The sequence below is a fragment of the Paraburkholderia dinghuensis genome (genome assembly GCF_003837865.1).
In the GTDB taxonomy this organism is placed as follows: domain Bacteria; phylum Pseudomonadota; class Gammaproteobacteria; order Burkholderiales; family Burkholderiaceae; genus Paraburkholderia; species Paraburkholderia dinghuensis.
On the sequence record NZ_RQIS01000010.1, the window covers coordinates 1 to 56,282 of the forward strand.

At 62.8% G+C, this 56,282-nt stretch carries 53 protein-coding genes and 1 pseudogene (1 of these 54 running past the window's edge); 21 read left to right on the forward strand and 33 right to left on the reverse strand.

Features of this window, described 5'->3' with window-relative positions; all coding sequences use genetic code 11:
* The first annotated feature begins 180 nt into the window (after positions 1-180).
* On the forward strand, positions 181-774 hold the full coding sequence (locus D1Y85_RS14580; RefSeq protein ID WP_124151778.1) for an acetate uptake transporter: 594 nt from the start codon (positions 181-183) through the stop codon (positions 772-774).
* Positions 775-1,145: 371 nt separating this feature from the next.
* Here D1Y85_RS14580 and D1Y85_RS14585 read toward each other — a convergent pair whose 3' ends face one another.
* From D1Y85_RS14585 to ugpB, 6 genes are all read right to left on the reverse strand, one after another.
* The gene (locus tag D1Y85_RS14585) at positions 1,146-2,381 is read right to left on the reverse strand and encodes a porin (protein WP_124151779.1); all 1,236 of its coding nucleotides are present in this window, start codon (positions 2,379-2,381) and stop codon (positions 1,146-1,148) included.
* Positions 2,382-2,675: 294 nt separating this feature from the next.
* On the reverse strand, positions 2,676-2,882 hold the full coding sequence (locus D1Y85_RS14590; RefSeq protein WP_124151780.1) for a hypothetical protein: 207 nt from the start codon (positions 2,880-2,882) through the stop codon (positions 2,676-2,678).
* A complete protein-coding gene (locus tag D1Y85_RS14595; RefSeq protein WP_124151781.1) occupies positions 2,879-4,003 on the reverse strand; it encodes a sn-glycerol-3-phosphate import ATP-binding protein UgpC in 1,125 nt (374 codons plus the stop codon). The genes D1Y85_RS14590 and D1Y85_RS14595 overlap by 4 nt, the downstream gene beginning before the upstream one ends.
* 109 nt (positions 4,004-4,112) lie before the next feature.
* A complete protein-coding gene (gene ugpE, locus D1Y85_RS14600; RefSeq protein ID WP_124151782.1) occupies positions 4,113-4,958 on the reverse strand; it encodes a sn-glycerol-3-phosphate ABC transporter permease UgpE in 846 nt (281 codons plus the stop codon).
* Complete coding sequence (gene ugpA, locus D1Y85_RS14605) at positions 4,955-5,839, reverse strand: sn-glycerol-3-phosphate ABC transporter permease UgpA (RefSeq protein WP_124151783.1); 885 nt, start codon at positions 5,837-5,839, stop codon at positions 4,955-4,957. Before ugpA ends, ugpE begins: the two co-directional genes overlap by 4 nt.
* Positions 5,840-5,854: 15 nt before the next feature.
* Positions 5,855-7,144 carry a sn-glycerol-3-phosphate ABC transporter substrate-binding protein UgpB gene (gene ugpB / locus D1Y85_RS14610; RefSeq protein ID WP_124151988.1) on the reverse strand — a complete coding sequence of 430 codons (1,290 nt, stop codon included), beginning with the start codon at positions 7,142-7,144 and terminating at the stop codon, positions 5,855-5,857.
* An 890-nt stretch (positions 7,145-8,034) separates the two neighbouring features.
* Between ugpB and D1Y85_RS14615 the strand changes: the two genes are divergently transcribed.
* Complete coding sequence (locus D1Y85_RS14615; RefSeq protein WP_124151784.1) at positions 8,035-8,340, forward strand: hypothetical protein; 306 nt, start codon at positions 8,035-8,037, stop codon at positions 8,338-8,340.
* A 172-nt stretch (positions 8,341-8,512) separates the two neighbouring features.
* Here D1Y85_RS14615 and D1Y85_RS14620 read toward each other — a convergent pair whose 3' ends face one another.
* From D1Y85_RS14620 to D1Y85_RS27595, 11 genes and pseudogenes are all read right to left on the reverse strand, one after another.
* Entirely contained in the window at positions 8,513-9,817 is a 1,305-nt protein-coding gene (locus D1Y85_RS14620; protein ID WP_124151785.1) for an NAD(P)/FAD-dependent oxidoreductase, read from the reverse strand.
* Positions 9,817-11,109: an NAD(P)/FAD-dependent oxidoreductase gene (locus D1Y85_RS14625; RefSeq protein WP_124151786.1), complete on the reverse strand. Its 1,293-nt coding sequence runs from the start codon at positions 11,107-11,109 to the stop codon at positions 9,817-9,819. Before D1Y85_RS14625 ends, D1Y85_RS14620 begins: the two co-directional genes overlap by 1 nt.
* Positions 11,110-11,170: 61 nt before the next feature.
* Positions 11,171-12,748: a DUF3138 family protein gene (locus D1Y85_RS14630; RefSeq protein WP_124151787.1), complete on the reverse strand. Its 1,578-nt coding sequence runs from the start codon at positions 12,746-12,748 to the stop codon at positions 11,171-11,173.
* A 170-nt stretch (positions 12,749-12,918) separates the two neighbouring features.
* Positions 12,919-13,830, reverse strand: coding sequence for an ABC transporter permease subunit (locus D1Y85_RS14635; protein WP_124151788.1), 912 nt, complete (start codon positions 13,828-13,830; stop codon positions 12,919-12,921).
* Positions 13,827-14,801, reverse strand: a complete 975-nt coding sequence (locus D1Y85_RS14640; RefSeq protein WP_124151789.1) for an ABC transporter permease subunit — start codon at positions 14,799-14,801, stop codon at positions 13,827-13,829. The genes D1Y85_RS14635 and D1Y85_RS14640 overlap by 4 nt, the downstream gene beginning before the upstream one ends.
* Positions 14,802-14,814: 13 nt before the next feature.
* Positions 14,815-15,903 (reverse strand): annotated as a pseudogene (locus D1Y85_RS14645) (ABC transporter ATP-binding protein); the annotation flags it as partial.
* 308 nt (positions 15,904-16,211) lie between these two features.
* Positions 16,212-17,333: a polyamine ABC transporter substrate-binding protein gene (locus tag D1Y85_RS14650; RefSeq protein ID WP_124151791.1), complete on the reverse strand. Its 1,122-nt coding sequence runs from the start codon at positions 17,331-17,333 to the stop codon at positions 16,212-16,214.
* Between the two features lie 78 nt (positions 17,334-17,411).
* On the reverse strand, positions 17,412-18,845 hold the full coding sequence (locus D1Y85_RS14655) for an aspartate aminotransferase family protein (protein ID WP_124151792.1): 1,434 nt from the start codon (positions 18,843-18,845) through the stop codon (positions 17,412-17,414).
* Between the two features lie 115 nt (positions 18,846-18,960).
* Entirely contained in the window at positions 18,961-20,295 is a 1,335-nt protein-coding gene (locus tag D1Y85_RS14660) for a glutamine synthetase family protein (RefSeq protein ID WP_124151793.1), read from the reverse strand.
* Between the two features lie 29 nt (positions 20,296-20,324).
* Complete coding sequence (locus D1Y85_RS14665; RefSeq protein WP_124151794.1) at positions 20,325-21,134, reverse strand: gamma-glutamyl-gamma-aminobutyrate hydrolase family protein; 810 nt, start codon at positions 21,132-21,134, stop codon at positions 20,325-20,327.
* Between the two features lie 289 nt (positions 21,135-21,423).
* Positions 21,424-21,648 carry a hypothetical protein gene (locus D1Y85_RS27595; RefSeq protein WP_246024915.1) on the reverse strand — a complete coding sequence of 75 codons (225 nt, stop codon included), beginning with the start codon at positions 21,646-21,648 and terminating at the stop codon, positions 21,424-21,426.
* A gap of 406 nt (positions 21,649-22,054) precedes the next feature.
* On the opposite strand from D1Y85_RS27595, the gene D1Y85_RS14675 reads away from it, so the two are divergent.
* From D1Y85_RS14675 to speB, 3 genes are all read left to right on the forward strand, one after another.
* Positions 22,055-22,624, forward strand: coding sequence for a cupin domain-containing protein (locus D1Y85_RS14675; RefSeq protein ID WP_124151795.1), 570 nt, complete (start codon positions 22,055-22,057; stop codon positions 22,622-22,624).
* Positions 22,625-22,705: 81 nt separating this feature from the next.
* Positions 22,706-24,196 carry an aldehyde dehydrogenase gene (locus D1Y85_RS14680; protein ID WP_124151796.1) on the forward strand — a complete coding sequence of 497 codons (1,491 nt, stop codon included), beginning with the start codon at positions 22,706-22,708 and terminating at the stop codon, positions 24,194-24,196.
* A gap of 123 nt (positions 24,197-24,319) precedes the next feature.
* Positions 24,320-25,282: an agmatinase gene (speB, locus tag D1Y85_RS14685; RefSeq protein ID WP_124151797.1), complete on the forward strand. Its 963-nt coding sequence runs from the start codon at positions 24,320-24,322 to the stop codon at positions 25,280-25,282.
* 6 nt (positions 25,283-25,288) lie between these two features.
* Here speB and D1Y85_RS14690 read toward each other — a convergent pair whose 3' ends face one another.
* Positions 25,289-25,732, reverse strand: coding sequence for a MarR family winged helix-turn-helix transcriptional regulator (locus D1Y85_RS14690; RefSeq protein ID WP_124151798.1), 444 nt, complete (start codon positions 25,730-25,732; stop codon positions 25,289-25,291).
* Positions 25,733-25,926: 194 nt separating this feature from the next.
* On the opposite strand from D1Y85_RS14690, the gene D1Y85_RS14695 reads away from it, so the two are divergent.
* From D1Y85_RS14695 to D1Y85_RS14705, 3 genes are all read left to right on the forward strand, one after another.
* Complete coding sequence (locus D1Y85_RS14695; protein ID WP_185218998.1) at positions 25,927-27,417, forward strand: DHA2 family efflux MFS transporter permease subunit; 1,491 nt, start codon at positions 25,927-25,929, stop codon at positions 27,415-27,417.
* 40 nt (positions 27,418-27,457) lie between these two features.
* Positions 27,458-28,396, forward strand: coding sequence for an AEC family transporter (locus D1Y85_RS14700; RefSeq protein ID WP_124151799.1), 939 nt, complete (start codon positions 27,458-27,460; stop codon positions 28,394-28,396).
* A gap of 98 nt (positions 28,397-28,494) precedes the next feature.
* Entirely contained in the window at positions 28,495-28,653 is a 159-nt protein-coding gene (locus D1Y85_RS14705; RefSeq protein ID WP_425466937.1) for a glycine zipper 2TM domain-containing protein, read from the forward strand.
* Positions 28,654-28,727: 74 nt separating this feature from the next.
* Here D1Y85_RS14705 and D1Y85_RS14710 read toward each other — a convergent pair whose 3' ends face one another.
* The 3 genes from D1Y85_RS14710 to D1Y85_RS14720 all read right to left on the reverse strand — a co-directional run bounded on the left by D1Y85_RS14710 (position 28,728) and on the right by D1Y85_RS14720 (position 31,905).
* On the reverse strand, positions 28,728-29,573 hold the full coding sequence (locus D1Y85_RS14710) for a carbohydrate ABC transporter permease (RefSeq protein WP_124151801.1): 846 nt from the start codon (positions 29,571-29,573) through the stop codon (positions 28,728-28,730).
* On the reverse strand, positions 29,570-30,478 hold the full coding sequence (locus D1Y85_RS14715; protein ID WP_124151802.1) for a carbohydrate ABC transporter permease: 909 nt from the start codon (positions 30,476-30,478) through the stop codon (positions 29,570-29,572). Before D1Y85_RS14715 ends, D1Y85_RS14710 begins: the two co-directional genes overlap by 4 nt.
* Before the next feature lie 194 nt (positions 30,479-30,672).
* Positions 30,673-31,905, reverse strand: a complete 1,233-nt coding sequence (locus D1Y85_RS14720) for an ABC transporter substrate-binding protein (protein ID WP_124151803.1) — start codon at positions 31,903-31,905, stop codon at positions 30,673-30,675.
* 359 nt (positions 31,906-32,264) lie between these two features.
* Between D1Y85_RS14720 and D1Y85_RS14725 the strand changes: the two genes are divergently transcribed.
* The 3 genes from D1Y85_RS14725 (at position 32,265) to D1Y85_RS14735 (ending at position 35,123) form a co-directional block, all read left to right on the forward strand.
* Positions 32,265-33,038 carry an SDR family oxidoreductase gene (locus D1Y85_RS14725; RefSeq protein ID WP_124151804.1) on the forward strand — a complete coding sequence of 258 codons (774 nt, stop codon included), beginning with the start codon at positions 32,265-32,267 and terminating at the stop codon, positions 33,036-33,038.
* Positions 33,039-33,111: 73 nt separating this feature from the next.
* Positions 33,112-34,188, forward strand: coding sequence for an ABC transporter ATP-binding protein (locus tag D1Y85_RS14730; protein ID WP_124151805.1), 1,077 nt, complete (start codon positions 33,112-33,114; stop codon positions 34,186-34,188).
* Positions 34,189-34,247: 59 nt separating this feature from the next.
* Positions 34,248-35,123, forward strand: coding sequence for a MurR/RpiR family transcriptional regulator (locus D1Y85_RS14735; protein ID WP_124151806.1), 876 nt, complete (start codon positions 34,248-34,250; stop codon positions 35,121-35,123).
* A 156-nt stretch (positions 35,124-35,279) separates the two neighbouring features.
* Here the strand turns inward: D1Y85_RS14735 and D1Y85_RS14740 are convergent, their stop codons facing one another.
* Positions 35,280-36,140 carry an IclR family transcriptional regulator gene (locus tag D1Y85_RS14740; protein ID WP_124151807.1) on the reverse strand — a complete coding sequence of 287 codons (861 nt, stop codon included), beginning with the start codon at positions 36,138-36,140 and terminating at the stop codon, positions 35,280-35,282.
* A complete protein-coding gene (locus tag D1Y85_RS14745) occupies positions 36,107-36,988 on the reverse strand; it encodes an IclR family transcriptional regulator (protein WP_246024916.1) in 882 nt (293 codons plus the stop codon). Before D1Y85_RS14745 ends, D1Y85_RS14740 begins: the two co-directional genes overlap by 34 nt.
* Before the next feature lie 271 nt (positions 36,989-37,259).
* Here D1Y85_RS14745 and D1Y85_RS14750 point away from each other — a divergent pair, with 271 nt between their 5' ends.
* From D1Y85_RS14750 to D1Y85_RS14760, 3 genes are all read left to right on the forward strand, one after another.
* Positions 37,260-38,219 (forward strand): MBL fold metallo-hydrolase, encoded by a 960-nt coding sequence (locus D1Y85_RS14750; protein ID WP_124151809.1) that lies wholly within the window; start codon positions 37,260-37,262, stop codon positions 38,217-38,219.
* 156 nt (positions 38,220-38,375) lie between these two features.
* Entirely contained in the window at positions 38,376-40,088 is a 1,713-nt protein-coding gene (locus D1Y85_RS14755; protein ID WP_124151810.1) for an FAD-dependent oxidoreductase, read from the forward strand.
* Between the two features lie 115 nt (positions 40,089-40,203).
* A complete protein-coding gene (locus D1Y85_RS14760) occupies positions 40,204-40,431 on the forward strand; it encodes a DUF2783 domain-containing protein (RefSeq protein WP_124151811.1) in 228 nt (75 codons plus the stop codon).
* Positions 40,432-40,542: 111 nt separating this feature from the next.
* Here D1Y85_RS14760 and D1Y85_RS14765 read toward each other — a convergent pair whose 3' ends face one another.
* Positions 40,543-41,025: an Lrp/AsnC family transcriptional regulator gene (locus tag D1Y85_RS14765; protein ID WP_124151812.1), complete on the reverse strand. Its 483-nt coding sequence runs from the start codon at positions 41,023-41,025 to the stop codon at positions 40,543-40,545.
* Between the two features lie 328 nt (positions 41,026-41,353).
* Here D1Y85_RS14765 and D1Y85_RS14770 point away from each other — a divergent pair, with 328 nt between their 5' ends.
* A complete protein-coding gene (locus D1Y85_RS14770; protein WP_124151813.1) occupies positions 41,354-41,974 on the forward strand; it encodes a LysE family translocator in 621 nt (206 codons plus the stop codon).
* Positions 41,975-42,060: 86 nt separating this feature from the next.
* Here the strand turns inward: D1Y85_RS14770 and D1Y85_RS14775 are convergent, their stop codons facing one another.
* From D1Y85_RS14775 to D1Y85_RS14785, 4 genes are all read right to left on the reverse strand, one after another.
* Positions 42,061-43,056: a DUF2242 domain-containing protein gene (locus tag D1Y85_RS14775; RefSeq protein WP_246024917.1), complete on the reverse strand. Its 996-nt coding sequence runs from the start codon at positions 43,054-43,056 to the stop codon at positions 42,061-42,063.
* Positions 43,057-43,344: 288 nt separating this feature from the next.
* Complete coding sequence (locus D1Y85_RS14780) at positions 43,345-43,764, reverse strand: rubredoxin (RefSeq protein ID WP_124151814.1); 420 nt, start codon at positions 43,762-43,764, stop codon at positions 43,345-43,347.
* Between the two features lie 39 nt (positions 43,765-43,803).
* Positions 43,804-43,941 (reverse strand): hypothetical protein, encoded by a 138-nt coding sequence (locus D1Y85_RS27050; protein WP_185218992.1) that lies wholly within the window; start codon positions 43,939-43,941, stop codon positions 43,804-43,806.
* A gap of 224 nt (positions 43,942-44,165) precedes the next feature.
* A complete protein-coding gene (locus D1Y85_RS14785; RefSeq protein ID WP_425466934.1) occupies positions 44,166-44,723 on the reverse strand; it encodes an FUSC family protein in 558 nt (185 codons plus the stop codon).
* Between the two features lie 709 nt (positions 44,724-45,432).
* Here D1Y85_RS14785 and D1Y85_RS14790 point away from each other — a divergent pair.
* Positions 45,433-45,642, forward strand: coding sequence for a hypothetical protein (locus D1Y85_RS14790; protein WP_124151815.1), 210 nt, complete (start codon positions 45,433-45,435; stop codon positions 45,640-45,642).
* A gap of 130 nt (positions 45,643-45,772) precedes the next feature.
* The gene (locus D1Y85_RS14795) at positions 45,773-46,951 is read left to right on the forward strand and encodes a porin (RefSeq protein WP_124151816.1); all 1,179 of its coding nucleotides are present in this window, start codon (positions 45,773-45,775) and stop codon (positions 46,949-46,951) included.
* 159 nt (positions 46,952-47,110) lie between these two features.
* On the opposite strand, the gene D1Y85_RS14800 is transcribed toward D1Y85_RS14795, so the two are convergent.
* From D1Y85_RS14800 to D1Y85_RS14810, 3 genes are all read right to left on the reverse strand, one after another.
* Entirely contained in the window at positions 47,111-47,851 is a 741-nt protein-coding gene (locus D1Y85_RS14800; RefSeq protein WP_124151817.1) for a GntR family transcriptional regulator, read from the reverse strand.
* A 25-nt stretch (positions 47,852-47,876) separates the two neighbouring features.
* Positions 47,877-49,235 carry an aspartate aminotransferase family protein gene (locus D1Y85_RS14805; RefSeq protein ID WP_124151818.1) on the reverse strand — a complete coding sequence of 453 codons (1,359 nt, stop codon included), beginning with the start codon at positions 49,233-49,235 and terminating at the stop codon, positions 47,877-47,879.
* A 138-nt stretch (positions 49,236-49,373) separates the two neighbouring features.
* Positions 49,374-51,038, reverse strand: a complete 1,665-nt coding sequence (locus D1Y85_RS14810; protein WP_124151819.1) for a SulP family inorganic anion transporter — start codon at positions 51,036-51,038, stop codon at positions 49,374-49,376.
* A 47-nt stretch (positions 51,039-51,085) separates the two neighbouring features.
* On the opposite strand from D1Y85_RS14810, the gene D1Y85_RS14815 reads away from it, so the two are divergent.
* The gene (locus tag D1Y85_RS14815; RefSeq protein ID WP_124151820.1) at positions 51,086-51,337 is read left to right on the forward strand and encodes a hypothetical protein; all 252 of its coding nucleotides are present in this window, start codon (positions 51,086-51,088) and stop codon (positions 51,335-51,337) included.
* A 90-nt stretch (positions 51,338-51,427) separates the two neighbouring features.
* On the opposite strand, the gene D1Y85_RS14820 is transcribed toward D1Y85_RS14815, so the two are convergent.
* Positions 51,428-51,841: a DoxX family protein gene (locus tag D1Y85_RS14820; protein WP_124151821.1), complete on the reverse strand. Its 414-nt coding sequence runs from the start codon at positions 51,839-51,841 to the stop codon at positions 51,428-51,430.
* Positions 51,842-51,957: 116 nt separating this feature from the next.
* A complete protein-coding gene (locus D1Y85_RS14825; RefSeq protein WP_124151822.1) occupies positions 51,958-52,683 on the reverse strand; it encodes a pirin family protein in 726 nt (241 codons plus the stop codon).
* A gap of 111 nt (positions 52,684-52,794) precedes the next feature.
* On the opposite strand from D1Y85_RS14825, the gene D1Y85_RS14830 reads away from it, so the two are divergent.
* From D1Y85_RS14830 to ahpF, 3 genes are all read left to right on the forward strand, one after another.
* The gene (locus tag D1Y85_RS14830; protein ID WP_124151823.1) at positions 52,795-53,703 is read left to right on the forward strand and encodes a LysR family transcriptional regulator; all 909 of its coding nucleotides are present in this window, start codon (positions 52,795-52,797) and stop codon (positions 53,701-53,703) included.
* 430 nt (positions 53,704-54,133) lie between these two features.
* Positions 54,134-54,697: an alkyl hydroperoxide reductase subunit C gene (ahpC, locus tag D1Y85_RS14835; protein WP_124151824.1), complete on the forward strand. Its 564-nt coding sequence runs from the start codon at positions 54,134-54,136 to the stop codon at positions 54,695-54,697.
* Positions 54,698-54,834: 137 nt separating this feature from the next.
* Positions 54,835-56,282: the 5' portion of an alkyl hydroperoxide reductase subunit F gene (ahpF, locus tag D1Y85_RS14840; RefSeq protein ID WP_124151825.1), read on the forward strand. It continues 154 nt past the right edge of the window; 1,448 of the gene's 1,602 nt are visible here — the first part of the coding sequence; the start codon lies at positions 54,835-54,837; the stop codon falls past the right edge of the window.

The window sequence follows — 56,282 nt, forward strand, 5'->3', positions numbered from 1 at the left end:
CGGCGTCTGTTGCGCTCGCTGGCGAAGGGCGAGGCGATCACGCAGGACGTTTCGACGCTGGAAAATCCGGCGATTCTTGATCAGCTCGTAGAAAACGTGTAACGGCTCAGGCCGTGAGCTTCAACGCATAAAAGCGTTATTCACCGGGACGATAGTCCCACAAGGAAGGAGACAGTAAGCATGGCAAACGAAATCAAAAAATTCCCCAATCCGGCACCGCTCGGCCTTGCCGGCTTTGCGCTGACGACGTGGCTGCTCAGCATGGTTAACGCAGGATGGTATTCGGGTGAGGCGATGGGCATGGTGCTCGCCGTCGCTCTCGCTTTCGGCGGCACTGCCCAGATGATTGCGGGTGTGATGGAATTGCCGCGCGGCAACACGTTCGGCGCCACGGCATTCACGGCTTACGGCGCATTCTGGTGGTCGTTCGCGCTCTTCGTGCTGTTCTTGCACGACAAGGTGCCGGCAAGTTTCGTCGGCTGGTACCTCTGCCTGTGGGGTGTGTTCACCTTCTACATGTGGCTCGCCACGTTCCGCTCGCCGAAGGTTCTGCAGGCCATCTTCTTTGTTCTCTGGATCACCTTCTTCCTTCTGGCAGCCGGTGAATGGATGGGCTCCGCAGCCGTGCGTTCAGCAGGCGGATACGCAGGCCTGGTCACCGCCGTGCTGGCTTTCTATCTGTCGGCCGGCGAAATGCTGATGGAAACGTACGGCCGCGAGATCCTTCCGATTGGTCTGGGTCGCACCGCTGCCATGCCCGCCATGGCACGCTGACACAACCTGGCGTTTCAGCTGGACTGCGTCGAGCCTTCGTGAGCGATGGCATGACGCTTGATCCGGGCTGAACGGCCTGAAGTTGTTACTTGATCTCGGCCCGCGCTTTTTAGAAGCGCGGGCTTTTTCATTTCAGAGCGGGTTATCGGTGGCTGCTTGCGTCGAGTTGTATAAGGCGCCGACGCTCGTCACTCGGCGATGCGTAGCAATGCGTCTTTTGTCGTTGGACGGCAACGCCATATTCCGGAAGCGAACGTGTTATTGCGGGGCCATGAAAAGGGCAAAAAAAATCGGTCTTTCCCTGAGGAAAAGACCGATGCAGTTATCTGCCTGACCGGCAACCGGCGTACCGGTCGCCGTATCACACGAGATTAGAACTTCTGCGTCATGCCGACCATTGCGGCGACTTGCTTGTTGGTGGTCGATGCGCCCGAGCCCGAACCCAGTTGAGCGCGTGCCTTGGCACCGGTCGAATCCGTGCCCGAAGCCAGCTCGTACCAGCCCAGTGCGTAGACCGAGGTGCGCTTGGACAGCGCGTACGTGGCGCCCAGGTTGAACTGGTTGTAGTGTGCACCGTCAACCGCGTTGCTCGCACCGCTGTTATGGGTGTAGATGTACGCCGCGCCCAGTTGCAGTGCCGGGGTCAGGTTGTACGTTCCGTTGATTTCACCCGTGTTAAACGTTGCTTTGCCAGTCGCCCCCGCGGCGGCCTTCCCACCTTGAGGGTTAACCGAACCGAGACCACCGAACTGCGTGTTCGTGTAGACGAGACCGACGTTTGCCGGACCGAATGCGTACGAACCGCCAACCGTTGCCACTTGCAGCGACGAAGCCGACGCATAGCCTTGCCAGATCGGGCTGGCCATGTTGTTGCCTGAGGCCGTCGTCCCGGTCGTCCCCGGCACCGAAGCACCGGCAACCGTGCCGAACGATGCGTAGTACGGATTCTTCGTGAAGGTGTAGCCTGCACCCGCGACGATCGGGCCATTGTTGTAGGCAAGGGCTGCTTCGAGGATCTGATTCCCGGTGAAGTTACCGGCTTGGCCGCCGAGGCTGTACAGGAAGCCTGCTTGCAGACCCGAGTAAATCGGGCTTTGGTAGCGAATCGCGTTGTTCAGGCGGTTGGTCGTGTTCAGGTTGCTGACATCCATCACCGGCGTACCGAAGTTCGTGCCCGAACCGGCCCACGTGTCACCCGACTGGAGGACACCGACCATGTCGGCGACCACCGAACGCTGGTGACCCAACGTCAGCGTACCGTACTGGTTGCTGCTCAGGCCGACGAACGCCTGGCGACCGAAGAGCAGGCCACCTTGAGCCGATGCGCCGGTGCCGGTCGTGAACCCGCTTTCGAGCGTGAAGATCGCCTTCAGGCCGCCACCGAGGTCTTCAACGCCCTTCAAGCCAAAGCGCGACGAATTTGCTTGCGACAGACCCACAAGCGCGCCGCCGTGGGTGGGGTTAACGGTGGCGCTGATTTGCTTGTTGTTTACATACAGCACGCCTGCATCGACGAGGCCGTAGAGCGTGACGCTGCTTTGTGCGTGAGCGGCACCAGCAAACGCGCTCAGTGCAATAACGGCTGCGGTGGTCTTGGTGAATTTCATCTGTATAGTTTTTCCAAATTGCATCGGGCAATTGCGGACAAGCCACAATCAGTGTTTAAAACCCGATGATTCGATTAGTAGTTGAGTAACCTGGACTCCCTGGCACAAGATGGGTCCATTGAACGCTCCAAACCTTTTTTAGCTTGCTAATGAACCTGTACCAGCGGCACGATGCTAGCAGCTACATGTCAGCTTCTGTATGACAGACTTACTTTGTGTTGCACCGATGCGACAGGGTTGTCGGGACGACAATTGCCTTCAATGCGCAAACGTTTGGTTTGCGACGACGCACAGCTAACGCTCCGCAAAACGTGACAATCCGCCGCGAGTTCGTGTCATCTGCCGGATAGTCCTTTTCCGGTCACACGTTACTGGGAAGGTCGTCAGCTTTTTCATTAATTCGATCATTTCATCAATTCGATTTTTAATTATCGAATCGACACCCCGCGCTGCCAGATGACGCGCCTGCGCCAGATCGTGTTGTTTATTCGGGGCGCTCATGAAACGCGCAAGCCGGTCGCCGAATCGAAAAAGTGCAATTGCTGCGAAGGCAACGTCACTTCCATTCGTTCGCCGGCACGCGGTCGATGTGTGGCCGGAAGACGCACCACGATTTCCTGCTCACCGAATCGGCCATGGGCGAGATTGTCTGCGCCCAGCAATTCGCACGAATCGACCGTCAACGCTATGGATTGCGCATTTGGCGCAGCTGCAATGTGCTCTGCGCGAATACCAAGCGTATATTCCCGGTTCGCGTCGAGTCGGCCAATGATGGAATTCTCGTCCCGTGAATTACGCTCCCCAACCGTGTGACCCAGCCCCGCGTCAAGCGGCAGGCGCGGCCCGTTGCCACTCACCTCGAAGAAACGCCTGTCCTCTGAGACGCGGCCTTGCAGCAGGTTCATCGCTGGAGAACCAATGAAGCTCGCCACGAACACACTCGCAGGCTTTTCATACACTTCGCTGGGTACACCGATCTGTTCGATGTAACCGCCGTTCATGACCACAACCCGATGCCCGAGCGTCATCGCCTCGATCTGGTCGTGCGTGACATACAAGCTCGTAGTCTGCAGTCGCTGGTGCAGCCTCTGGATTTCGAACCGCATCTGGACGCGCAGTTTCGCGTCGAGATTCGAGAGCGGTTCGTCGAAGAGGAACACGGCCGGCTCCCGGACTATCGCGCGTCCCATCGCCACCCGCTGGCGTTGCCCGCCGGAGAGGTCGCGTGGCAGGCGCTCGAGCAGCGAGCCCAGTTCGAGGATCTTCGCGGCCGCGGCTACGCGTTCGCTGACCGTGCGCTGATCCACACCACGAATCTTCAACCCGTACGCCATGTTTTGCGCCACGCTCATATGCGGATAGAGCGCGTAGTTCTGAAACACCATGGCGATGTCGCGGTCTTTCGGTTCCAGCTTGTTGACTACCCGGTCGCCGATCGCAATGGTGCCTTCAGTCACGCTTTCCAGGCCGGCGACCATCCGCAGCAGCGTCGACTTCCCGCAGCCCGAGGGACCGACGAGCACCACAAATTCGCCGTCGGCAACGTTGAGGTCGACCGAGTGCAGCACAGTGGCTTTGCCGTCATACGACTTGCGTACTCGGTCAAGAGTCAGGGTTGCCATCAGATGCACTCCCGTGTCGATCCGGCATGAGTCGTTTGAAATCCAGATTCGCTACTGCGACAAGCCAGTCGCGATGCCGATTCACCCATTATGAAAATCTCTTTAGCCATCATTTTTCGGAATCGACCAGCCCCCGTACGAACCAGCGTTGCATCGAGAGCACGACGACGAGCGGAGGCAGCATCGCGAGCAACGTCGCAGCCATCACCAGATGCCACTGGGTAGCGGCATCGCCACTCGCAATCATGCTTCTGATGCCGACGACCGAAGTCGTCAGTGTCTGGGAGCTCGTAATCAGAATCGGCCACAAGTACTGATTCCACCCGTAAATAAACGTGATGACGAAGAGCGCCGCGATGTTCGTCCGGGACAACGGCAACACGACGTCCCAGAAGAAGCGCAATGCGCTTGCGCCGTCGATGCGTGCCGCTTCCAGAAGCTCGTCCGGCAGCGTCAAAAAGAACTGGCGAAACAGAAAGGTTGCGGTGGCCGATGCCGTCAGCGGTAACGTCAGTCCGGCATAGGTATTGGACAGATGCAACGCGGACACGACCTCGACGGTCGGAAATATCCGCACCTCAACCGGCAGCATCAATGTGGCGAAGATCAGCCAGAATGAAACCTTGCGCAGCGGAAAGCGGAAGAAAACAATCGCATAGGCCGAAATGACGGATACGGCGATTTTGCCGACCGCAATTGCCAGCGCCATGATCAGGCTGTTAGCCAGCATTCTGCCGAAGGGCGAAGCAGCGTTTCCGGTGCCATGCGTCCACACGGCACTCATGTTCTCGAACAGGTGCGTACTGGGCACGAGTGACAGCGGCACCGTGAATACTTCCGACTCGTTCATCGTCGCAGCGCAAAAGGCGACGTAAACGGGAAAGACGATGATCAGCACACCCACAACGAGCATCGCGTGGCAGAACAGATCAAAACCTCGGCGATTCTCGATCATGAGTATTTCACCTTGCGCTCGACGAACCGGAACTGGATGACGGTCAAACCGACGACGAGCAGCATCATGACAACCGACTGGGCGCCCGAGCTGCCGATGTCGAGTCCCTGAAAGCCTTCCGTGAAAATCTTGTAGACGAGCGTCTTGGTTGCCTGCGCCGGGCCACCGCCGGTGGCCGCATCGATAACGGGAAACGTGTCGAAGAATGCGTAGACGAGGTTGACGACTACAAGAAAGAAAGTCGTCGGCGATAGTAATGGCAGCGCTATTCCGAAGAAGCGCCGTACCGGACCCGCGCCATCGATGGCAGCCGCTTCGATTAATGATCGCGGAATGGCCTGCAGACCGGTGTAAAAGAAAAGGAAGTTGTAGCTGATCTGTTTCCAGACCGAGGCCACCACGACAAGCGTCATCGCCTGAGTGCCATTCAGCGCGTGATTCCAGGTAATGCCGATCTTCGACAACGAAAACGTCACGATGCCGATGCTCGGGTTAAACAAGAATGCCCAGAGGACTGCCGCAATGGCAGGCGCCACGGCATACGGCCAGATCAGCAGCGTCCGATAGATGAGTTTGCCGCGGCTGATACGATCGGCCATCGCCGCCAGGAACAGCGAGACGACGAGACCGATTGTCGTGACGAGCGAACTGAATACGACCGTCGTGCGAACCGAATCGAGGTAAAGCGGATCGGCAAACAGGTGCCGGAAATTCGCGAATCCGACGAACTCTGTTGAAATGCCGAACGCATCCTGAGACGACATTGACTGCCAGAGTGCGACTCCCGCAGGCCAGAGGAAAAAGACGCCCGTGATCAGGAGTTGTGGCGCAATCAACAGGAAAGGCAGCAATCCCGCGCCAAAATGCGTTCGACGTTCCATTCACCTGCCCGCAGCTTAGTTAGCCGTCTTTTCGAAGCGGCGGAGCAGTTCGTTGCCGCGCGTGTTCGCGTCATCGAGTGCCTGTTGCGGCGTCTTCTTGCCTTCCCAGACCTGTTCCAGATCCTCGTCGACGACCGTGCGGATCTGCGGCATGTTGCCAAGACGCAGGCCACGCGTGTACGGAAGAGGCGGCTTGTTCAGCATCTGGATCATCGCGGTGTCGGCACCGGGATGCGACGTGTAGAAGCCCTGTTGACGGGTCAGATCGTACGCTGCCTTCGTGACCGGCAGATAGCCCGTATCCTGGTGCCATTTCGCGGCGACAGGGGCAGAGCTGAGGTACGAGAGAAACTCGGCGACGCCCTTATAGGTATCGGGATTCTTGCCGCCGAGCACCCAGAGGCTTGCGCCACCGATGATCGCATTCTGCGGTGCGCCCTTGATCGACGCATCGTACGGCATCATGCCGGTACCATACTGGAACTTCGCGTACTTCTGGACATTTGCGAGCGAGCCCGACGAGCCCATCATGATGCCGCAATCGCCGCTGTAGAACTTGGGCGTTGCTTCGTCTTTCCGGCCGACGTACGTGAACGTGCCTTGTTCGAGCATCTTCTGCAGGAACGCGATGTGTGCGACCTGCAGCGGCTTGTTGATTTCGAGTTGCGCGTCGAGGCCGTCGAAGCCATTCTTTTCCGTCGCGATCGGGGCAGCGTGCCACGCGCTGTAATTCTCGATCTGCACCCATCCTTGCCAGCCGGTCGTAAAGCCGCACGTCATGCCCGACTTCTTGAGCTTCGCCGCATCGTCGGCGACTTCGCTCCACGTTTTAGGCGGCGCATCCGGATTCAGACCGGCCTTCTTGAACGCATCCTTGTTGTAGTAGAGAACCGGCGTCGAACTGTTGAATGGCATCGACACCAGATGGCCCGTCTTCGCGTCGCTGTAGTAGCTTGCAATCGTCGGCACGAAGGCCTTTTCGTCGAATGCGATGCCGGCCTTCGTCATGACGTCGTACACGGGGACGACGGCCTTTTTGGCGTTCATCATCGTTGCCGTACCGACTTCATAGACCTGCAGGATCGCCGGTGCGTCGCCGCTGCGATATGCGGCAATGCCAGCGGCCAGCGTCTGGTCGTACGTACCCTTGAAGACGGGAACGATCTTGTACTGGCTTTGCGAAGCGTTGAACTGCTGGGCGATGTCGTTCACGCGATCGCCGAGCGCTCCTTCCATCGCATGCCAGAACTGGATTTCCGTTGCAGCGTGGGCCGTGTGGGCCAGGCCGGCGAGCATCAGCATCATCGAGGCGGCGCGCAAGCGGGCGCCGAGTACTCCATTCAACTTATCGATCTGTTTCATGAATACCTCTTGTTGTTGCTTTCAGTTAAAAATCCCGTAGCGGAGAAAATCGACGCTTCAACCGTCGTGTTACGACAACGTTTTCTTCTGCGACGTGGGCCGCGGCTTGACTATGAAGTGCCGTGGCGATCCGCGCGGTCGATTTCACGACTCGCTACGCGCGGAACATTGCGACGGCGCTTTCCGTGTGCTCTGGTGGGTACGATTCACGAAATGAGGGCGTTGCGCCTGACCGGGCTGCCATTTTTCTGCCGGGCGAGTTGCCTGCGAGTCTTCAGTTGTCGGTCGCTTTTGATTATGGAGCTGCATCGCAATTCGCCGTACTTCATTACGCCGCATGGACAGAACGAAATACCGAAGGACACTTGCCCTCATCTGCGGAGGGATAAATGCACGCCTTCTCGGGCCTTCTCGCCACCACGCGTATTCGATGTTGTGGGAGCGACGTTCACTCAGCGATCAATCTCATCGGTGAGTGTCGAGCCGATCCGAAATTCTAATTATTGTGTGCACATTGATCATCGCAAGGCGCGATGTTACTAAACGTATATTTCACGCCCGTGACGGCGAAAAGTCAAAGCCTTGCGTTGAATGGAACGCTTATCGGTGTTGCGCGTCAGGGAAAATCCGGAGTTCGTTCGGGTTGGATTTGTTGTTCGTCAGGCACCGTCCACCGCCATTCCAGGTTTTAAATTCCGCGTTGATCCGAAGCCGTACGGGGAGTCACAGCCTGTTACCAATCTCGCACAGCCGTTTCACCTGCGTCCAGACCGGCGACCTAAACTCCGGGCCGTGTTCACCATGAACGCACTTGACGTGCGAGGAGTAGCACTATGAACAAAAAGCTTGTCGTCGCGGCACTCGGAGGTGCCATCCTTGTGGCATCGACTGCGGCATCGGCCCATGTTGATGTGGGAATCGGCATTGGACTGCCGGGTGTCGTTTATGCCCCGGCGGAACCGGTTTATGTCGCGCCGCCGCCTGTCGTATATGCGCCGGCGCCTGTCGCGGTCGGATATGGCGACGACGATTGGCGCGCGCGGGAGTGGCGTGAACATGAATGGCGTCGCCACGAATGGCGAGAACACGATGGGCGAGAACACGGGTGGCACGGCCATGACCACGAGGACCGCCAATGAATTGATGTTCAACTTCAGGGCGGCGCCCCGGATTTGCCTGAACTCGTTATCGGCTAATCAAGTTACGGGGCAGCCGCACCATTCTCGTGGCGAGCAATTCGTGCGTCATGCCAATGCGGTACCGCTTGTCAGAACCTAAACGCCGCTTCCTTTGTGCGTCACGAACGCGGCATCACAGCATGTCCATTACCCGGTGATAAAGCATGCCGATTTCGAGCGCGGGCCGCCGCCATGCGGGGCCGCCCGGGAAGCGCGCATGCCGCAACTGCGCGAACAGATCGAACGAAGCGCTTTCCCCGGCGATCGCCTGGGCAACGACGCGTCCGGCGATGCCAGTCAGCGCAACGCCGTGGCCTGAAAAACCCTGCACGTAGTAGTAGTTCGGATCGATCACGCCGAAGTCCGGTGCGCGATTGCGCGTGACGTCAACGAAGCCACCCCACGCATAGTCCACCCGCGTCTGGGCGAGTTGCGGGAACACGTCAGCCATGCGCTTCTTCATCGCGTCGGTCAACTGTGCGGGCGATGCGCCTGTCGAGTCCGCACGGCCGCCGAACAGCATGCGATGGTCGGCAGAAAGGCGGAAATAGTCGAGAAGGAAATTGTTATCGCAGACAGCGGCGCGTCCGGCGATCAGCGCGTCGGCGCGTTCTTTTCCGAGCGGCTCGGTTGCGATGATGTACGACGCAATCGGCGCGATGCGCGCGGCGACATCCGGCGGAAGCACGCCGCCAGGCACGGCGTTGCAGCACGATACGACGAAGCGGCAGCGCACTTCGCCACGCGCGGTCTTCACGACAGGACGCACGCCGCGCACGACTTTCAGCGCGCGCGTATGCGCGAAGAGCTGTGCGCCTTCACGGCGAGCAGCATCGGCGAGACCGAGGCAGTACTTGAGCGGGTGCAGATGGCCGGAGACCGGATCGAACACGCCTGCCAGATAACGCTGCGAAGCGACGCGCGCGCGCGTCGCTTCGGCGTCGAGCCATTCGAGCCGGTCATAGCCCCAGCGCGTGCGCGCGGCGTCCATCCATGCGCGCAAGTCGGGTACGCGCTTGGTCTTTGTCGCGACGGTGACGTAACCCACCGTGAAATCGCAGTCGATGCCGTAGCGTTCGATGCGCTCGCGCACAAGTCCGACGCCTTCAATCGAAAGCGCCCATGCGGCGCGCACACCTTGCGCGCCGAGTTGCTTTTCGAGCACTTCGTCCTTGGCAAAGCCGACGAGCGTCTGTCCGCCGTTGCGTCCGGAAGCGCCCCAGCCGGAACGGTGTGCATCGAGCACGACGACCGACAATCCGCGCGCGCGGCATTCCAGCGCGACCGACAAGCCGGCGAAGCCCGCACCGATCACGCACACGTCGGCGTCGAGCGCGCCTTCGAGCACGGGATCGTCGTCAGCAGTTCGGGTGACGGTGGCTTCGTACCAGGAGTTGCGCGCGAGGGCGCTCGCCTGGGCGTCGAGGGTTGCGGTCATTAGAGAAGGTCCTTCATTCGATACCAGGCCATGGCGAGCACGAGGGCGGGCGTTCGCAACAGCGCCCCGCCGGGGAAATCGCGGTGACGGATCTTGCCGAACAGATCGAAGCGCGCGGCCTGGCCGTCGATGGCCTCGGCGATCAGCTTGCCCGCGAGCCCCGTCGTGTTGACGCCGTGTCCCGAGAAGCCCTGCGCGAAATACACAGTCGGCTTGAGGCGGCCGAAATGTGGCGCGCGATTCATCGTGATGTCGACGAAACCGCCCCATGCATAATCGACTTTCACATCCGCGAGCTGCGGAAAGGTCTTCAGCATGTCGTGCCGCATTGCCTCACCGAGGTTGGGCGGCTCGAACGTCGAATAGCTCACCTTGCCGCCCCACAGGAGACGCGTGTCGGGCGCGGGGCGGAAATAGTCGAGCACGAAGCGGCTGTCGCACACGGCTGTTTGTGCCGGCATCAACGCGGCCATGCGTTCCTTTCCGAGCGGTTCGGTGGCGATCACGTAGGTGCCCACCGGCATGATCTTGCGCGAGAGTTCGGGCGCGAGCGTGCCCAGATACGTGTTGCAGGCGAGCACGACGAATTTCGCGCGTACGTTGCCGCGCGCGGTTTCCACTACGTGACCGCCTTGCTCATCGTAAAGGCGCGTCACGGCGCTGTCCTCGAACAGACGCACGCCCGCAGCGACTGCTGCGCGCGCGAGGCCCAGCGTGTAGTTGAGCGGGTGCAGGTGGCCGCTGTCCGGATCGTAGAGACCGCCGACATACCGCGACGACTGCACGTACTGGCCAACGCCGGGCGCGTCGACATACTGGAACCGGTCGTAGCCGAAACGTGAAGCTGCTTCGTCGCACCAGCGCTTGAGGGAATCGACATCGCGCGGCTTGTTCGCGGCGGTGAAGTAGCCGTGCGTGAGCGCGCAGTCGATATTGTGCTTCGCCACGCGTGACTTCACGATGTCGAGCGTTTCGAGGCCCATGGCCCAGATCTGCCTGACTTCGTCCTTGCTCATGAAGGGGGCGAATGCGTCGATGTCACAGGCAAAGCCGCCGATCAGTTGTCCGCCGTTGCGTCCGCTCGCCGCCCATCCGACCTTCGACGCCTCGACGAGCGCAACGCTATAGCCGCGTTCGGCGAGGTTCAGTGCCGCCGAAACACCGGTCAGGCCCGCGCCGATCACGCAGACATCGGCGGTGATCGTGCCTTCAAGAACGGGGTGACGGGTCGAATCGTTGGCGGTGGCCGCGTACCACGACTGTGCGTGAGACTGATTGGCGAATTTGAGCATAAGCGAATGTCCAGACAAAAAGCGGACGGCGCCGCACAGGCCGCCGTCCGCCACAGGCTCGTTAGAACGAGTAGATGAACTGCGTGCCGAGCAGGTCGTTGTTCTTGCTGTACGAGCCGTCGCTGCGCAGGAACACCTTCTGCGTGGCCCAGTCGTGGCGATACTCGACCTTGACCTGGATCTGCTGGGTCGGGAAGAACAGCAGGTCGAGCGCTACGTCCTGACGCGTTGCGCCCTTGCACTCGGTGCCGAATGTCGAAGAATTGACAAAGCAGTCCGCACCGATGCCAAAGCCGTTGGACGTATCCATGCCGTTGCCATTGAGCGCGATACCGCCGCCGCCGCCGCCGTTCTTGGTGTTGACGAGCACGTCATAGCGTGCGGTCACGCCCATCGGGCCCACCGACGGCAAGCTGAACTTGCGGTGCGCAAGCAGCGACAAACCGTACCACTGCGCGTTGCCGCCGTTGAACGCCGCACGCTGCTGCTGGCCGTAATCGATCTGGGCGTTGTATTGCAGGTCCGCGAGCGTGTAGGTCGCGTCCATCTGGCCGAAGAGGAAGTAGCCACCCGAGCTCGTCGCAAAGCTGCCCGGACCAAACCCAGGGCCGCCCGTCAGAGGATTGGTGCCGCTCGCCAGCGTCTGGCGTCCGATGTTGAACGAACCGCCAATGTCCAGCGCGCTCGACCAGGTGTAGTCAACACGTGCGGTGAACGTCGGGATCCTGTTGCTCACCGTGATCGGATCGCCCAGCGCGTTCGTGCCGACCTGCGTTTGCGCGCCATAGGTGCGGTACTGCTCGTTGGCGATCATGAACTTGTACGCCCAGTTGCCGCTCGGCGCCCAGTTCCAGCCCACGCCCACGTAGCTGCCCGGATCGGAGAAGTCGTAGAGCAGGTTGTGCGTGAGAGTCAGCATCTGGTTCGACTGCTGCACTTCGTAACCGCCGAAGCTCGGCATCAAACCTGCAACGAACGTTCCCGTGGCGGTAACCGGCACGGTGATGATCGCCGTGTTCAGGATGTTGTTGCCGATCTCGCCCTTATGGTTGGTCAACAGATTAATACCGTTGCCGCGGTTAGGCATGATCGAGACTTCGGCCGACGGTGCCATCGGCCCGACACCGAACGTCTTCTTGATGTCGAGGTACAGGTCGCCGAACGTACTGTTGAAGTAGTTGTAGTCGGTCGAGTGATTCGCGAACAGGAACGACGAGGTATTCTGCGCGCGGTTGTAGATATACGTCGGATCGATGTAGCCCGTGATCGACAGACCCGCGAGCGGTCCGGTGTTCGCTGCATCTGTGAGCGAGTCAACCTTGAGCTGCTGGTTGGCCATCTGCTGCTTCATCGCATCGACCTGATCGTTGGTCAGACGCGCCGGTGCGTTGCCGTAGTCAGGAGAGGTCACGTCCACGACCTGCGCCGGCGCTGCAGCTGCCGGTGCCACGATCGCCGCATTCTTTGTAGTGCCCTTCGTGCTCTTCGATTCGGCCAGTTCCGACTTGAGCGATTTCACCTCTTTTTGCAGCGCGTTCAACTGCGCCTGCAGGGCTTTGATCTGGTCACTGGTCGTGTCTGCCATGGCGAGCCCCGGCAACGCCCCGGCAACCAGCAAACAGATTAACTTCTTCCTCATCAGGATTCTCCTTGTGGGTCGTTATTGCAAAGACATCGGCGTGTGAATTGGGTACCCCGTTTGCGTACGGCTCGTCCCCACGAGCCGTACTGCCCTGTACACGGTTGCCGCGTGATGTCGCTTCGCGTTGTGCGTCAGGTTGTATTTCCGGTGCTGCAGATCTGCGCCGCTCAAGCCACGCTGCGGCCAATCGGTTGACCCACCGCGCCCGCAGGTGCGGCGGGCTGAACGGATTCCGCGGGATCGGGTTGAATGAACGCCAGTTGCATATCGCGCAGGCGCTTTTTCTCGCGGGCCATCATCAACTGGTTCAAGAGGATCACCCCGATCGTCACCGCGCTGATGAAGAGCGTGGCCAGCGCGTTCATCTCGGGATTCAGGCCAAGACGTACGCGCGAGAACACGACGAGCGGCAACGTCGTCGAACCCGGGCCCGAAAGGAACGCGGAGAGCACGAGGTCGTCGATCGAGAGCGTGAACGAGAGCAGCCAGCCGGAGAGCAGCGCCTGCGAGATCAGCGGCAGCGTGATCACGAAGAACACCTTCAGCGGCGTGGCGCCGAGGTCGAGCGCCGCTTCTTCGAGCGAGCGGTTCATCTCTTTCACGCGCGACTGCACGATGATCGCGACGTACGAGACGCACAGCATGACGTGGCCGATCCACATCGTGATGATGCCGCGGCCCTTCGGCCAGCCGAGCGTCTGCTCAAGCGCCACGAACAGCAGCAGAAGCGAGATGCCCTGGATGACTTCGGGAATCACGAGCGGCGCGTTGATCATGGCCGTGTAGAGCGTGAAGCCCTTGAAGCGGCCCATGCGCGCGAGCACATAGCCGGCCCACGTGCCGATCGCGACCGACGCGAACGCCGTCATCAAGCCGATCTTCAGCGAGAGCCACGCGGCATTGAGCAGTTCGTCGTCCTGTATCAGCGCGGCGTACCACTTGAGTGAGAACCCGGACCAGACGGTCACGAGCTTCGACTCGTTGAACGAATAGACAATGAGGCTGACGATCGGGATGTAGAGAAACAGAAACCCGAGCGTGAGCACGACTACCGAGAGTGCGCGGTTTGGCTTGATCATTTGCCTTCCTCCAGTTCCTTGACCTGGTAATACTGAAAGAGAGCCATCGGCACGAGCAGCAGCAGCACCATCGCGACCGTCACTGCGGACGCCATCGGCCAGTCCATGTTGTTGAAGAACTCGTCCCACATGACGCGGCCGATCATGAGCGTGTCGGCGCCGCCGAGCAGCTCAGGAATCACGTACTCGCCGACCGCCGGAATGAACACGAGCAGGCTGCCCGCGATGATCCCGTTCTTCGAAAGCGGCAGCGTGATCTGCGTGAACGCGACCCACGGCTTCGCGCCGAGGTCATAGGCGGCTTCCAGCAGCGTGAGGTCCATCTTGACGAGGTGCGCGTAGAGCGGCATCACCATGAACGGCAGATACGAATAGACCATGCCGATCTGAACGCCCACGTCGCTGTGATAGAGCCGCAGCGGCGAATGGATGAGGCCGATCGCCATGAGCGCGTGATTGAGCAGACCGTCGTCCTTGAGAATGCCGATCCATGCGTAGACACGGATCAGGAACGACGTCCAGAACGGCAGCATCACGCCCATCATGAGCACGTTGCGCGTGGCCGGATTCGAGCGCGCGATGAAGTACGCGATCGGATAGCCGATCAGCAGGCAGAGGATGGTCGAGATTGCGGCCATCTTGAGCGAGCTGATATAGGTGGCGATGTACAGGTCGTCCTGCAGCAGGAACGCGTAGTGCGAGAGCTGCAGCGCGAAGTGCAAGACACCGTCTTTGAACTGGACGAGGGTCGTGTAGGGCGGGACGGCCATCGCCTGATCGGCGAAGCTGATCTTCAGCACGAGCACGAACGGCACGGCGAAGAACAGCGTGAGCCACAGGAACGGGATGCCGATGACGGCGGTGCGGCCCGACGGCACGAAGCGCGAGAGGAAGCGCATGAGCGCGCCGCGTCGCACGCCGCCGGTGCCGGCCGCGCCCGGCGCGCCGCTGGTGGGAATAGAGGTACTCATTTCGGCATCCTCCTCATTGTGTGAGCACGACGCCGCTGGACGGCGCCCACGAAACGTAGACGTCGTCGTTCCAGGCGGGCGCACCCTCGTTCAGGAGATGCGAACTGGAGAGGTTCGAGACGACCACCTTGCCGCCGGGCAGACGCACGTGATAGAGCGAGTAGCTGCCCATGTAGGCGACGTCGGTGACCACGCCGCGCGCCCAGTTGGTCGTCGTGCCGGGTTTGTCACGCGTGACGCGCACGCGCTCCGGTCGCACGGAGATGCCAACGGGCATGCCGAGCGGCCCGGTGATGCCGTGGCTCACGTACATGCGTGTTTCGAGTTCGTCGCTTTCGACGAAGATGTGATCGGGTTCGTCCTCGACCACGCGGCCTTCGAAGAGGTTGGTCGAACCGATGAACTCGGCCGAGAAGCGGCAATTGGGGAATTCGTAGACGTCGCTCGGCGTGCCGATCTGCATGATGCGACCTTCGCTCATGACGGCGAGGCGGTTGGCCATGGTCATCGCTTCTTCCTGATCGTGCGTGACCATCACACAAGTGACATCGACCTTTTCGATAATGTTCACGAGTTCGAGCTGCGTCTTCTGGCGGATCTTCTTGTCGAGCGCGGACATGGGCTCGTCGAGCAGAAGCAGCTTGGGGCGCTTGACGAGCGAGCGCGCGAGCGCGACACGCTGTTGCTGGCCGCCGGAGAGCTGATGCGGTTTGCGCTGGCCATAGCGGCTCATCTGCACGAGGTTCAGGGCGTCGGCGACGCGCTCCTTGATCTCGTTCTTCGGGACGCCTTCCTGCTTGAGGCCGAACGCGACATTCGACTCGACGCTCATGTGCGGGAAAAGCGCGTACGACTGAAACATCATGTTGACCGGGCGCCGGTACGGGGGCAGCGACGCGAGGTCCTCGCCGTCGACGAAGATGCGGCCCGACGTGGCCGTTTCGAGTCCCGCGAGCATGCGCAGCAGCGTGGACTTGCCGCAGCCGGAGCTGCCGAGCAGCGCGAACAGTTCGTTCTTCGCGATGTTGAGGCTCACGTTGTCCACGGCGGTGCTGTCGCCGAATTTCTTGACGACGTTTTCGATTCGCACGAAAGCGTCATTGGAGTTGGCTCGGGTGCCCGATGCACCCACGGCCGGATTGGCGTTGACTTTTGACGTCGAATTCATGATGTAACCTTGGTTCCTTTCTGATCGCAGGCATGAGTCGACCCGCACGGGGCGCATGACGCGACTCGCGGATTGCTGCGAACGAGGCTCGGGGAAGGCTGCGCAGCCTTGGTTCAACTCGGACACCTGAAGCGACTCAGGCGCGCAGCCGGACTACCACCACTGACTACAGGCGGAGAGGGGTCGAGCGATCCCTCTTCCGCAGTGTCTCCTTCGTTTTATTTCCAGACCGCTTCATTCAATCAATGGCCCGTCTTGAGCTGTGCCCACAGACGGTTTTCCAGACGCAGGATGTCGGCCGGCATCGGCTTCATCAGCGTCATCTTCTTCAGAACTTCGTCCGACGGGTACACGGTCGGATCCTGGGCGACGCCCGGCGTCACGAACGTGCGTGCGGACTTGTTCGCGGTCGGGTAGAACACTTCGTTCGTGATCTGCGAGTTGACCTTCGGATCTTCGATGTAGTTGATCCACTTCATCGCTGCTTCGGGATGCGGTGCATCCTTCGGCACGACCATCACGTCGAACCACAGCAGACCGCCTTCCTTCGGGTTCGTGAACTTGAGTTCGTACGAGCGCTTGGCTTCTTCGGCACGGCGGTGCGCGATGCCGACGTCACCCGACCAGGCCACCGCGACGCAGATGTCGTTGTTCACGAGGTCGTTGATGTAGCCCGACGAGTTGAACTGGGTGATGTACGGGCGGACTTTCTTCAGCACTTCAAAGGCGGCCTGATAGTCGGCCGGATTCGTGCTGTTCGGGTCCTTGTGCATGTACTGCAGCGTTGCTGCAAACACGTCCACGGCCTGGTCGAGGAACGACACGCCACAGCCCTTCAGCTTCGAGAGATATTGCGGATCGAACACGAGCGCCCAGCTGTCGACCGGCGCGTTGTCGCCGAGTGCCTTCTTGACGGCTTGCACGTTGTAGCCGATGCCGTCGGTGCCGAAGGCCCAGGGCACGCCGTACTGGTTGCCCGGATCGGCGTCCGCGATCATGTGCATGAGCGTCGGATCGAGGTTCGACAGGTTAGGCATGTGCGCCTTGTCGAGCTTCTGGTACACGCCTGCCTGAATCTGCTTGGCCATGTAGTTCGAGGTCGGCACAACGATGTCATAGCCCGAGCTACCGGCGAGCAGCTTGGCCTGCAGCGTATCGTCGCTGTCGTAGTTGTCGTACTTGACCTTGATTCCGGTCTGCTTTTCGAAGTTCGGAATCGTGTCCTTCGCAATGTAGTCGGACCAGTTGTAGACGTTCAGCACTTCATCGGCCGCACGGACCGGTTGACTCGAAGTAGCCGTGAGACCCGCGCACAGGGCGAGGGCAGCTGTCGCGACCGCAGTACGAAGATGACAAACACTCATGTTGGTTTCCCCTGAAGATGAAGATGGATCGGCAGTGCCTTTACCCCGTGACGTACTGCCGAACCCGGACAAGTGGTGTTACATAAGACCCAGTTGCTGCGCCGTTGCGTCGATGGCCTTCTTCGCCTTCGACACGATTTCGTCGATTTCGCTACGCGTGATCACGAGCGGCGGCGACAGCAGCATCCGGTCGCCCGTCGCGCGCATGATCAGATTGCCGTTGAAGCAGAAGTCGCGGCACAGCGTGCCGACGTCGCCGCCGTTCGCGAAGCGCTTGCGCGTCTTCGGATCTTCAGCGAGCTGAATGCCCGCAACGAGACCGACGCCGGAGATGTCGCCCACGATCGGATGATTGGCCAGCGCTTCGCGCAGGCGTTGCTGGAAGTACGGTCCGGTGTCGTGCTTCACGCGCTCAACGATGCCTTCGTCGCGCAGCAGCTTGAGGTTCGCGACCGCGACCGCGGCTGCCACCGGGTGGCCCGAGTACGTGAGACCGTGATTGAAGTCGCCATTCTCGATGATGGCCTTCGCGACGCGATCATGGAGACCCACCGCGCCCATCGGTATGTAGCCGCTCGTGAGGCCCTTGGCCATCGTGATCAGGTCCGGCTCGAAGCCGAAGTGCTGATGCGCGAACCATTCGCCGGTACGTCCGAAGCCACCGATCACTTCGTCGGCGCAGAGCAGGATGTCGTATTTGCGGCAGATGCGCTGGATTTCCGGCCAGTAGGTCGACGGCGGGAAGATCACGCCGCCCGCGCCCTGGAACGGCTCGCCGATAAACGCGGCGACGTTCTCGGCGCCGACTTCGAGGATCTTCGCTTCGAGCTGCTGCGCACGCGCGAGGCCGAATTCTTCCGGCGTCATGTTGGCTTCGGCTTCGCCGAAGAAATACGGCTGGTCGATGTGAACGATGTTCTCGACCTTCGACGGCATCTGTTCGTGCATGTACCCCATGCCGCCCAGCGTTCCGCCCGCGATGGTCGAACCGTGATAGCCGTTCTTGCGCGAGATGACGATCTTCTTCGATGCTTTGCCCTGCGTGAACCAGTATTGATGCACGATGCGCAGCACCGTGTCGTTGCCCTCGGAACCGCTGTTGCAATAGAAGAAGTGGTTGAACGGCGCCGGCGCGAGCTGCGCGAGCAGCGCCGACAATTCGATGACCGGCGGGTGGGTGGTTTTGAAGAACGTGTTGTAGTACGGCAGTTCCTGCATCTGCTTGTACGCGGCGTCAGCGAGTTCCTTGCGGCTGTAGCCGACGTTCACGCACCAGAGACCGGCCATGCCGTCGATGATCTGGTTGCCTTCTGAATCCCACAGGTACACGCCCTTCGCTTTCACGATCACGCGGCTGCCCTGCTTGTTGAGCGAGCCCATATCCGAGAACGGATGGATGTGGTGCGCGGCGTCGAGGGCGCGGTACTCGGCCGTCGAGCGCGCGGACTCTGCGCGCAGCGTCGTGGGCGCGGCCTGGATCACGCTTGCGGGGGCATCGATTCGATAACTCATTGCTTGTCTCCTGTCGATGGGACTTGGCGCTTTAGCGCTTAGTCCCATCCCATGCACAGCGGTCGATGGGACCCGGTGCTTTAGCGCCTGGCCCCATCCCTTACAAAGTTTTCAGTTACACGTGAAGCAGCAGATGCTTGCGTTCCCACGAACTTATCACGCGAAAATACGCTTCATATTCCGTTTCCTTGAGCGCGAGATACGCACGCACGAATTTCTCTCCGAGCATCTCTTTCAGCGGGTCGCTCGCGCTCATCAGCGTAATGCCCTCTTCGAGGTTGCGCGGGAGCTGGTACGGCAGTGCGTAGCCGTCGCTCACGAGCGGCTCGGTCGGCTTCAGGTGCTGCTGGAGGCCGAGATAGCCCGCGGCGAGGGTCGCGGCGATCGCGAGGTACGGGTTCGTATCCACGCCCGGAATGCGGTTCTCTACGCGGCGCGCGGCCGGCGACGAGTACGGCACGCGGAAGCCCACCGTGCGGTTGTCATAGCCCCACGCGACGTTGATCGGCGCGGCCATGAAGCGCGACAGACGGCGGTACGAGTTGATGTACGGCGCGAAGATCGGCATCAGCGCAGGCGTGTACTTCTGCAGGCCCGCGATGTACGCGTAGAACATGTCGGTGGCCTTGCCGTCCGGACCCGTGAAGAGGTTCTCGCCGGTTTCGGCGCTGACGAGGCTCTGGTGGACGTGCATGGCCGAGCCCGGCTCGTTCTCCATCGGCTTCGCCATGAACGTGGCGTACATGTGGTGGCGCAGCGCTGCTTCGCGGACCGTGCGCTTGAACAGGAACACGCGGTCGGCGAGATTCAGCGGATCGCCGTGCATGAAGTTGATTTCCATCTGCGCGGCGCCGACTTCGTGAATCAGCGTGTCGACGTCGAGGTCCTGGACGTCGCAGTACTCGTAGATGTCTTCGAAGAGCGGGTCGAACTCGTTGACCGCTTCGATCGAGTAGGCCTGGCGGCCCGTCTCCGGACGCCCCGTACGGCCGACGGGCGGCACGAGGGGAAGGTCCGGGTCCTTGTTCATGTCGACGAGGTAGAACTCCAGCTCCGGCGCGATGACCGGCTTCCAGCCCTTCGCTTCATACATTTCGAGTACGCGGCGCAGCACGCGACGCGGCGAAATTTCGACGGGCGTGCCGTCGAAGTGGACGCAGTCGTGAATGACCTGGGCGGTGGGATCGACGGCCCACGGAATGATGCGGATCGTCGAGGGGTCCGGCACGCAGACCATGTCGGGGTCGGTGACGCCGGTGAAGCTGTCGTCTTCCGGATACTCGCCGGTGACGGTCTGGATCATGACGGCTTGCGGCAGGCGCATGGATTCGCCCGATTCGAACTTGCTGCGCGGGATGATCTTGCCGCGCGCGATGCCCGCCATGTCGGGGATGATCGCTTCAACTTCGGTGATGTGATGCTTCTTCAGGAAATCGTCGATGTCTTGCATGATCGTTCTCTCTTATCTGTTGGGGCGTTTCAGGCGTGCGCGGCGCAAGGCGCCTCGGCGTTGTGCCTGTTGGCCCCGCCCGGTATTCGGGCGAGCATGCGTGCACGGCAGGCTTCACCGAACGCATGGAATATCGCGGTGGAAAGGGCGTTTTGCGCGTGCTGCCACTCGGGGTGCCACTGCACGCCCAGTGCGAAAGTACGCGCGTTAGCGACGCTCACGGCTTCAATGAGACCATCCGGCGCCAGCGCTTCGGCAACGAGGCCCGCGCCGAGCCGGTCGATCCCTTGCCCGTGCAACGAGTTGACGCTCGCGTCGCGCGCGCCGCCAGCGAGGCGTTGCAGCATGCCTCCGTCGGCGAGCGTGATCGCGTGAGCCGGCCCATATTGCTCATCGAGCTGGTCGGCCTTGTTCTCCCGGTGATCGTCGAAACCCTCCACGGCGTGGACCTGTTGATGCAGCGTGCCGCCATACACCACGTTCATTTCCTGGAAACCGCGGCAGATCGCGAGGACCGGCACGCCGGCCTCGATCGCAGCGCGCATGAGCGGCAGCGTCGTGGCGTCGCGATGCGAGTCGTGCAATGTGCCCGGCGCGCTTGGCGTACCACCATACAGATGCGGCTCGACGTTCGAATAGCTGCCGGTGAAGAGCAGTCCATCGACGGCGTCGAGCAGATCGGCTGTGGCCTGACGTGCGCCGAGCGCGGGCACAACGAGTGCCAGCGCACCGGCGCCATCCACCGCGGCGGCGATGTACTTCTCGCCGGTGACGTGCGACGCGTGCGGTCCCATCATGTTTCGATCGGCTGTGACGCCGACCAGGGGTTTCATTCGCATGGCTAAAGTTTCACTTCCATTACCCGTGTGCCACGTATTGACTTGTATTGCGGCGATACCACGGGCGTGACATGACCTTGCAACCCTGCACGAAGCAAGGCCGCAAACCTGGGGCACAGGAGATGCGCACTAACGAATCGCACTGCGCGTGGAGATCATGTAGGCAGTTCGTTTTCGGCCGTTGTGGGGCGCAACCGTGGTCAGGCGCGCACAGCCACGTCGCTCGCGTAAGGCAGGCTTCGCGTGCGATCTACAGCAACGGCAACGAACTACGCTGGAAGGAGAGGCGCTACGGCAGGAGTGACGCGACTTCGTCGGTGTGGACAGCAATAAAGGCGCGCGCGGAGACGGCGTTATGACGCCGGACCGACCGGCGCGAAAGTATCGTGATGACGGACAGGTGCAGGCGAGGGGCAAGCCTGCCGCTACTGCCATCGGCGATGGCAGCGCAGTCACCGCGAAGACACCTCGCATGACTACGATTCCACCTGACCAGAGGGCCACGGACTCTCACAATTGCACTCGACTGAATGATGTTGAGGTTGGGTCATTCCAGCGATAAAGGCTCGCATAGCGAACGCTTCGTCAACCGGAATGCAGTCGCCGCTTGAAGCCCTTCACATTGCTACGCCTTTTGCTGCGTTGCAGTGTGGCGGAGAGAACTCCATAACGTTCGACCTGTGTTTGAGGATATACGAGCCAAAATGGGCGTCAATTATTTTTTTACATTTTCTTTGTCAGCACTTACCCGAATTCCCAGGGAATACGTGTCCCCATAGGCAAATACGCGCTGAATATTCATCAATTTCGAATGGCTTACACGGGTTTCTACTAACAGAAAAAAAAGCAAACTGATTAGAATATTCAACACGTTTCCCACGCCGTCCGCGTGAACGCTCTTTCGTAAACGGTTCCTTAACGTGTCCGAGTCTGTGTCGTCGTCCACTGAAGTTGCTGTCCGCCTGCGCTGCGTTCGCAAGCGGTATGGTCTATCTCAGCGCGAGCTTGCGAAGCGAGCGGGCGTCACCAATGGCGCGATCTCGCTGATCGAACAAAGCCGGGTCAGCCCATCGGTCGGGTCGCTCAAGAAGTTGCTCGAATCCATACCGATGAGTCTCGCCGAGTTTTTCACGTTCGACCTGAACGAAGGGGGTAGCGTGGTATCGCGGCGCGACGAGATGCCGAATCTCGGCAACTCGTCCATCGAGTTCTACCTCGCCGGCGCGAACGTGAAAGACCGCAATATGGGCATCATGCGCGAGGTGTACCAGCCGCTCGCTGATACGGGCCCGGAAATGCTCATGCATGCAGGGCACGAAGGCGGCGTCGTGGTGTCCGGCCAGATCGAACTGACCGTGGACGGCACGACCTGGCTGCTCGACCCCGGCGACAGCTACTACTTCGAAAGCCGCTTGCCGCACCGCTTTCGCAATCCCAGCGCGAACGACATCTGCGAACTGGTGTCGGCGAATTCGCCGCCCACGTTCTAATTTACCTTTCGCGCGAACCCCGGGCATGCGCCGCACCGTGCGCGGCGCACACGGCCCAACGCACAACATTGAGGCATCCTGATGGAAAAGAAGACCCTCGCTTACTGGCAAGACAAGGCCGCGACGCTGTCGATCGAAGGCCGAGCATTCATCGACGGTGCGTATCGTGACGCTTACTCGGGCCGCACCTTTGACTGTGTGAGCCCGATCGACGGCCGCGTGCTCACGGGCGTCGCGGATTGCGGCGCCGCGGATGTGGATGCGGCTGTCGCCGCTGCACGCCGCGCGTTCGACGCACAGGTGTGGGCCGGCCTGAATCCGCGCGCCCGCAAGGCGATCCTGCTGCGCTGGGCCGCGCTGATGCGCGAGCACCTCGACGAACTGGCGCTGCTCGAAACGCTCGACGCGGGCAAGCCGATTGGCGACACGACGACTGTCGATGTGCCGGGCGCGGCCTATTGCGTGGAATGGTTTGCGGAGGCCATCGACAAGGTCGGCGGCGAAGTCGTGCCCGCCGACCATCATCTCGTGGGCCTCGTCACGCGCGAGCCGATCGGCGTTGTCGCTGCCGTGGTGCCGTGGAATTTCCCGATCCTGATGGCATCGTGGAAATTCGGCCCCGCGCTCGCGGCGGGCAATAGCGTCGTGCTCAAGCCTTCGGAGAAGTCGCCGCTCACCGCCATTCGCGTCGCGCAACTCGCGCACGAAGCGGGCATTCCGGCGGGCGTGTTCAACGTGCTGCCGGGGGGCGGAGAGCCGGGCAAGCTGCTCGCTCTGCACCGCGACGTGGACTGCATCGCGTTCACGGGTTCGACGGGCGTCGGCAAACAGATCATGCAATACGCGGGCCAGTCCAATCTCAAGCGCGCATGGCTCGAACTGGGCGGCAAGTCGCCGAACATCGTGCTGCCGGACTGCCCGGACCTCGACCGCGCCGCGAACGCCGCGGCCGGTGCGATCTTCTACAACATGGGCGAGATGTGCACGGCGGGTTCGCGCCTGCTCGTGCATCGTGACATCAAGGACGTGTTTCTCGCGAAACTCGTCGAGGCCGCGCGCAATTACGTGCCGGGCAATCCGCTCGATCCGAAGACGACGATGGGCGCCATCGTCGACAAGATCCAGCTCGAGCGCGTGCTCGGCTATATCGAAGCGGGCCGCAAGGAATCGAAGCTGCTGCTGGGCGGAAAGCGTGTGAACGAAGCAAGCGGCGGCTACTATATCGAGCCGACCGTGTTCGACACGCACCACGATTCGAAAGTCGCGCGTGAAGAAATCTTCGGGCCGGTGCTGTCGGTCATTACGTTCAGCACGATCGACGAAGCGGTGCGTATTGCCAACGATACCGACTACGGCCTCGCCGCCGCGGTCTGGACGTCGAACCTCACGCACGCACACGATATTTCGCGTCGTCTGCGCGCGGGCACCGTATGGGTCAACTGCTACGACGAAGGGGGAGATATGAACTTCCCGTTCGGCGGTTTCAAGGAATCGGGCAACGGCCGTGACAAGTCGCTGCACGCACTGGAGAAGTACACCGAGCTGAAGTCCACGCTCGTGAGGCTGCGCTAAAGGATTCGCAAGCCAGCGCGGCGGCAGGCACGGAAAGCCCGCCGCCGCGTTCCCAATGAATCCGACCGCCGCGGCGCGCTTTTATCGATTCGAGCGCTGCGGTCCTTTCAATCAGGTCATTGCATGACTGCCATCATTCATGGCGACGGCGCAATTCGCCGTCCATCGCTTTACGGTTCATCCATCGAAAACACCTACGGCGGCGTGCTGTCGTTCATGCGACGCAACTACACGCGCGAACTCGACGGCGTCGATGTCGTCGTGTCGGGCGTGCCGCTCGATCTCGCCACCACGTTCCGCTCGGGCGCACGGCTTGGGCCCAGCGCGGTGCGTGCAGCCAGCGTCCAGCTGGCCGAGCTGCATCCGTACCCGTGGGGCTTCAATCCGTTCGACACGCTCGCCGTGACCGACTACGGCGACTGCTGGTTCGACGGGCACAATCCGCTGTCGATCAAGCCCGCCATCATCGAGCACGCGCGCACGATCCTGCGCTCGAACGCGAAGATGCTCACGTTCGGCGGCGATCACTTCATTACGTATCCGCTGTTGATCGCACACGCGGAGAAGTACGGCAAACCGCTTTCGCTGATCCACTTCGACGCGCATTGCGACACCTGGGCCGACGACTCGCCGGACAGCCTCAATCACGGCACGATGTTCTACAAGGCTGTGAAGGACGGCCTCATCGATCCGAAGACTTCGGTGCAGGTGGGCATCCGCACGTGGAACGAGGATTTTCTCGGCATCAATATGCTCGATGCGGCGTGGGTCCACGAACACGGTCCGGCGGCTGCGCGCCAGCGCATTCTGGACATCGTGGGCGAGCGGCCCGCGTATCTGACCTTCGATATCGACTGTCTCGATCCGGCCTTCGCGCCCGGCACGGGTACGCCGGTGCCGGGTGGACTTTCGTCGGCGCAGGCGCTCTCGATCGTGCGCGGACTCGAAGCCGTCAACCTGATCGGCGCGGACGTAGTGGAAGTGGCGCCGGCCTACGATCAGAGCGAGATCACGGCGATCGCTGCCGCGCACATCGCGTGTGATCTGCTGTGCCTGTGGCGCCAGCGCAAGGTGGCGGGAAAATAACGCGCGTTAGCGTTCGACGAGCGGACCCAGATTGGCGCGCACGCGCTGAAGCATCTGGCTGAACTGCTCGGCTTCTTCAGGCGTGAAGCCCGCGAGGGCTTCCGTCTGCACTTCATCCCCCACGTGGCGCGCGGCCGTGAGCACGCTTTCTGCCTTTGGCGTGAGGCTCACCTGCAATTCGCGGCGGTCGTCCGGATTCGCCGTGCGTGCGACCCAGCCGTTTTCCTCCAGTCTTTCCAGCAGCCGTCCAGCCGAAATTGGCGCGACTTCGAGCCGCTCGGCGAGGCGCGCCTGATTCATGTCGCCGTAATGGGAGAGGTACGCGATCGTCCGGCACTGCGCGCGCGTGAGTTCCAGCGACGACTTCGCGAGATCGTCGTAGCGCTTGCCGTACAGCCGGCCCACATCGGCGATCAAGAAGCCGAACCGTTTTTCGAGGTCGCTAGTCATGGGCGCGATTATACGGACGAAGGGTGGAAGAAGCGCTTTCGCGGGATTCCCCGATTTTTTCCCTGCTTTTCCCCCGATTGCACCGTGCATTGCTATCCGTATAATAAGCACGCTTATCATTTCCCTCCGCAACCGTCCCTTTCACGATGACCGCAGTCGCTCAGGGCGGCAAGTCCGCGCCGCTCAACCGGGGCATGATCACTCTGTCGATCATGCTCGCCACGCTCATGCAGACGCTCGACAGCACGATCGCCAACGTCGCGCTTCCGCACATGCAGGGCTCGATGGCGGCGTCGCAAGACGAGATCACGTGGGTGCTCACGTCGTATATCGTCGCGGCGGCCATCGCTACGCCGCTCACGGGGTGGCTTGCCGATCGCTTCGGCGTGAAGCGGTTGCTCGGTTTCGCGATTGCGGGCTTTACGGTCGCGTCGGCGCTATGCGGCCTTTCGAACTCGCTCGGCGAGATCGTCGGCTCGCGGCTCTTGCAGGGCATATTCGGCGCATCGCTCGTGCCGCTCTCGCAGTCGATCCTTCTCGACATCAATCCGCGCGACCGCCAGGGCCAGGCCATGGCGGTGTGGGGCATGGGCGTGATGGTCGGGCCGGTGCTCGGCCCGACGCTCGGCGGCTGGCTCACGGACAGCTATAACTGGCGCTGGGTGTTCTTCATCAACGTGCCGGTCGGAGCGTTCGCGTTCTTCGGCGTGTCCACGTTTCTGCCGGCCCGCGATCCCGCCCGCCAGACGCGCTTCGATATGTTCGGCTTCGCTACGCTCGCGCTCGCGATTGGCGCGCTGCAGGCGATGCTCGACCGCGGCGAGCAGCTCGACTGGTTCAGTTCGCTCGAAATCCGCATCTATGCACTCGTCGCGGCGCTCAGCTTCGCGTTCTTTGTCGTGCATACGGCCACCCACGGGCCGCACACGTTCTTCCGCTATCAGTTGCTCAAGGACCGCAACTTCGCGACGGGCACGTTCTTCATCTTCGTGATCGGCGCGGTGCTCTACGCGACGCGCGCGCTGCTGCCGCCGATGCTGCAGTCCCTGATGGGCTATCCGGTGGCGCTCACGGGCCTCGTCACTGCGCCAAGCGGCGCGGGCACGATGGTCGCGATGCTGATTGCGGGACGCTTGCTGAGACGCGTCGATGCGCGCGCACTGCTGCTGTTTGGCTTCGTCGTTTCCGCTTTTTCGCTGTGGCAGATGATGCAGTACACGATTGTGCTGTCGCCATCGGACATCGTGTGGCCCGGCGTCATTCAGGGCTTTGGCCTCGGCTTTGTGTTCGTGCCGCTATCTGCGCTCACGTTTTCGACGCTCACGCCCGAACTGCGCGCGGACGGCACGGCGACATACAGCCTGATGCGCAATATCGGCAGCAGTATCGGCATTTCGGTCGTGCAGACGTTCTTCACGCGTGGCACGCAGGTCTCCCACGCGAATCTTGCGGAGCACATCACGCCGTTCGATCCCGCGGTCCAGTCGATGCTTTCGAACGGATCGCCGTACAATCTCGGCGTGCTCAATCAGACGATCACGCAGCAGGCGCAGATGATCGCCTACCTGAACGACTTCAAGATGATGTTCGTCGCGACGCTGCTCGTGATTCCGCTGCTCGTGCTGATCCGGCCTTCGTCCCACAGCGCGAGCGCCGCCGACGCGAGCCACGCGGCGATGGACTGAGCGTCCGGCCGCAGCGTCGCTCGCCTATCAACGAAAACCCATGCTTTCCGCTGTCTCCATTCTGCTGCCCGTATTCGGGCTGATTTTCGCTGGCTTCGCGTGCCGCCGCTTCGGCGTGCTGGGGCCCGCCGCCGCTTCTGAACTCAATCGCTTCGTCGTGTGGCTCGCGCTGCCGGCGCTGCTCTTCGACATCGTCGCGCATGCCACCTGGCGCGAACTGTTCCAGCCCGCTTTCATCGTGACGTTCGGCGGCGCGTGCCTGCTCGTTTTCGCGGGCGTGGTGGCCGTGCGGCTTTTCCTCGGCCGTCCGCTTGCCGATGCGAGCATCGACGGTCTCGCCGCCGCTTATCCGAACACCGGCTACGTGGGCTTTCCACTGGGCATGATCGCGTTCGGGCCGTCGAGCCTCACGCCCACCACGATCGCGTCGATCATCGTCGTGTGCGTTCTGTTTGCGTTCGCCATCGTGCTGATCGAAACAGGGCTGCAAAGCGAGCGTCGGCCGCATCGGCTCGTGATGAAGGTCGGGCGGTCGCTGTTGCGCAATCCGCTGCTCGTTGCGCCTCTGCTCGGCGCGATCGTTTCGGGCGCACACGTTACGGTGCCCGCGAGTGCGCAGACGTTCCTGAAGCTGTTGGGCGGCGCGGCGAGCCCATGCGCGCTCGTGAGCCTCGGTCTGTTCCTCGCGGAACGCCGCAGCACTGAGACGGCGCCGCGCGAGTCGTCGTGGTGGCTCACGCTCACGAAGCTCGTCGCGCAACCCGTGCTGACGTGGTGGCTTGCGGTGCGCGTGTTCGCGTTGCCGTTTCCGCTCGCTCAGACCGCGCTGTTGCTCGCGGCACTGCCCACCGGCACCGGCCCGTTCATGCTGGCCGAATACTATCGACGAGAGGCGCACGTCACGTCGCGGACCATTCTTCATTCGACGATCGGCTCACTGGTGACGCTAACACTGCTTTTGCTATACCTCCAACGCTGAGCGTGACCACGCGCGGCACGCGGCTTGCGGCAATAGCGTCATGCCATCGAAAAGGGGGTTCGACGATGAAATGGCTTAAACGCAGTGGGGCGGCGCTCATGCTGGCGATCGTCGCCGCATCGGCCACCGGGGCGTGTACGCTCGGCGGCGCGGCCGCGGGTGGTTACGTCGGCAACAAGGCGACTAACGGCAGCGGGGTCGGCACGGTGGGCGGCGCAGTGGCGGGCGGCGTGATAGGGTACGAACTCGGGAAGTAATCGCAATGAGCTATCGCAGCAGTCGATGCCGGGTGTCGAGCGCGTGATTCACAACGCGCCCGCACCCGTTGCCATCACTTGACCGCGCCTAGCGCGAGGCCCTTCACCATATACCGCTGCAACCAGGCGAACACCACCGAGACGGGTAGCGTCGCCGCGAGCGTGGCGGCCATCACGAGTTGCCATTCGACGGTGTATTTACCGGCCACCATGTCCGTCACCTGCACCGTGAGTGTCTTGTTCTCGGGCGAGCGGATCAGCGTATAGACCACCGCGAATTCGTTCCAGGCGCTGATGAACGTGAAGATCGCGGTGACGACCACAGCCGGCACGGCAAGCGGCAGGAACACGCGAAACACCGCGCCCGTGCGGCTCGCGCCCTCGAGCCACGCCGATTCTTCGAGATCGCGCGGCACCGTCTGGAAGTACGACGACAGCATCCACACGGCAAACGCGATATTGAACGCCGCATAAGAGACGATGACGCCGATCTTCGAATCGACGAGATTGCCATCGCCCCACGGGATCATCGCGGCAAGCCGGAACAGGCCTACCACCAGCAGGATCGGCGAAAGCATCTGCGTGACGAGCAGGAACTGCCGGTACAGCCCGCGACCGCGGAACGGAAAGCGCGCGAGCGCATAGGCGGCGGGCAGGCTCACGGCGAGCGCGAGGCTCGTGGAAAGCACGCTGACCACGATGCTGTTGCGCAGCGCGACGCCGAAGTTCGCGGCCACCCACATGTCGACGTAGTTTTGCCAGCGCCACTGCATCGGCAGCCAGCGCGCCGGAAAGACGAACACTTCCGATGCGGGTTTGAACGACGTGAAGAACATCACGGCGAACGGAAACAGCACGACGACCACCAGCGGCGACAGCACGAGCCAGCAGAGCAGGGAGCGTTTGATCTTTTGCTTCATGCGAGGTCTCCTTCTGCATTGCCGCCGCGCTTCGCCTGCAGCTTCAGATAGGCGACCGAGAACGCGAACAGGATCACGAGCATGACGAGCGAAACCGCGGCGGCTTCGCCGGGGCGTCCGAGGCGGAAGCCCAGTTCGTAGAGGTACGTGACGAGAATGTGCGTGCTGTTGTCGGGGCCACCTTGCGTCATGACCCAGATGATCGGGAACGAGTTGAACACGTAAATCACGTTCAGCAGGATCGCCATGTTGATGAACGGTTTGAGCAGCGGCAGCGTGAGCTGGCGGAACTGCTGCCAGGCGCTCGCGCCGTCGATTCGCGCGGCCTCGTAGATGTCGCCCGGCACCGACGAAAGTCCGCCGAGCAGGATCGTCGTGGTGAAGGGAATCGATACGAGTATGCCCACGCAAATCTCGACCGGGAACGCGTATTCCGGGGTCGCGAGCCAGTGAATCGGTCCCGCTATGAGGCCAAGGCGCTGCAGCGTCACGTTGACCATGCCGTAGTCGTCGTTGAATGACCAGCGCCACACCACGGCGGTCATCGTGAGCGAGACGGACCACGGCAGCATCACGATCGTGCGCGCGATGCCGCGTCCATAGAAGTCCTGATTGAGCACGAGCGCGACCGGCACGGAAATCAGCACGGTGCCCGAGACCACGAAGAACGTCCAGATGAGCGTGTTCTTCAGCGCGCTCATGAACACGGGATCGCCGAGCACGTTGTAGAAGTTCTGCAGGCCGCTGAAATCGCGGATCTGTCCGAAGCGCGACACCTCGTGCAGCGACTGGTACACGATGTTGAAGATCGGATAGCTGATGATGAACAGCGCGAGCACGAGACTCGGCACGATCAGGAGCCAGGGCGCGCGAGGCGTGGCGACGGCACGGTTGGAGCGGCTCATGCGGGTGGGTTCGCGTGTTCGGTCAGGGGTGCCGCCGGTCGCCGGACCGGTTGGCTGCGGTTGCCCGGATTGTCTCAGGGGACCGGTAGTCATGTCGTTACGTCCTCGGTGCTGCGATCTTTCCATGCTTTGGCGGACCGTCGCGCGCGTGAAATGCAGCGCGCGCGACAGTCCGTACCGGCGTCAGGCGGTCATTACTTGCCGAGCGCCTTGTTCGCTTCGGCGGCAGCCTGGTTCAGTGCGTCGGCGGGCTTGGCCTTGCCGAGGTAAATCGCCTGCATCCCGTTCGTCACGGCCTTCGCGGTGTCTTCCCAGCCCGTCACAGTCGGTGCGAAGCGCGCGTGCGGCAGAAGCGCGATGAATGCCTGCGTGTCCGGGTCCTGGAACGCCGGGTCGGTCGCTTCGGCCTTCGTCGTCGGCAGGAAGCCCTCCGTGCTCGTGAACTGCACGCGCGGTTCCTTCGTGAACAGGAAGTCGAGGAACTTCCAGGCGGCCGGCTTCACCTTCGAGTTCTTGAACATCATGATCGAATCGGTGACCGCGTAGGTCGCCGGCGTCGTGGCCACGGGAATCGCGTCGATGCCGTACTTGATGTTCGGGGCTTCCTTCTTCAGTTGCTTCGCGAGGAACGGCGCCGAGATCATCATCGCCACGCGGCCCTGCTTGAAGAGGTTCTGCACATCTTCGCGGCTGTAGCCCGTGACGCCCGGTTGGGTGAGGCCTTCGTCGATCATCGTCTTGTAGAGCGTCGCGGCCTTCACGCCTTGCGCCGAATTGAACGCCGCCTTGCCGTCCTTGCCCACCACTTCGCCGCCGTGGGTCCACAGCGCGTAGTAGAAGTACACGTCGGTTTCGATTTCCTTGCCTTGCAGACCGAAGCCGGCGATGCCCTTGGCCTTCAGCTTCTTCGACGCATCGACCACTTCCGCCCAGGTCTTCGGGCCGCCCGGATAGCCGACCGACGCGAGCATGTCCTTGTTGTAGTAGAGCGCGCGCGCCGAAGCGGCGATCGGCAGGCCGTAGGTCTTGCCGCCGATCTGGCCAGGCGCGAGGAACGGACCGATGAAGCGGCCCTTGAAGTTCGCGTCCATGTAGCCGTCGAGCGGCTCGGCGATGCCGTCCTTCACGAAGTCGAGAAGCCAGCGCGTGCCGATGATCGCGAGGTCGGCGTTCGCGCCGCCGGCGATGTCCGTTTGCAGCTTCTGTTGCAGCGAGTCCCAGTTCACGTCTTCGATCTTGATCGTCGTGCCGGGATTGGCGGCTTCGAACTGCTTGGCCATTTTCTCGAAGTACGGCGCGGTGGCGTCGCTGTAGTGCGCGACCGTCACGCGAACCGTATCGGCGTGTGCCGCAATTCCGATGCCGGCAAAGGCGAGCGCGACGGCGAACTTGCCGAGCGCAGTGGTTGCACGTTGCTGAAACGACATTCTCACTCTCCTGTGTCGATGGGACTTGGCGCTTCAGCGCTGGGTCCAATCCCTTGCGGGTGGTTGCTGGGTGGTTATGCCTGCTTATTCCTGCGTACACCGCCGCCGGGACTCCGGCCGCTGGGTTGCGTTGTTTGAAAAAATCCTACAGGATGAAAAAAGCGTTGTCACCTGGTAAACGCGATATTGTTTTTCGCTCGGTGTTTTGCCTAACATGCTGTTAAACAGGGATAATTCATGCGCCGCAGCAGAACGGGCTGTGCACGTTAACCCGGACTCCGCCGCGCGGTATTCGGTGTGTTTGTTGGAAATTTACAGGCCGGCTGGCATGGCTGGCGGCCCGATTCGGAGAGTCGAACATGAGCCGGGTGGTGCTGGTGACGGGCGCGAGCGGCGGCATTGGCCGCGCACTGTGCAAGCGGTTTCTCGATGCGGGAGACACCGTTCTCGCGCTCGATCGCGACGAGGCGCTCGCGCAGTCGCTGCGCGTGGATTTCGGCGGTGAGCGGCTCGAAGCGCTCGTCGCCGACGTGAGCGACGCTGCAGCGATGAGCGATGCCGTGTCAGCCGGCGTGGCCGCGCGCGGGCCGGTCGACGTCGTGGTGGCGAATGCGGGTGGTGCGCTCGGCACGACGCTCGCGCGCACCGACGCAGCCGAATGGCGGCGCGACATCGACCTGAATCTGAACGGCGCGTACTACACGGTCGAGGCGGTGCGCCAGTCGATGATCGAGCGGCAGCGCGGCGCAATTGTGCTGATCGGTTCCGTGAACGGGCTCACCGCGCTCGGGCATCCCGCCTATAGCGCGGCGAAGGCGGGCCTCGTGAGCTACACGAAGGCGCTCGCGATCGAGCTGGGGCAGTACGGCATCCGCGCGAATCTCGTCTGCCCGGGCACCGTCAAGACGCCCGCGTGGCAGGCGCGCGTCGACCGGCATCCGCAAATCTTCGAAGAACTGAAGAAGTGGTATCCGCTCGGCGACGTGGCGGCACCCGAGGACATCGCCGACGCAGTGCACTTTCTGGCGTCGCCGCAGGCGCGCGTGATCACGGGCGTCGCGTTGCCGGTGGACGCGGGCCTCATGGCCGGCAACCGGATGATGGCGAACGAGCTGACGCTCGACCCGCTCTGATGCGTTGAGCCGATCTCACGTAAAGCACACGCAAATCACACGCACGACAGCGTAACCAGCGAACGAGGACAGCATGGCAGCGGTACAACTGAACGGCATCTACAAGCGCTACGGCGAAACGCAGGTCGTGCATGGCGTCGACCTCGATATCGAGGACGGCGAGTTCGTCGTGCTCGTCGGCCCGTCGGGTTGCGGCAAGACCACGCTGATGCGCATGATCGCGGGTCTCGAGGACATCAGCGGCGGCGATCTCACCATCGGCGGCACGCGCGCGAATGGGCTGCCGCCGCAGCAGCGCAACGTGTCGATGGTGTTCCAGAGCTATGCGCTCTACCCGCATCTGTCCGTGTACGACAACATCGCGTTCGGCCCGCGCATCCGCAAGGAACGCGAGGACGCGTTCAAGCCGCGTATCGAGGCGGCGGCGAAGATGCTCAACCTGTCGAGCTATCTCGAACGCTTGCCGCGTGCGCTCTCCGGCGGGCAGCGCCAGCGTGTGGCGATGGGCCGCGCCGTCGTGCGCGAGCCATCGCTCTTCCTCTTCGATGAACCGCTCTCGAACCTCGACGCCAAACTGCGGGTGCAGATGCGCACGGAAATCAAGGCGCTGCACCAGCGTTTGCGCAACACGGTGGTCTATGTGACGCACGACCAGATCGAGGCGATGACGATGGCCGACCGCATCGTCGTGATGAACGCGGGCCGCATCGAACAGATCGGACGCCCGCTCGACCTCTACGACAAGCCGGGCAATCTGTTCGTCGCGAGCTTCCTCGGGTCGCCCTCGATGAACTTTGCGGCGGGCACGGTCATGAGCGACGCGCGCGGCACCGCGCTCGTGCTCGAAGACGGCGTGCGCATCGCGCTGCCCGAGGCGACGGCGCGCCTGACGCAGGCGGGCGCACGCGTGACGCTCGGCATCCGCCCGGAGCACATCGAGGCCGGGGGTGACGTGCCATTCAACGTCGACGTGATCGAACCGACTGGCGCCGAGACCCACTTGTACGGGAAAATAAGCGATTCAACCTGGTGCGTTACCACGCGCGCGCGACCGCAGGTCGCGCCGGGGCAGCGCATGACGCTCGGTCTGCCTCACGCGCATCTGCATCTGTTCGATACCGAAAGTGGCAAGCGGCTCGATCTGGACTGAATTCGAAGCTGAACGAGGCTGAAAAAATCGGGCGTTGGTCAATCCACGGGATATTGAGCTTGCCGGTCTCCAACCTGATCCATCACATCCGCGATGTCGCCGAGTCGCTGCGGCCTGCCGAGCGCAAGGTCGCCGACATGGTGCTGGGCGACGTCGACTTCGCGATGCGCGCGAGCATCACCGAACTCGCGCTGCGCGCGGATGTGTCCGAGCCTTCGGTCACGCGCTTTTGCCGCGCGGTGGGCGCGCACGGCCTGCGCGACTTCAAGATGCGGCTCGCGCAGAGCGCGGCGGGCGGTGTGCCGTATGCGTCGTCGCTGGCTGAAGTCGAGAGCGGCGACGAGATCGGCACGCTGCTCGACAAGGTCACCGAGTCGGTCGTGCAAGGCGTCACTTACGCGCGCGCGTCGCTCGATCCCGCCGTGTTCGCGGCGGCCGTGGCGGCGCTCGGCAGCGCGCGGCGCGTGTACTTCTTCGGGGTGGGCGCAGGCTCCGGACTCGTCGCGCAGGACGCTGCGCTGCGCATGCTGCGGCTCGACGTCGCCGCGAGCGCATTCACCGACGCGCATCTCCAGCGGCTTTACGCAGGCCTGCTCGAACCCGGCGACGTGGCGTTCGCGATCTCCCATTCGGGGCGCAGCGTCGAAGTCAATGAGAGCATCCAGATCGCGAAGGAGCGCGGCGCGACCACCATCGCGCTGACCAGTGCGGGTTCGCGGCTCGCGTGGGTCGTCGATATTCCGCTGCTGCTGCGCGTGCCTGCTACCACGGAGCCGCACGCGCCGGGCGTGTCGCGTATCGCGCATCTCGCGGTGATCGACGCTCTCGCGATCGGCGTCGCGCTCGGCCTCGGGCCGAAAACGCTCGCGAAAATGCGCGATGCACAGGCGCGCAGCAATGGCGATGTGGCCGAAACGTCCGACGACGGCGCCTGATCGCGCACGTCCCGCGCGCCCCACTTGCGTGAATCGAATGCCGCTATAGCGCAGCGGCCACCGCCCCTTCCACGTAACCGAAGCGCCGCGAGAGCCGCTGTGCGGCGGCGACCAGCAACTGCGCGGACGCGCCCCACTTGCGTTAATCGAACGCCGCTATAGCGCCGCCGCCGCCGCTCCTTCCACGTAGCCGAAGCGCCGCGACAACCGCTGTGCGGCGGCGATCAACAACTGCGCGGGCGTGCCCCCGAGCGCAGTGTCGATGGTGCCTGAGGGGCCCATCACCGCGAGCACGAGACACACGTTCCCGGTGTGATCGAAGACCGGCGCGGCGACCGTGCTGATGCCGGGAATCGGCTTGTCGAGCGCCGTATCGACGCCCTCCGCGCGGATCTCAGCGAGCCGTTCGCGGTACGCGGCGCTCGCGCCGCCGCCGCGCGACACGCCCGCAAGTCGCAAGCCGTCCTGCGCGAGCAACGTGTCGCGCACATCGTCGTCGAGCCACGCGGCGAACACGCGTCCAATTGACGTGTTCACGAGCGACATCACCGTGCCGGGCCGCAGGCTCACATGCAGCGGCAGCGCCGATTCTTCGAGCCGCACAACCGTCGGCCCGAGCGGCCCCGGCACAGCCAGCGCGACGCTCATGCCGGTAGCGGCGGCGAGTCCGACGAGTTCCGCATCGGCTTCGCGCACCGGCGAAAGGCGCGCGAGTCCGAGGAGGCCGAGTTCGAGACTGAGTGGCCCCGCTTCGTAGCGGCCCGCCGCGTCGCGGCCGAGCAGGCCGATCTTCTGCAGACTCACCAGATGCGGAAATGCTTTGGCGCTCGCCATGCCCGCTGCCGCCGCGAGGTCACGCAGTGAGAGCGGCGTGCCGGCCGCGACGAGCACAGCGAGCAACTCACCCGTGACGTCGAGCGACTGGATGCCGCGTTGCGGTTTGTCCGCGGATTCTGCGGCAACGACTTCCGGTTCGTCGGGCGCTACGCGCGCAGGCCTGGAGCTTGTTCGGGGCATGGCAGAGTCGAAGTGGAGGGAAAGGCAGCCGCGCCGATCGCAGAGGCTGCATCGCGCAGCGCACGCACCACCGCACCGGACGCGCGCACGTCGAGCGAAGCGCTCGCGCCGATGGCGGTCAGCGTGAGGCGCAGTGCGTGCGCTTCGTCGAATACGGGCACGCAGACACTGCTTACGCCGGGGCTCGGTGCGTCGATACCGGTTTCGAAACCGCGCTTGCGGATGGTGTCGAGCGTGGCGGAAAACGCGGCGTCCGAGGCCGGTTCGAGCGCGGCATCGCGTTGTGCGTGCGTGGCGCGCTGGGCGGCCTGGTTCTTCCACATTGCGCGCATCGCGTCGGGTGCGAGCCAGGCGCAGAACACGCGGCCCGTGGACGTTCCCGGCAGCGACATCACCGTACCGACGTGCAGGTTCACATGCAGCGGCAGGCTCGCGTGCTCGTAGCGCACGATGGTCGGCCCTTGCGGTCCGGCGATGCACAGCGCGACGCTGCAGCCGAGCGTCTGGGCAAGCGCCGCCGCGCGCGGCACGGCCTCGCGCAAGGCAGGCTGCTGCGCGAGATGCAGGAGGCCGAGGCGCAGCGCGAGCGGCCCCGGCTCGTAGCGGCCCGATAGCGCGTCGCGCTTGATCAGGCCAAGGCGCGTGAGGCTCACCAGATAGGCATGCGCCTGGCTCGACGGCAACTCGCTCGTGGTCGCGAGATCGGCGGGTGCGAGCGGCGCGCGTGCTTGCGCGAGCGCGAGCAACAGCCGGCCGCCTACCTCGACACTCTGGATGCCGCGCTGCGTCCGCCCGGCGGCCGTCTCGGGCGGCGCGAGCGCTGCGTGCTCGTTGCGACGTCTGTTCACACCTGGTCTCTGGCTGAAAAAGGGGTTCATGTTAACCGAACGGGCGGCCCGCATCGGCAGTTGCGGCTGCCGCTGTTCGTTAATTTATAGCGAGTATATTCGCTATTGACAAATTTTCTGGAGGGGGCCTAAGATGGCCTCACCCCGGTAGAACCACGATCGATTCATTCCAACACGGGGCGAGACATCCTGACTGGCCGGCGCCGCTCGCGCGCTGCCGTGCGCGCTCGCCTCGCGTTCCCCAACACGTCCCACGATACGGAGACTCACGATGGCAAAGGCGTTCGCATCCCAGGCCGACCTCGAAGAGAAGAAGGTCACCTTTACGCAGCTCTCTGAAAACGCCTACGCGTACACGACGGAAGGTGATCCGAACTCGGGCGTCATCATCGGCGACGACGGCGTGCTGATCGTCGACACCACGGCGACGCCCGCCATGGCGCAGGATCTGATCGCGAAGATCCGCAGCGTCACCGACAAGCCCATCAAGTACGTCGTGCTCTCGCACTATCACGCGGTGCGCGTGCTGGGCGCATCGGCGTATTTCAAGGAAGGCGCGCAGCAGATCATCGCGAGCCGCGGCACGTACGAGATGATCGTCGAGCGCGGCGAGGCCGACATGAAGTCCGAGATCGAGCGTTTCCCACGTCTTTTCGCGGGCGTCGAGACCGTGCCTGGCCTGACCTGGCCGACGCTCGTGTTCGAGAAAGAAATCACGCTTTACCTCGGCAAGCTCGAAGTGAAGATCGCGCACCTGGGCGCGGGTCACACGAAGGGCGACACCGTGGTGTGGCTGCCGTCGCAGAAGGTGCTGTTCTCGGGCGACCTCGTGGAGTACGACGCCGCGTGCTATTGCGGCGACGCGCAACTCGCCGACTGGCCCGCCACGCTCGAAGCGCTGCGCGCGCTGAACCCCGAAAAGCTCGTGCCGGGCCGCGGCCCCGCGCTCCTGACGCCCGAGGAAGTGGACAAGGGCCTCGATTACACGAAGGATTTCGTGACGACGCTGCTCGCGCAAGGCCACAAGGCGGTCGAACGCAAGCTCGATCTGAAAGCGTCGATGGCGCTCACGCGCGAAGCGATGGACCCGAAGTTCGGGCATGTGTTCATCTACGAGCACTGCCTGCCGTTCGATGTTTCGCGTGCTTATGACGAAGCCAGCGGCATCAAGCATCCGCGCATCTGGACGGCGCAGCGCGACAAGGAAATGTGGGACGCGTTGCAGGGGTGATGAAGCGCGAGGGGATGGGGCTGGAATTGGCGCATTAGTGCTTACTCCGGCCCGATGCAGAGCACTTACTCAGGTCGACAGCGCTGCATGGGACCTGAGTAAGCGCTAAAGCGCCAACTCAGGTCGACAAAAAACAAGAGACCGGGAGACACACCGATGATCGACTATCAGACGCTGACGTTCGACTACACACCCAGCTACGAACAGAGTGCGAACGCAAAGGCGAACATGCATCCGGTGGCCGTGATCGGTGCCGGGCCTGTGGGCCTCGCCGCCGCCATCGATCTCGCGCAGCAAGGCGTGAACGTGGTGCTCGTCGACGATGACTGCACGCTCTCGACGGGCTCGCGGGCGATCTGCTTCTCGAAGCGTTCGCTCGACATCTTCGACCGGCTTGGCTGCGGCGAGCGCATGGTCGAGAAGGGCGTGAGCTGGAACGTCGGCAAGGTGTTCCGCAAGGACGAGCTGGTCTACTCATTCAACCTGCTGCCGGAGACCGGGCATCATCGCCCGGCGTTCATCAATCTTCAGCAGTACTACGTGGAAGGCTTCCTGCTGGAGCGCGCGCAAGCACTACCGAACCTCGAAATCCGCTGGAAAAACAAGGTGACGAGCCTCGTGCAACGCGGCACGCCTGGCACGGCCGACGCGCACGTTGCGCTGACCGTCGATACGCCCGATGGCCCGTATCAACTGCTCGCGCGCTACGCGGTCGCGGCAGATGGCTCGCGCAGCCCCGTGCGCACGATGATGGGCCTCGACAGCCATGGCCGCACGTTCAAGGACCGCTTCCTGATCGCCGACGTCAAGATGGAAGCGGACTTCCCGACTGAACGCTGGTTCTGGTTCGATCCGCCGTTCCATCCGAATCAGTCGGTGCTGCTGCATCGCCAGCCCGACAACGTCTGGCGCATCGACTTCCAGCTCGGCTGGGACGCCGATCCGGTGGTCGAGAAAACGCCCGAGCGCGTGATCCCTCGCGTGCGCGCGCTGCTCGGTCCGGACGTGAAGTTCGAACTGGAGTGGGTGAGTATCTACACGTTCTCGTGTCTGCGCATGGACCGCTTCCGGCACGGCAATGTGCTGTTCGCGGGCGACTCGGCGCACCTCGTTTCGCCGTTCGGCGCGCGCGGCGCGAACAGCGGCTTTCAGGATGGGGAGAACCTGGCGTGGAAGCTCGCAGCCGTGCTGGAGAACCGCGCACCGGATGCGCTGCTCGACACGTATGGGAGCGAACGCGAATACGCCGCCGATGAAAACCTGCGCAATTCCACGCGCTCGACCGACTTCATCACGCCGAAGAGCGCAGTGAGCCGTGTGTTCCGCGACGCCGTGCTCACGCTCGCTCGCGAGCACGCGTTTGCGCGGCAGCTCGTGAACAGCGGGCGGCTTTCGGTGCCAGCGGTGTTGCGCGAATCGCCGTTGAACACGCCAGACGAAGACGCGTTCAGCTCATCGATGGAGCCGGGTGCTTCATGCGTCGATGCGCCGGTGCTTGACGGCGCCGGACGCGAAGACTGGCTGCTCGCCCATCTCGGCGACCGCTTCACCGGACTCGTGTTTTGTCGTGCGGCCTCGCCGTTGGATAGTCAAACGCTCGATGCATTGCAGACGCTCGCGTGCGGACCGATGCCGCTCGCCTTCGTCGTGATGCTCGAGGGCGATGCCGCGGTGCCGGCGGGCCTGCCGGAAACGGCTGTGATTCTGCGCGATGTGCGAGGGCTCGCGGCGCAGCGTTACGGTGCCGAGGACGGCGCGTTCTACCTGATTCGTCCGGACCAGCACGTCTGCGCACGCTTCAAACGCTTCAATGCGGCGCGCGTCGAAGCCGCGCTCACGCGGGCGTTGTGCGTGCAGGGCACGGCGTAAAACGACAAGCGGACCACGGTCACCGCGCGGCGGCCGTGGTCCGCTCGAATGAATGAACTTTGCATGGGACCAGAGTAAGCGCTTAAGCGCTTACTCTGGTCGACAGGAGACAACGATGCTCAATACCCAACCGAACCTGGCGCGCCCCGACGACTTCTACGAAGCGCTCATCGATATGCATCGCGATCTGGACGAGGCGCAAAGCCAGTCGGCGAACGCACAATTGATCCTGCTGCTGGCGAATCACGTAGGCGAGCACGCGGCGCTGATGGACGCGATCCGCCTGGCGCGTGCAGGGGTGGCGTCCGCGGCGGGCACAAGTGTCGGCGAGATCGCAGCGTGAGCGTCTGAACGGCGGCGTTGAACGCCAAACGCCGCGCCGTCACGCCGGTCATCGCGCGCTTTGCGAATCGAGACGCACCCGATGCCGACGCAACCAATAGAGACGTACCGGCTACACCTGCATCGACGGCACATCCTTCATGCAGCGCAGCGCAAACATCGACCGGCTGTGCCGGATGCCTGCAATGCGATAAAGCTTCTCGCGCAGGAAGCGTTCGTAACCCGCGGTTCCGTCGACCGCGACCTTGATCCAGTAGTCGTACTCGCCCGAGACGAGATAGGCCTCCAGCACCTCGGGCAGCGCGGCGAGCGCTTCACCAAAGCGCGCGAGGGCGTCGTCCTCGTGGCGGTCTAGCGTCACTTCCAGAATCACGATGTCCGCGTAGCCCAGCCTTTGCTGGTTCACGAGGGCAACGTAGCCATCGATGTAGCCATCGGCTTCAAGCTGGCGGGTGCGGTTCCAGCACGCGGTCGTCGACATGCCCACCTGTTCGGCCAGTTCCGCGTTCGAGACGCGTGCGTTCTTCTGCAGCGCGCGCAGGATCTTGTGGTCCTGGTTGTCGAGCGTTCGGGTGGGGCGTTCGCGGGCGGTCATGGTGAATAGGAATTCTGTTCAGAGAATTCGTATATTACCGGAAGGATGTTCTGCGCTGGACGTCAATCTGCACAAAAACGGAAGCCTATACGAGGAACCGGACGGTATATTTTCCGACATGCCTTCACGCCCGGCACGACCCGTGCGGCCACCTCGCCGACGCGGGGCGCGCCGCCGATGCCACGAGCAGCGGCGGACCGTCAGGCCGGGATACCGTCTTATCGCAGCGGCCGCCGGGCGTTTCACGCGAAATCCGCAGGAGGAGCGTCCGAAGGGCGTGAAGGCATGCAAATACCCCGATTCCATTGCCTCACGCACAAGAACAACGATGTCGATCCAGCTGTATCTGTCTTTTCTCGCCGCCGCGCTGGTGCTCGTCTACACCCCCGGACCCGTGAACGTGCTGACCATGAGTCAGGCACTGCGCGCGGGCTGGCGCCGCGCGCTGCCCTGCGTCTGGGGCGGGACGGCCGCCGTGCTGCTCCAGCTTGCCCTGACTGCGCTCTGCCTCAATTCCCTGCTTCTCATCAGTGAGCACTCGCTAACGATGCTGCGCTGGCTCGGCGCGGCTTATCTCGTCTGGCTCGGCTTCAAGCAATGGCGCAGCGGCGCACTCGCCGAACCGGGCGTCAATGCGTCCAGTGACAGCCAGCGCGGCCTGTTCTGGCGCGGTTTCGCTACGTCGGGGCTCAATCCGAAGACGCTGCTGTTCTTTCCGTCGTTTTTTCCGCAGTTCATGAGCACCGGCGCGCAATGGAGCGCCAACCGTCAATACCTGGTGCTGGCTGCGACGTTTGTCGTGCTGTTCGCGCTTGGCGTGGCGTCGATGGCGCTTTTCTCGCATCGGTTGCGCCACGTGCTGCAACGGCCGAAGCGCGCTCGCGCGGTGAACCGGCTGATGGGCAGCCTGCTGGTCGGGATGGGGGCGATGATGGCGGGGCTGCGCTGAGGGCGCCGCGTGATCCTTCGCATGCCGCGAAGGGCGTGTGAGCGAGCGCTCACATATCGTTGTGGTCCCTCAGGCGCTAGGGGTGCTCAAGGCGCAGCGGGTGTCGTTGCCGACGGTGCTGCGCTGCTGGCGTTGGCCGCCGGAGCCGGCGAAACCGCGGCCGAAGAGACAGTCGCCGAACTGGCAGCCGCTGGCGCTGCCGCGGTTGCCTTGCTTTCTGGCGATATCGCGGCAGGCGCGGTGCTGGCGGAATGTGCGACGGCGGGGGACGTGAGCGTCGTCACAGGCGCCGCGCTCGCTGTCACGCCGGTTGACGCCACATTGGGTTGCACTCCCGCTGCGGCGGCTGGCACGACCGGCGCAAGCACAGGCGTTGCCGCGCCCGGCACCGTCAGCGGTTGCGGCGCCAGTGTGCTGACCGCCGCAGTCGCCGGCAAAACGATCGGCGGCAGTGGCGTGATCTTGATCGCACCCCCATCCGGCACCGCTTCGCTGCGCGCTGCTGTGCCCAGATAGCGGCCGACCAGCTCGAAGAAACGTTCGTAAAAAACCTTCGACTGGATCGTTTCGCTGGAAATCTTGACCATCGAGTCGCTGTTCGAGCGGATCGGCAACGAGACCGACCCCAGAATCGACAGCCCCACGCTGGCCGACGTATCGCTCTTCTTCAACGCATAGCCGTTCTGCACGGCGTTCACGTAGACCACGCTCGTGTTCGAGGCATCGCCGTCCGTGCAGACCGCGTGCACTTCGACGACGATGTGCGAATCGCTCTCGGGCTGGAAGTTCTTCGTGGCGTCGACGGTGTCGTTGTGCGTCATCGTCGTCATGTAGCCCTGGCTCAGCAGGGCGCGGCGCGACGCTTCACAGGCTTCGGCACTCGCATAGGCGAAGTTGTGCGAGAACTGGTTCGGCGCGCTGCTCAGCAACTGATCGTCCGAGAATTTTGGCTTCGTCGACGAGCACGCGCTCACGGCGACGACAGCCGCCGCGACAAGCGGACTCAGCAAGTAGAGGGCAATTCTCGGGAAACGGGGCATGTTCAGATTGGGCAGCGCAGCAATGCATCGGACGGCATGCATTGTAGTTCGGTTCCGGTGCGCATGTCGGAAACGCCCTTTTTTTGCTGCGACCCTGAAATCTGGCTAGTGGAGCATATGCCGCTTGTCGCGCGCGTGATTGATGTAGCGCGTTTCAGCTTGAGCGGAATTCGGCGCATGCGATCACGGTGCGGCTCGACATCTCGTTCGAAACCGGGCGGGCGTGCAAGAGGCACACGCGCGCATTACGCGGCGTGAGGTCGTGATCGGGGATGTTTGTGCTGCGCAACGCATCCGGTACGCCGGACGGCGCGCCGAGCGTCGCAGCACTCAGAACTCGACGAGCGCGAAATCGTCTTTGCCAACGTCGCAGAGCGGGCAGCGCCAGTCTTCGGGCACGTCGGCCCAGCGGGTGCCGGGCGCGAGACCGTCGTCGGGGGCGCCGGTCTCTTCGTCGTAGACCCAGCCGCAGATCACACAGACCCACTGCTTGAAGCCGTCGCCGGAAGACGTTGTGTTCGCATCCGAGGCGACCAGGTTCGTGTCGGCATCGTTCGCGGACAGCGTGTCGAGCGCGACGACGAGCGGCGCCGATGTGCCGCCTTCGCGGGCGTCCAGTTGGGTCTGCAGCGTTTTCAGCAGCCGGGCGGCTTCGTCGGCGGTGAGGTCGATCCAGAAGGGATCGCCTGCGCCGTCATTCAGGCGTTCGGGGGAAAACTGGATTTCGAGGGCAACGCCTTTCTTGTACATGGGCAAAAACGGGGCGGGCTATCCGGAGGACTGCCGCGCTCAGAGGAAGTACCGGGCCGCGAGCGACACCGCGATGCCTGCGACGCCGATCAGCCCGAGAAACTGGAGCAGGGTGAGCGACTTGCGGGGCGTAGCGTTCGGGTTGGCCGGGAGAGGATTACGGGAAGTCATGTTCATGATGCGTGCGGTTGGACGGTGGGCGTCGAGGGCGCGGCCGGACAGGCGCGCGGCGCCAGAGTGTCGCACGATTTGACGCGTGCCGGTGCGAATCGTTGCGCGCTGCGCGCAGAGGCCGCACTGGCGCGTGCCCTACTCACCGTCGCACCGCGGCCGTGATTATCGCCGCTAAACCGGCCCCGATTCGTGCACGAGCGCAGATGGACTATTTCCCGATGGTTGATTCAGGCGAGCAGCCATCGGCGTTCCGCATACTCGAAGAGCCAGCCGACCGGCAGCGCGCACACCATGCCCAGCGCGACCTGGGCGACGCGGAACAGCGCGACGTCCCAAACCGGACCGTGCGCGGGGACGAGCAGGACGATCGTCGTCGTGATGCCCGCGAGGCGGGCGGCTGTACCCACGTTCAGACACCAGCACGCGATGATCACGATCGCCACGGCGACGAGATACACGACGATGTTTTCATGGCCAAGCGTGGCGGCCGCGAAGCCGCCGACGCCGCCCGCGAACGCCCCGATGAGCTGGTCTCGCGACTGGCTGAGCGTGTCGGAGTAGTCGTGCTGGGTGACGGCGATTGCCGTAATGGCGGCCCAGAACGCCTGCTCGGTGTGCAGCGCGCGGCCGATGGTGTAGGCGAGACCCGCGCCGCACACGGCGCGCAGCGCCATCAGCGTGCCCTGCGCCGCGCGGCTCTTGAGCGGCAGACGTTTGAGCGCGCTCATGGCGGACTGCTGGAGCGAGGTGAGGTAGGCGAAAAGATTGCCTTGCGGATCGTGCATCGTGCGTACCGGACGTGAGGGGCGAGTCCCGGGGCGGGCTCGCGTGCCGCCAAGAATATCAACTCTCGAGGCTTGCGATCGTGCGCGTCGATAACGCTCGGTAACGTTCGATCGCATGGACGATTTTTTTTGAAGGAAATTACGCCGCCGATATTCGGCAACCTGCATGCCAGCAAAAAATTACCGACGAACCAGAGCGGTCCGGCTGGAATGAACCTGTTGTCACGAAAGGGGCGATAGGCGTGTTATTGCTGCGAGAGTGCGGGTGGAAATACGATTGACGACTTCGAGACGAAGGTGAGCAGCTCAATAATCGGGATTATTTCTTGAGGCGCAAAGATGTTCGTTGTCTATCGAAAAAATCAATCGTAGATCGGAATAAATAAAAATCGGGCGGCATCCCATTATGGTGCATCGCGTGTAATTCGTAATTCGAACAATCTTCTTTTGAGCTTTCGCGCCACTCGCTGCTCAATTGAGTAAAGCTAAATACGGGCGTCTTTGGCTGCGCATTGTGTTTTGAGCCCGGGCTCCGACCAATTTCAGCCACTTGCGAAGGCATTGCGGAAATCGGGTTCAGAATCTATTAGTAATGCTCGATGTAATCAAACAAACGTGGTTTGAATTGTTGAATATGCGGGCCGATTGAAATCCATTTTATAAACGGTAATAAAGTGTGTCTTTATTCCAACGTTTCTGGAATTTTTGTGTGCATGATCAGCGCCGGATGAATAAACTGGCGGCCTGCGTAGTCGAGATTCGAGTGCATGCGATCACCGGGCACGCCGTTTCTGATATCGATTTAATCATTTCTCGATTATTGCGTTTATCCGCCATTTCAGTAGCTGAAAAAAGACAACAGATGACGGCGAGCGTCGTACGTCTGCGCACAAAAAGACGGTGCCCAAAAGAGCAATAGCCGAAAAGCGGCCGCGACGGTTCTGTACAAACAGAACCGCTTGAAACGACAAAGGAAACCACGTCGCCGCGCCTTTACGGGCGGTGGATTTCGGAACGTCGTCCTCTGGACTGTCTTGGAGTCAAGAAGCATGAGAAAGAAACTTCTGGCCGCAAGCCTGATGGGCTTCTTCGCTGCAAGCGCGGCTCACGCGCAGAGCAGCGTCACACTGTACGGTTCGCTCGACGCAGGTCTCGTCTACGTGAACAACGTGGCCGGCGGCGGCCACGCCTGGGTGCAGAGTTCGAGTGCGCTATCCCCGACGTACTTCGGGCTGCGGGGCGCCGAAGATCTCGGCGGCGGGCTCAAGGCGATCTTCACCTTGGAGAACGGCTTCAACCTGAACAACGGCACGCTCGGGAATTCCGGCACGATGTTCAACCGCAAGGCTTTTGTCGGCCTGCAGAGCGACCAGTATGGCTCGCTCACGCTGGGCCGCCAGTACGACTTCGTGGCCGAAGACCTTGGACCGCTGTCTTCGGCGGGGCAGAACGCCGGGGTCCAGGTCGCAGGTCATCCGTTCAACAACGACAACGTCGCAGCGCTTTACTCGCTCGCCAACACGATCAAGTACACCAGCGCGAACTATTCGGGCTTCCAGCTCGGTGGCATGTACGGCTTCAGCAACTCGACGGACTTCGCGAATAACCGCTCGTACAGCTTCGGCGCGACGTACAACAACGGCCCGCTCAGCGTCGGCGCGGCCTATCTGCAGATCAACAACAATCCGAACGCCGCGTTCAATACGGCCGGCACGTTGAATCCAGCGTCAGCGACCATCATCGCGGAGACGCAGCGTTCGTATGGCATCGGTGGCACGTACGCGTTCGGACCCGCGAAGGTCGGCCTTCTGTTCACGCGCTCCCAGTATTTCAACCTCGCCGGGATTGCGCAGGGCGGCGTTTCGCCGTCGATCACGACAGGGCAGGGGCTGAACATCAACAACTATGAAATCAACGGCACGTACAGCGTGACCCCGGCGTTCGCGCTGCTCGGTTCGTACACGTTCTCGGACGGCAAGTCGGGTGGCGGCGCGGTGACGGGCGGCAACCAGTTCCCGAAGTGGCACACGGCGATGCTCGGCGCCGACTACGCATTCAGCCGCCGCACCGATGTGTATCTCGCCGCCGTCTACCAGCACGCGACTGGCTCGCTCGGCCTGAACCCCGACGGTACGGCGGCGCCCAACGTCGCGGCGATCAGCACGCTGCCGCCGTCGTCGACGGAGAACCAGGTCGCCGCGGCGATCGGGCTGCGTCATCGCTTCTGAGCGATACGTCGTGCGCTGGATGTGGGGCGTCTGGTGACGCGAGAGGCGACGCGCACGCGGGAAACTTCCCGCGTGCGCGTTTTTTTGGTGGCTGCGGATGACATGCTTTCCGCGAAACGACAATGGACGCCGTCCGGTCGAACATCTCTTACCGGACGATCAAGCCCGCGGCTTCGCTTGAGAGGAGCGACGGCGTACCGGTGTACCCACGCGCAGACCGCCCCGGATATCACCACTTACATTCGACGCCTCAGCCAGACAGTGCTTACGCAACTGTCGCGCCGCGTGCCGCAGGTCGCGTTCGATCGCGCGCCGCACGCCTTCGGCATCGCGGCGCTTGAGCCGCCGTATCAGGCCATCGTGGGCGTCGTTGAGCGATGCCGCAAAAATGCTGTCGTCGAACAGCAGGTTCGAGATCGGACCGACTTGCAGCCACACCGTCTCGATCAGCTCGACGAGCAGCGGCGATCCGCTCGCGCGGTACAGCATGAGGTGGAAGTCTTCGTTGGCGTCCAGATAACGCGCGGGTTTGTTATCGGCCAGGGCATCGGCCATCTGCGCACACAGCGCGTCGAGTTGTGCGATTTCGTCGTCCGCAAGCCGCGCGGTGGCGAGACTCGCCGCCTCGCCTTCGAGCATTACACGCACGTTCAGCACGTCGTCGAATTGCGCGCGCGTGAGTTGCGGCACCAGCACGCCGCGGTTGGGCAGGTTCACGAGCGCCGATTCTGCCGCGAGCCGAACGAGCGCCGCGCGCACCGGCATCTCGCCCACACCCAGTTGTTCGGCGAGCGCGTGGATGCGCAGCCGTTCGCCGGGCACGAAGCGTCCGAGGCTCAACCATCTGCGCAGCGTGGCGTAGGTCTCGTCCTGAAGCGACTGGTGCGCGCGCGTTTTCATCGCGATGCGTCCGGTGCGGCGGGGCTCATTTCAATTCCGTCACGCATGCGTCGAATGCTTCGAGCAGGCGGTCCACATCGGCGGACGTGGTGTCGGGGCACACGAGCATCATGTTGTGGAACGGCGTAATCAGTACGCCGCGGTTCAACAGATACAGATGCACGATGTGTTCGAGTTCGTCGTCCATCACCGCGCGGGCTTCGGTGCCATTGCGCGGCGGAGTAGCGCAGAACTGGAACTCGGTGCGAGCGCCCACGCGTGTGACGCACCACGGCAGGTTATGGCGAGCGATCGTTGCGGCAAGGCCATCGGCGAGCCGTTGCGCCAGCGCGAACATGTGCTCGTACGCGGAAACGGTCATCACTTCGGTCAGCGTTGCGCGCATCGCACTCATCGAGAGCATGTTCGCCGTGAGCGTCGTGCCGATGCCCGAATGTCCGGGCGGCGCGTCGTGCTTCGCCTGCTGCGCGCGTGCGGCGAAATCTGCGGAAAAGCCGTAGACCGCGCAGGGGACACCGCCGCCCACGGGCTTGCCGAGCACGAACAGATCGGGCTCGATGCCGTGCTCGCGCGCATAGCCGCGCGGGCCGCTGCTGATCGTGTGCGTCTCGTCGATGGCGAGCAGCGTGCCGTAGCGGCGCATGAGCGCTTGCGCGTCGCGCCAGAAGCCGGGTTCGGGCAGCACCATGCCGACGTTGGTCATCGCAGGCTCGGCCAGCACGCACGCGACTTCGCCATCGGCGAGCGCTTTTTCCAGCGCGTCGAGATCGTTGAACTCCACCACGCGCGTGTAGGGCAACAGGTCCTGTACCTGGCCGAGCAGGCTCGCGCGTTGCGTCGGTACGCCGTCGACGAGATCGACGAATACGTCGTCCACCGTGCCGTGATAGCAGCCGTTGAACACGACGATCTGCTTGCGTCCCGTCGCGGCGCGCGCCCAGCGCAGTGCGAAGCGGTTCGCGTCGCTGGCGGTCATCGCAAACTGCCAGTACGGCAGGCCGAAGCGGTCCGCGAGCGCTTCGGCCACCACCGCGGCGTCCTCGCCTGGCAGCATCGTCGTGAACCCGCGCTGCGCCTGCGCCGCGACGGCGCGTGCGACTGGCTCCGGCGCGTGGCCGAACATCGCGCCCGTGTCGCCGAGGCAGAAGTCGGCGTAGCGGTGGCCGTCGGCGTCGGTGAAGGTCGCGCCGCGCGCCGCTTCGACATAGAGCGAGAACGGCGTCGACCAGTCATTCATCCAGTGCAGCGGCACGCCGAACAGCAGATGCTGTGCGGCGCGTGCGGAAAGCGAGCGCGACTTCGGGCGCGCCGCAATGAAGGCTTCGCGTTCACGTGCGAGAACGCGCTGCGCGCGGTCCCAGTTCACGCCTTGACGGGTTTGCATGGGGCGTCTCCTGTGTGCCATTTCCGGACATGCGCAGGGTGTCAGCGGCGCGCGTCACGATTTGATCAAATCATCGCACGGGAGGCAGGGGAAAGTAAATTTGATCAAATTTCAGGGAATAAGGCGGGGATCGCCAGATCATTGCGCCGCTTTCTGTGCGTCGAGCAGCGAGCGCACGCAGACGTCCACGCTAAGTTCGTGCAACGATTCGACCGGCAGTGCTTCGGTCGTCGCGCGCGCGAGCACGCGCAGCGCGCGTGGCTTCAGACGCGCGAGCACGAGCCGGCGGCCGTCGCGTGCCATTTCGGCGGCGTAGGTCTGCAGCGCCTCGATCGACGATCCGTCGATGTCGCCCGATTCTTCGAGGCTGATGATCGTGTACCGCACGGTGTCGCCCTGCGACGCCGCGAGCGTACGCAAATACGCGAGCACGCGCTCGACGTTGGCGAAAAAGAGCGGCGCTTCGGGCCGCACGATCAGCATGCCCGGCACCGGCTGGGCGTCCTGGTGGCTGCGGGTATCGACGAAATCGTGGGTGTCGCCGAGCCGCCCCAGTACGCTGACATTGGGCTCGGAGAGCTTGCGCAGCGTCCAGAGCAGGCTCACGGCGATGGCGAGGAGCAGGCCGTCCAGCACGCCGAGCAAGAGCACTGCGAGGCAGGCGCCGAGCACGAGAAAGCGGTCGCGCCGCCACTTCAGGTAAGGCGCGAAAATGCGAGGGTCGATCGTGTGGCCCACCGCGTGTATCACGATGGCCGCGAGCACGGGCTCCGGAATGAGCGCGATCTGCGGTAGCAGGAGCGTGGCCATCAATGCGATGACGGCGGCAGCGCTCCATGCGGCCACACGCGTCTGGGCGCCCGCTCCCTCGTTGGCCGAGGTCGCCGAATAGCCTGCGCCCACCGGCATGCCGCCGAGCAGCCCCGAGAACAAATTGCTCGCACCGAGCGCGGCGAGATCGCGGTTCGGCGAGAACGGGTCGTCGTGCTTCAAGGCGAAGCCGCGTATCGAGCCATACGATTCCGCGTAGGTGATGAGCATCATCGCAAAGGCCAGTTCGCCGCAGCGCAGCCATTGGGTGCGCTCGAGATCGGGTGCGCCGAAGCTGATGTGAGCGAGGTCGATGTGACCCACCTGTGGGATGCCGTACTGCGACAGATCGACGGCATAGCCGAGCCCGATGGCGAGCACGATGACGATGAGTGTCGCGGGCATGCGCGGCCAGCGCTTGAGCACGCTGAGAATGACGAGCGCGACGATGGCGAGCACGCCGCCATAGACGTGCCATCGGCTCGACGCCCTCAGCAGCCCCCACAGATAACGCGGTGCGTCCGAGTGCGCGGGGCTCACCTGCAGCGCGAGACCGAGCTGCTTGAGGACGATGGTGATGGCGAGCCCGAATGTGAAGCCGCGCAGAACGGGCTTGGCGATGAAATCGGACATGTTGCCGAGGCGCGCGGCGCTCGCGACGAGGAAGAACAGGCCAGTCATGATGACGATGCCCGCGCCGATCAAAAGCCGCGTGGCGGGGTCGCCGCCCGACGCGGAGAGCGTGACGGCGGCGAGGACGGCGGCCGACGAGGACGTCGACGATACAACGGCAAAACGGCTGTTGCCGATCACGCCATAGAGCACGAGGCCGACGAGCAGCGCGATGATACCGGCCTGGGGCGGGACGTTGCCGATATTGGCATAGGCAACGGCTTCGGGCAGCAGCAGGCCGGCGATTGCGCAGCCGGCGAGGAGGTCCTTGAGGTGGCGATCAAAGAAGCCGGGTGGGGCGTCTGGTGTGGCCGTGGGCATGGCGTGCCTCCCATCTTTGTATTGTCTGGCGTGTGACCGGGGAGGGAATGGTAGCGCAGACGCGGGGTGACTTCGGACATATCGAACAACGCGGGCAGCGGATGAAACCGCGCGAGCGTGAACAACGTGTCCAGGGTCGTCTGCCCTACGCACTGCGGAGATTTTCAGGTGCGCATCCTCGTATCAACCTTGAAATTGTTGTGGCTTCGAGGGACGTGCTATCGGAGCGGTTTGTCGGCGGCGGGCTGGATGTACTGATCGCCGATCGAGCAGCAGGTCAGGCCGAAGCGCAGGTGTAGGCAGGCGCCAGGCTATCGCAGTGCAACAGCAACGAAAAAAGGCGCGATGCGTTTCTTGCATCGCGCCTTGTTGCGTTTGCGCCTGTGCGCTTACTTCCGGTCGATCGAGAAGCGTCCCGGACCGGCCACGGCGAGCGCCAGCAGGCCGCCCGCGATGCTGACGTTCTTGTAGAAGTTGATCATGTTCATCATCTGTTCGGTGCCGGTCATGTTCCAGAAGTGATGTCCGATGATTGCGGTGCCGACGGTATAGAGCGCGAGCAGCACGGCGAGCGGGCGCGTATAGAAGCCGACGAGAATCAGGATGCCCACGACGAATTCCATGACGACGGCGATGATCGCCGACACCATCGGCACCGGTGCGCCGACATGCGTCATGTAATCCACCGTGCCCGAAAAGCCGGTGAGTTTGGTCCAGCCGAACAGCACGAACAGCGAGGCGAGCAGGATGCGCGAGACAAGCAGGACTGTGTCGCTACCCGGGCCGAACAGGTTGTATCGCATGTTTATCTCCGAATTGTTGACGTCGTTTGAAGAGTTTTTGCTGCTTCTGTTGAATATGCGCTGCCCGTATGAGAGGCCCGCGCGGGCCTCTCATACAGAGTAGGCAATCTGGCGCGTTACGACCAGAGTTCCGAAACTTCGATGTTGCGAAGGTCGAAGACCAGCACTTCGGCGTCGTCGCCGTTGCTCAAGGTCAGTTCGCGTTCGTTGCGGATACGCGCACCGTCGCCTTCGCCCATCGTCACGCCATTCACGCTCACACTGCCGCGTGCAACGTGCACGTAGACGTAGCGGTTCGCGTCGACGTCGAGCTTCGCGGTCTCGGCGCCGTCGAAGAGACCGGCGTAGACGCGCGTGTCCTGGCGCAGCACGAGCGAGTCTTCGGCGCCGTCCGGCGAGAGCACGAGGCGCAGCTTGCCGCGCTTTTCGGCTTCGGGGATGTTCTTCTGGTCATAGCGCGGTTGCGCCTTCTGCACCGACGGCGCGATCCAGATCTGCAGAAAGTGCACCGGCTCGCTCGTCGAGTGGTTGAACTCGCTGTGCGTGATGCCCGTGCCCGCGCTCATCAACTGAACGTCGCCGGGAACGATCACCGAACCCGTGCCCATCGAATCCTTGTGCTCGAGCGCGCCTTCCAGCACGTACGAGAAGATTTCCATGTCGCGGTGCGGATGCTTGCCGAAGCCGCGCCCCGGGCTGACGCGATCGTCGTTGATGACGAGCAGGTCCGAGAAGCCGATCTGCGCCGGATCGTAGTAGTTCGCGAAAGAGAACGTGTGACGCGAGCTGAGCCAGCCGTGTTCGCCACGACCGCGTTGGTCTGCCTTGCGAAGTTCAATCATTTCGATCTCCAGTGAAGTTGTCCGGTTGGATGAAGGGCAGTTTAGGTCAATCTGGATGACTGTAATCGATGTAAAATCTGACTCACTGTCACATTAAAGTGGACAATTGCCATGCAACTGGACGACATGCGGATCTTCGTGGCAACCGTGGAGGCGGGCAATTTCACGGCGGCGGCCAACCGGCTGCGGCTCTCGAAGCAGTTCGTGAGCCGGCGCGTGGCGGCGCTGGAGGCGAGCCTCGGCGTGCGGCTGCTCGTGCGCAACACGCGCAATCTGACCGTCACGGATCTCGGGCAGGAATTCGTCGAACGCGCGAAGCGCATTCTCGCGGACGTGGGCGACGCCGAGCGGGCCATGTCCGCCCGCCGCACCGAGCCCCGCGGGCTCCTCAAAGTGAGCGCGCCGATGTCGTTCGGCATGTCGCATTTGTCGGTGCTCGTCGCCGAGTTTCTGCGCGCGCATCCGGATGTCCGCTTCGAGATGGATCTGAGCGACCGCGCCGTCGACGTGATCGGCGAGGGCTTCGACATGGCGCTGCGCATCGGGCGCCTGCAGGATTCGACGCTCATCGCGCAGAAGCTCATCGACGTGCGCATGATCGCGTGCTGCAGCCCCGGCTACCGGCGTCGGCGTCAGGGGCCCGCCACGCCCGCCGATCTCGCGCAGCACGCGTGTTTGCCCTACGGGCAGCAAGGACGTGCTTCATGGGAATTCATCGTCGATGGCGTGAGAAAGTCGTTCGACGTGCAGGGCCCGCTGCGTTCAAACAATGGTGAAGTGCTGCGCGACGCGGCCATCGCAGGACTCGGCATTGCGTATCTGCCGGACTTCATCGTCGCAGGATCGGTCGATGCGGGGCTGCTGGTCGAAGTGCTCACGCCGTACATGCCGCCACCCGGCGCGCTGCATGCCGTATATCCGCGACATCGCGAGGCTTCCGTGACGATTCGCGCTTTCACGCAATTTCTGCGTGAGCGCCTCACCGAGCGTGCGGCGACCGTGCGCGGCGGCGCACTTTGACGCGGCGGCCCTTGCGACGCTGTCGTGTCGTCCGCATGTGTTGATTTCGCAGTTGCCTTCTGTGGTTGCCTGACACAGGCAAGCGGAACTGCTCGCAAGATCTCGCATCACATTCAATGTTTGCCCGACACAGCGGTGCCGCGCAAACGCGGCATGCACTCGTCACGTGCACGGTTTGCATCGCAACGCCTTATTTAGAGATGGGTAAATGAGGCGTAATGTCGCAGTTTCGTTGTATGCTCGACGCCCGCGATGGTTGCGCGGTCCCACTTTCGCGTGTGCCCACCGGGCTTCGCGGGTCTCCGGGGGTCTCTGTGGGGTCCGATAGCGACAGACAATACCGGCGATCAAAGCAAACAATTTTTCAACCGGACGCGATTCCCGTAAATTTCGTCCATACCTTTTCCACACCAGAGCAAGGAAACACTGCATGTCTCTCATCAACACGCAAGTCAAGCCGTTCAAGGCCACCGCTTTCCACAACGGCAAGTTCGTTCCGGTTTCGGAAGAAAATTTCAAGGGCAAGTGGTCCGTCGTCGTGTTCTACCCGGCCGACTTCACGTTCGTGTGCCCGACCGAACTGGGCGACCTCGCCGACCAGTACGCTGAATTCCAGAAGCTCGGCGTCGAAATCTACGGCATCTCGACTGACACGCACTTCACGCACAAGGCGTGGCACGACACGTCGGACACGATCGCCAAGATCAAGTACCCGCTCGTCGGCGACCCGACCGGCGCGATCACGCGCAACTTCGACGTGATGATCGAAGAAGAAGGCCTCGCACTGCGCGGCACGTTCGTGATCAACCCGCAAGGCGAGATCAAGCTGTGCGAAATCCACGACAACGGCATCGGCCGTGACGCGAAGGAACTGCTCCGCAAGGTGCAAGCTGCGCAATACGTGGCGTCGCACCCGGGCGAAGTCTGCCCCGCCAAGTGGACGCCGGGCGCAGAAACGCTGAAGCCGTCGCTCGACCTCGTCGGCAAGATCTAAGCGTTGCACCAGCAGTAAAGCTGAAGCGGCCATCGCGGCCGCGTCAGTTGTCTCATCACCGGGCCGCGCCCTCGCGGCTTGCGGCCCGGTCGCCAAATCAAGCATCCCCCTGCTTCATCTCTAGCCGGAAAAACGCCATGCTCGACGACAATCTCAAGACTCAACTCAAGAACTATCTGGAAAAGATCACGCAGTCGATCGAGATCGTTGCGTATCTGGACGATGGCGAGAAGTCGCAGGAACTGCGCGCGCTTCTGCAGGACATCGCTCCGCTTAGCGACCGTATCAGCTACGAAGAACGACGTGGCGCCGCAACCGGCGACGCGCGTGTGCCTTCGTTCGAACTGAAGCGCGCGAACTCGGACGTCAAGGTGACGTTCGCGGGCATCCCGATGGGCCATGAATTCACGTCGCTCGTCCTTGCACTGCTGCAGGTCGGCGGCCATCCCGTCAAGCTCGAAAACGAAGTGATCGAACAGGTGCGCGGCCTCGATGGCGTGTTCTCGTTCGAAGTGTATATGTCGCTGTCGTGCCAGAACTGCCCGGAAGTCGTGCAGTCGATCAACGCGATGGCTGCGCTGAATCCGGACGTGAAGATTGTCACGATCGACGGCGCGCTGTTCCAGGGCGAAGTCGAGAAGCGCCAGATCATGGCCGTGCCGACCATCTACCTGAACGGCGAAGTGTTCGGCCAGGGCCGCATGGGTGTCGAAGAGATTCTCGCGAAGCTCGACACCGGCGCCTCGGCGCGTGCCGCCGGGAAGCTGAACCAGAAAGAGATTTTTGACATGCTCATCGTCGGCGGCGGGCCCGCAGGCGCCGCGGCTGCGATCTACGCGGCGCGCAAGGGCATCCGCACCGGCGTGCTCGCCGAACGCTTCGGCGGCCAGGTGCTCGACACGATGGCAATCGAGAACTTCGTGTCGGTGCAGGAAACGGAAGGGCCGAAGTTCGCAGCGGCACTCGAGCAGCACGTGCGCGCCTACGACGTCGACATCATGAACCTGCAGCGCGCCGAAGCGCTCGTGCCGGGTGACAAGGCGATCGAGATTCGCACGGCGAGCGGCGCGACGCTGCGCGCGAAGAGCGTCGTGCTGGCGACCGGCGCGCGCTGGCGCAACGTCGATGTGCCGGGCGAGCAGGAATACCGCAACAAGGGCGTGGCGTATTGCCCGCACTGTGACGGCCCACTTTTCAAGGGCAAGCGCGTCGCGGTGATCGGTGGCGGCAACTCGGGCGTCGAGGCCGCGATCGACCTCGCGGGCATCGTGAGCCACGTGACGCTGCTCGAATTCGGCGCGCAACTGCGTGCGGACGAAGTCCTGCAACGCAAGCTGCGCAGCCTGCCGAACGTTACCGTTCACGTGAATGCTCAGACCACCGAAATTTCCGGCGACGGCCAGAAAGTCAACGGTCTCGCGTATCTCGATCGCGCGTCGGGCGACAAGCATCACGTCGAGCTGGAAGGCGTGTTCGTGCAGATCGGCCTCGTGCCGAACACGGAATGGCTCAAGGGCTCGGTGGCGCTGTCGAAGCACGGCGAGATCGAAATCGATGCGAAGGGCCAGACGTCGGTGCCTGGCGT

Excerpts from the sequence above, each read along its gene's own strand:
- D1Y85_RS14615 (WP_124151784.1), top strand. The coding sequence starts at position 8,035 with ATGAACAAAAAGCTTGTCGTCGCGGCACTCGGAGGTGCCATCCTTGTG.
- D1Y85_RS14580 (WP_124151778.1), top strand. The coding sequence starts at position 181 with ATGGCAAACGAAATCAAAAAATTCCCCAATCCGGCACCGCTCGGCCTT.
- D1Y85_RS14710 (WP_124151801.1), bottom strand. The coding sequence starts at position 29,573 with ATGAAGCAAAAGATCAAACGCTCCCTGCTCTGCTGGCTCGTGCTGTCG.
- D1Y85_RS14725 (WP_124151804.1), top strand. The coding sequence starts at position 32,265 with ATGAGCCGGGTGGTGCTGGTGACGGGCGCGAGCGGCGGCATTGGCCGC.
- D1Y85_RS14780 (WP_124151814.1), bottom strand. The coding sequence starts at position 43,764 with ATGTACAAGAAAGGCGTTGCCCTCGAAATCCAGTTTTCCCCCGAACGC.
- D1Y85_RS14785 (WP_425466934.1), bottom strand. The coding sequence starts at position 44,723 with ATGCACGATCCGCAAGGCAATCTTTTCGCCTACCTCACCTCGCTCCAG.
- D1Y85_RS14740 (WP_124151807.1), bottom strand. The coding sequence starts at position 36,140 with ATGCCCCGAACAAGCTCCAGGCCTGCGCGCGTAGCGCCCGACGAACCG.
- D1Y85_RS27050 (WP_185218992.1), bottom strand. The coding sequence starts at position 43,941 with ATGAACATGACTTCCCGTAATCCTCTCCCGGCCAACCCGAACGCTACG.
- D1Y85_RS14620 (WP_124151785.1), bottom strand. The coding sequence starts at position 9,817 with ATGACCGCAACCCTCGACGCCCAGGCGAGCGCCCTCGCGCGCAACTCC.
- D1Y85_RS14815 (WP_124151820.1), top strand. The coding sequence starts at position 51,086 with ATGGTAGCGCAGACGCGGGGTGACTTCGGACATATCGAACAACGCGGG.
- D1Y85_RS14830 (WP_124151823.1), top strand. The coding sequence starts at position 52,795 with ATGCAACTGGACGACATGCGGATCTTCGTGGCAACCGTGGAGGCGGGC.
- D1Y85_RS14655 (WP_124151792.1), bottom strand. The coding sequence starts at position 18,845 with ATGAGTTATCGAATCGATGCCCCCGCAAGCGTGATCCAGGCCGCGCCC.
- D1Y85_RS14800 (WP_124151817.1), bottom strand. The coding sequence starts at position 47,851 with ATGAAAACGCGCGCGCACCAGTCGCTTCAGGACGAGACCTACGCCACG.
- D1Y85_RS14755 (WP_124151810.1), top strand. The coding sequence starts at position 38,376 with ATGATCGACTATCAGACGCTGACGTTCGACTACACACCCAGCTACGAA.
- D1Y85_RS14690 (WP_124151798.1), bottom strand. The coding sequence starts at position 25,732 with ATGACTAGCGACCTCGAAAAACGGTTCGGCTTCTTGATCGCCGATGTG.
- D1Y85_RS14640 (WP_124151789.1), bottom strand. The coding sequence starts at position 14,801 with ATGAGTACCTCTATTCCCACCAGCGGCGCGCCGGGCGCGGCCGGCACC.
- D1Y85_RS14810 (WP_124151819.1), bottom strand. The coding sequence starts at position 51,038 with ATGCCCACGGCCACACCAGACGCCCCACCCGGCTTCTTTGATCGCCAC.
- D1Y85_RS14730 (WP_124151805.1), top strand. The coding sequence starts at position 33,112 with ATGGCAGCGGTACAACTGAACGGCATCTACAAGCGCTACGGCGAAACG.
- D1Y85_RS14590 (WP_124151780.1), bottom strand. The coding sequence starts at position 2,882 with ATGAGCGCCCCGAATAAACAACACGATCTGGCGCAGGCGCGTCATCTG.
- D1Y85_RS14695 (WP_185218998.1), top strand. The coding sequence starts at position 25,927 with ATGATCACTCTGTCGATCATGCTCGCCACGCTCATGCAGACGCTCGAC.
- D1Y85_RS14635 (WP_124151788.1), bottom strand. The coding sequence starts at position 13,830 with ATGATCAAGCCAAACCGCGCACTCTCGGTAGTCGTGCTCACGCTCGGG.
- D1Y85_RS14650 (WP_124151791.1), bottom strand. The coding sequence starts at position 17,333 with ATGAGTGTTTGTCATCTTCGTACTGCGGTCGCGACAGCTGCCCTCGCC.
- D1Y85_RS14720 (WP_124151803.1), bottom strand. The coding sequence starts at position 31,905 with ATGTCGTTTCAGCAACGTGCAACCACTGCGCTCGGCAAGTTCGCCGTC.
- D1Y85_RS14775 (WP_246024917.1), bottom strand. The coding sequence starts at position 43,056 with ATGCATGCCGTCCGATGCATTGCTGCGCTGCCCAATCTGAACATGCCC.
- ugpE (WP_124151782.1), bottom strand. The coding sequence starts at position 4,958 with ATGATCGAGAATCGCCGAGGTTTTGATCTGTTCTGCCACGCGATGCTC.
- ugpA (WP_124151783.1), bottom strand. The coding sequence starts at position 5,839 with ATGGAACGTCGAACGCATTTTGGCGCGGGATTGCTGCCTTTCCTGTTG.
- D1Y85_RS14660 (WP_124151793.1), bottom strand. The coding sequence starts at position 20,295 with ATGCAAGACATCGACGATTTCCTGAAGAAGCATCACATCACCGAAGTT.
- D1Y85_RS14795 (WP_124151816.1), top strand. The coding sequence starts at position 45,773 with ATGAGAAAGAAACTTCTGGCCGCAAGCCTGATGGGCTTCTTCGCTGCA.
- D1Y85_RS14595 (WP_124151781.1), bottom strand. The coding sequence starts at position 4,003 with ATGGCAACCCTGACTCTTGACCGAGTACGCAAGTCGTATGACGGCAAA.
- D1Y85_RS14715 (WP_124151802.1), bottom strand. The coding sequence starts at position 30,478 with ATGAGCCGCTCCAACCGTGCCGTCGCCACGCCTCGCGCGCCCTGGCTC.
- D1Y85_RS14630 (WP_124151787.1), bottom strand. The coding sequence starts at position 12,748 with ATGAGGAAGAAGTTAATCTGTTTGCTGGTTGCCGGGGCGTTGCCGGGG.
- D1Y85_RS14770 (WP_124151813.1), top strand. The coding sequence starts at position 41,354 with ATGTCGATCCAGCTGTATCTGTCTTTTCTCGCCGCCGCGCTGGTGCTC.
- D1Y85_RS14760 (WP_124151811.1), top strand. The coding sequence starts at position 40,204 with ATGCTCAATACCCAACCGAACCTGGCGCGCCCCGACGACTTCTACGAA.
- D1Y85_RS14805 (WP_124151818.1), bottom strand. The coding sequence starts at position 49,235 with ATGCAAACCCGTCAAGGCGTGAACTGGGACCGCGCGCAGCGCGTTCTC.
- D1Y85_RS14680 (WP_124151796.1), top strand. The coding sequence starts at position 22,706 with ATGGAAAAGAAGACCCTCGCTTACTGGCAAGACAAGGCCGCGACGCTG.
- D1Y85_RS14625 (WP_124151786.1), bottom strand. The coding sequence starts at position 11,109 with ATGCTCAAATTCGCCAATCAGTCTCACGCACAGTCGTGGTACGCGGCC.
- D1Y85_RS14665 (WP_124151794.1), bottom strand. The coding sequence starts at position 21,134 with ATGCGAATGAAACCCCTGGTCGGCGTCACAGCCGATCGAAACATGATG.
- ahpC (WP_124151824.1), top strand. The coding sequence starts at position 54,134 with ATGTCTCTCATCAACACGCAAGTCAAGCCGTTCAAGGCCACCGCTTTC.
- speB (WP_124151797.1), top strand. The coding sequence starts at position 24,320 with ATGACTGCCATCATTCATGGCGACGGCGCAATTCGCCGTCCATCGCTT.
- D1Y85_RS14825 (WP_124151822.1), bottom strand. The coding sequence starts at position 52,683 with ATGATTGAACTTCGCAAGGCAGACCAACGCGGTCGTGGCGAACACGGC.
- D1Y85_RS14585 (WP_124151779.1), bottom strand. The coding sequence starts at position 2,381 with ATGAAATTCACCAAGACCACCGCAGCCGTTATTGCACTGAGCGCGTTT.
- D1Y85_RS14765 (WP_124151812.1), bottom strand. The coding sequence starts at position 41,025 with ATGACCGCCCGCGAACGCCCCACCCGAACGCTCGACAACCAGGACCAC.
- D1Y85_RS14705 (WP_425466937.1), top strand. The coding sequence starts at position 28,495 with ATGCTGGCGATCGTCGCCGCATCGGCCACCGGGGCGTGTACGCTCGGC.
- D1Y85_RS14700 (WP_124151799.1), top strand. The coding sequence starts at position 27,458 with ATGCTTTCCGCTGTCTCCATTCTGCTGCCCGTATTCGGGCTGATTTTC.
- D1Y85_RS14820 (WP_124151821.1), bottom strand. The coding sequence starts at position 51,841 with ATGCGATACAACCTGTTCGGCCCGGGTAGCGACACAGTCCTGCTTGTC.
- D1Y85_RS14750 (WP_124151809.1), top strand. The coding sequence starts at position 37,260 with ATGGCAAAGGCGTTCGCATCCCAGGCCGACCTCGAAGAGAAGAAGGTC.
- ugpB (WP_124151988.1), bottom strand. The coding sequence starts at position 7,144 with ATGATGCTGATGCTCGCCGGCCTGGCCCACACGGCCCACGCTGCAACG.